Here is a 56,580-nt window from a genome sequence, read left to right as displayed (position 1 = left end):
CCAACGCAGCATCTGGAGACTTTGTACTCGGACCTTTTATTTCCTCAGATTTTAAAACTATCTTCTTTTCAACTCCCTCAAACAAAATTAATAACCTATTGGGTGTTGAGTAAGACGAACTTTTTTTAAATTTAATTGATTTTTCTAAAAAAAATTCATTAAAACTTTTTAGTAAATTTTCTCTTAAGTTTTTTTGTAAATTTGAAGGTATTTCCTCACTAAACAATTCTAAGAAAAATTCAGACATTATTTTTGACTATCTAACCAAATACTAGCAGCTGATTTTGTAATATCTCTTATTCTTGCAATATATCCTGCTCTTTGAGCAACGCTAATTGCTCCACGTGCATCTAATATATTAAATACATGACTTGCTTTTAAACATTGATCATAAGCTGGTAGTGAAATTTTTTTTTCAACTAACGACTTTGCTTCCAACTCGTGCATATCAAACATTTTAAAAAGTGACTCTACATTTGCATGTTCAAAATTATATGCCGAAAATTCTCTTTCAGCTTGATGAAATACTTCTTTATATTTTACACCATCATCATTCCATAACAGATCGTAGACATTTTTTTGCTGCTGAATAAACATGCATATTCTTTCTAATCCATATGTAATTTCTACAGAAACAGGTTTGCACTCAAATCCTGCCATCTGTTGAAAATAAGTAAATTGAGTAATTTCCATACCATCACACCATACTTCCCAACCAAGACCAGCAGCACCCAATGTTGGACTTTCCCAGTCGTCTTCTACAAATCTAATGTCATGATCTGAATGATCAATTCCTATAGATGATAAACTATTGAGGTAAAGTTTTTTAATATTTTCAGGCGAAGGTTTTATCAGAACTTGAAATTGATAATAATGCTGAAGTCTATTTGGATTATCTCCATACCTTCCGTCTGTGGGTCTTCTTGATGGCTGCACATATGCTGTCTTCCAAGGTTTAGCCCCTAATGACCTCAATGTCGTTGCTGGATGAAATGTGCCTGCTCCTACTTCCATGTCATAAGGTTGGAGAACTACACATCCTTTTTTACTCCAAAACTTTTGAAGATTTAAAATTGTATCTTGAAATGTAAGAATTTTCTCTTTTGATTTAGAAACCATATCTTTGCCAGATTGATCTTTCATCTAAAATATTTGCAAATTGGTCAATATGATTTGAAGATGAAAGTTTTTGACTTAACCACCCTTTTGTTTTTTCAAATTTTTTAATTACAACATCTTCACCATACTTTTCTTTTAAGATTTCATGTGCATCTCCTATGCCATCTATTAATCCTAATTTCTTAGCTCTTGAACCTGACCAAAATTCACCAGAAAATAATTCTACTTCTGTTTTATTTAATTTTGCTCCACGACTTTTTTCAACAACATTTATGAAATCTTGGTGTAAATCTAATTGAATATTTTTAAGTCTTTGAATATCTTCTTCCTTTTCTTCCATAAAAGGATCTAGTGTGCTCTTGTTCTTTCCAGCTGTATGAACCCTTCTCTCAACACCTATTTTCTTAATTAGTTCAGTAAAACCAAATGATGAATATATAACCCCTATAGACCCAATAATTGAACTTGAATTTGCATAAATTTCATCTCCAGCACATGAGATAAGATATCCCCCAGATGCAGCAACATCTTCTGCAAAAAAAATAACTTTCTTATTACTTTTTTTAGCTTGCTGACGAATAAAACTATAAATTAAATGTGACTGTACAGGTGAACCTCCTGGAGAATTGATTGACATTGCTACTGCAGCAGCTTTTTTTAGTGAAAAAGCTTTTTTAATAATTTCTTCCTGTCCTGCAAAATCAATACCTTGCTTAAATTTACCAGCATTACCAATGACGCCATTTAATTTAATATGTGAAACAATTTTTTTCTTTTTTAAAAAGGAGAACATATTTATCTCTTACAGAATATTTAGTTGATTATAAAGACTACTTATAATTGAAGAAATAGGTGCGTCAAATGATAAGTAATAAATATAGCTTATTTATATTAATTTAAAATTAATATGGGAACTGTAGTACAGCTTAAAAACCAGATAAATAATTCATATTTCCAATTGAAGGATTCTGTTGAAGAAAAACTAGCTTTGACTGAAGAAAGAATAAAATCCAAATTAACTAGTGATGTTCAATTAGTTCAAAAAATGACTAATTATCATATAGAGACTGGTGGCAAAAGACTAAGGGCTTTATTAACATTAGGAAGCGCTAAGTTATGTGGTTACTCAAAAGGTTCAAGAGACGTAAATTTAGCAGCTTGTGTAGAACTTATTCACAGTGCAACTTTGATGCATGATGATGTTATCGATGAAGGTGAGATTAGAAGAGGTAAAGAAACTTTAAATAAAATTTGGAGCAATCATTCCTCGGTTTTGATTGGAGATTATCTCTTAAGTAGATGTTTTGAGATGATGGTTGAAGATGGAAACTTAGAGGTATTAAAATTATTATCATCAACTTCATCTAAAATTGCCCAGGGAGAAGTATTACAACTACAACATAATAATGAAGTTGATATGCTTGAAGAAACATATCTAAAAATTATTTCTGCCAAAACTGCAGAACTATTTGCTGCTTCAACAAAAGTAGGTGCAATTTTAGCTGAAGTAGAAAATAAAGAAAAGGATGCGCTAGAATTTTATGGAAGGAATTTAGGGTTAACTTTTCAAATTGCAGATGACACATTAGATTATAATTCTGAATTAAAGTTGTTTGGAAAAAAAATAGGAAAAGATTTTTTTGAAGGAAAAGTGACTTTACCAATAATCTTGCTTTACCAAAAATTAGAAAACAATGAAAAAAATAAGCTAAAAGAAGTATTTAATAAAAAAGAAAGAACAAAAGAAGATTTTAATAATATTATATCTTTGATTAATAAATATAAGATTATAAATGAGTGCTACCAAAAAGCTCAGCACTATATTAATTTAGCATCAAATTCTTTAAGTGTGTTCAGGGATACTAAAGAAAAAGAAATTCTAAAAAAACTTACATCTTTCAGTTTAGCGAGAAATTTTTAAGGACTTAATAAAGCTTTATTCCATAATCCATTCTGGCTTTTTGTATAGAGTAATCTTTCATGAATTCTATTTTCTCCATCTAGCCAAAACTCTATATTTTGTGGATTTAAATTCCACCCAGACCAGTGTTTTGGTCTAGGAACTTTTGTTTCATCAGAATATTTATTTTTATACACCTTAATTGAACTTATCAATTCATCTCTATTTTTTAATTCTTGGCTCTGATTTGATGCCCATGCACCAATTCTACTTTCATATGCTCTGGAAGAATAATATTCATCTGCAACATCATCAGAAACTAATGATACAGTCCCGGTAATTCTGACTTGTCTTAAAAGACTTTTCCAATGAAAACACATTGAAGCGTTAGGATTTTCCTTTAGTTCATTACCTTTTCGACTATTTAAATTAGTGTAGAAAACAAATCCATCTTTATTAAAATCCTTAAGAAGCACCATTCTGACTGATGGAACATTATTTTTACTTGAAGTTGCTAGCGCAACTGCATTTGGATCATTTGGTTCAGTCTGTTTGGCTTTTTCCATCCATATTTCAAATAACTTAATTGGGTCATCTAAATTTAAAAAGCAGCTGTTAATACCAAGTCGGTTTTTTTCATTCATAATTTAAACAAAATAATCTATATAATATAAATAATGTCATTTAACACTTTTGGAAAGCTATTTCGTTTCACAACTTGGGGTGAATCTCACGGTCCTGCTATTGGTTGTATAGTTGACGGTTGTCCTCCAAACATAAATCTAGATGAAAAAGATATTCAATTAGAATTAGATAAAAGAAAACCTGGACAATCAAAATTTACCACACAAAGAAAAGAAGACGATAAAGTCCAAATACTTTCAGGTGTATTTGAAGGAAAAACTACTGGCACACCAATTTCTTTAATTATTTATAATAAAGACATGAGATCTAAAGATTATGGAAATATAAAAGATAAATTCAGGCCAGGGCATGCGGACTTTACCTATTTCAAAAAATACGGAATTAGAGATTACAGAGGTGGAGGAAGATCTTCAGCTAGAGAGACAGCTTCAAGAGTTGCGGCTGGTGCTATAGCTAAACTAGTACTTCAAAAAAAATTAGGAAAAAAATTTAAAGTTATAGGTGCTGTAACTCAATTAGGAATCTTAGGATGTGATACGTCACAGTGGAATGATAAAATTATTTCAAAAAATCCATTCTTTTGTCCAGATAAGTCTATGATTAAGTTATGGGAAAAATATTTACTTGGTGTAAGAAAATCAGGGTCATCATGTGGTGCTGTAATAGAGGTTAGAGCAAGAGGTATTCCTGCAGGTCTTGGTGCGCCTATTTATTCAAAATTAGATTCTGATATTGCATCAGCGTTTATGAGCATTAACGCAGTTAAAGGAGTAAATGTTGGTGCTGGAATGAATTCTGCACAACTAAGTGGCGAGCAAAACTCTGACGAAATATCATTAAAAAATAATAAATTAAAATTTAACTCTAATAATGCAGGCGGGATCTTAGGCGGAATTTCTTCTGGGCAAGAAATAATAGCATCATTTGCAGTTAAACCTACATCTTCAATTTTAACTACAAGAAAAACTATTAATAAATTCGGAAAAAATACCACAATATCAGTTAAAGGGAGACATGACCCTTGCGTAGGAATAAGAGCTGTTCCAGTTGGAGAAGCTATGATGAATTGTGTTTTATTAGACCACTACCTAATGAATCAGGCTCAGTGCGGATAAATAATTAGTTTTTTACTACTCTAATTGAATCCTTATTAAATAAAACTTCTAAAACTTTTTTTGTAATTTGTGGACTATTAAGTCCAGCAATATCATACATATTTTTTGGATTATCTTGCTCTATGAATTCATCTGGAAGAGTCATGGATCTAAATTTTAACCCTTTATCAAATATCCCTTTTTCAGCTAATAAATTTTTAACATGGGAACCAAATCCTCCTATAGAACCTTCTTCAATTGTAATCATCAATTCATGTTCTCTTGCAGATTTTAAAATTAAGTCTTCATCTAAAGGTTTTGCAAATCTGGCATCTATAATTGTTGTTGAAATACCCTTTGCTTTCAATTCTTCTGCAGCTACTTTACATTCTTCAAGTCTAGTTCCTAAGCTCAACAAACAAACTTGAGTTCCTTGCTGAACAATTTTTCCTTTACCTATCTCTATTTTTTCCTCTATTGAAGGAAGTTCAACTCCAATACCTGTTCCTCTTGGATATCTTATTGCACAGGGTTTATCATTAATATCAACAGAAGTATTAATCATTTTTACTAACTCAGCTTCATCACTAGCTGCCATCACGATAAAATTTGGTAAAGTTGACAAATAAGTAATATCAAAAGACCCTGCGTGCGTTGATCCATCTGCGCCAACTAATCCAGCTCTATCAATTGCAAATCTTACAGGTAAACTCTGTATTGCTACATCATGCACTACTTGATCGTAAGCTCTTTGAAGAAAAGTAGAATAGATAGCGGCATAGGGTTTATAACCTTCTGTTGCAAGACCTGCAGCAAATGTAACTGCATGCTGTTCAGCTATACCAACGTCAAACATTCTTTTTGGAAATTCCTTGCCAAAGATATCCATACCGGTTCCACCTGGCATTGCTGCAGTTATTCCAACAATCTTACTGTCTTTTTTTGCATGCTTAACAAGTGTATTTGCAAAAACTTTTGTATATGCAGGTAAATTAGAACCACTTTTTTGTTGCTCTCCAGTTTCAACATTAAATTTTGATACTCCATGATAGTGATCGCTAGCTTTTTCAGCATAAGAATATCCTTTTCCTTTTTGAGTTTTAATATGTATCATAATTGGACCCTCATGCTTTGAGTCTCTAGCATTTCTTAAAATAGGGACAAGTGTGGAAAGATCATGTCCATCTATTGGTCCTGCATAATAAAAACCAAGTGAGCTAAATAGTGTTCCACCGGTGACAGCAGAACGAAAAAAATCTTCTGCCTTACCAGCTTTAGCACTAAATCTTTTTGAAAAAGCTGAGGTGATTAATTTTAAAGTTTCTCTTAAGCTAAAATAGATTTTTCCAGTAAATAACTTTGCTAAATATGTTCTCATTGCTCCTACTGGTTTTGCTATAGACATGTCATTATCATTTAATATAACGATCATTTTAGTTTTTGATGCGCCAGCATTATTCATAGCTTCATATGCCATACCAGCACTAATTGCGCCATCTCCAATAACAGCTATTACATTTGAAGATTTATTTTCTAATTTATTTGCTTCAGCTATGCCAAGTGCAGATGATATAGATGTGGAACTATGAGCTGCACCAAATGGGTCATACTCACTCTCAGATCTTTTAGTAAAACCTGATAAACCGTTGCCTTGTCTTAAGGTTGTAATTTTTTGTTTTCTTCCTGTTAAAATTTTATGTGGGTATGCTTGGTGTCCTACATCCCAAATTAATCTATCATTAGGTGTGTCAAAAACATAGTGCAGAGCTACAGTCAGCTCAACAACCCCTAGACCTGCACCTAAATGTCCACCAGTTTTAGATACTGCACTGATCATCTCTTCTCTAACTTCATCAGCTACTTGTTGTAAATCATTTTCAGAAACTTTTCTTAAATCGGATGGAAAGTTAATATTATCTAAAAACTTGTAATTATTTTTCATTTATTTCTATTCAATATAAATTCTAATGTATCGTTTAAATTTTCTGATTTTGAACCATAAATTTTTAATTTTCTATTAATATCTGAAATAATCTTACCACAATATTTGATTGAAGCATCATAACCTAGCAAACTTATAAGCGTAGCTTTGCCTTTTTTTTGATCTTTTTTTGTTCTCTTCCCAGCAATTTTAGAATTACCTTTAAAATCTATTAAATCATCTGCTATTTGAAAAAGAAGACCAATATCAGAACCAAGACTCTCAAAAAATTTTATTTCCTTTAGACTTTTCTCCTTAATGATTGCTGGTACTGCACAACAAAAACTAAAAAGTTTTCCTGTTTTTTTAATTTCCATTTCTATAATTTGTTTTTTTGAAACTTTCTTTTTTTCAAAATCTAAATCTAAATATTGACCACCTGCTATACCCAAATGTCCTGAACACATAGAAAGTTTATCTACTAATTTAACTTTAATTTTGTCCCTCAACTTTATCTTGGAACTAGTTAAAATTTCAAAAGCCATTGTTAATAATGAATTTCCAGCGAGGACAGCTGTCGACTCACCAAATTTAATATGAGTTGATGGTTTACCTCTTCTCATATTATCATTATCCATGCATGGTAAATCATCATGAATAAGAGAATAAGCATGAATACATTCTACAGCAGCGCCTATAGCAATTAATGTGTGATAGTTAATTGAGAATAACGATCCAATATCAATTAATATTTTAGATCTAATTTTTTTTCCTCCAGGAAATAATCCATACTTCATTGCATAAATTAATTTGGAATTTTCTTGTTCCTGAATATATTTTTTCAAGAATAAATTGGTATCTTTTGCAATTTTATTAAGTTGATTTTTCACTTTCTCTTAATGATATCCTTAATTTTTTTATTTGTATTTTCACTAATAGATCTTAAATTTTTTTGAAATTTTTTTTCAATTAAATTATTTAATTTTAGTAACTCTTGATAGCTTTCTACAGAATTGTCTAGGTCATCTTTTTCTTCTAAAGACTTTATCATTTGATTTGCTTCATCTGTTAACTCTTCAAGCGTTCTATTATCATAATCGAGTGGTAAATTTTTATCTTTCATATATTAATCATTACTATTACATGAAAAATATTCAATCAAACATCAAAAAAGCGAAAAATTACTTAGATAAAAGTCATTGTGTAGCTGTTCCAACAGAAACTGTTTACGGACTCGCAGGCAACGCATACTCGGACACTGCTGTTAAAAAAATTTTTAACCTAAAAAGAAGACCTACTAACAATCCACTAATTGTTCACTACTATAATTTAAAAAAAATTTCAGAAGACTGCGAGATAAATGATAATTTTATTAAACTTTATAAAAAATTTTCTCCAGGACCAATAACATATATATTGAAGCTCAAAAAAAATTCTAAAATATCTAAGTTTGTAACTAATAATAAAAAAACAGTTGCTATACGATTTCCAAAACATCCTCTATTTAGAAAATTACTCAAAAATTTAAAATATCCAGTTGCAGCACCAAGTGCTAATATTTCTTCAAGATTAAGTGCTGTAAAAGCAGAAGACGTCAAAGATGAATTTGGCAACAAAATAAAATTTATTTTGAATGGTGGTGTTTGTAAAATTGGTGTCGAGTCTACAATATTAAATATAACAAATAAACCTAGATTACTAAGATATGGAGGATTGAGTGTTTCAAAGATTAAAAAAACTTTGAATCAAAAAATAATAATTAATATAAATTCAAAAGATAAAATTTCTCCTGGTCTTTTTCCTTTACACTATTCTCCAGGATTACCTTTAAGAATGAATGCAAAAAAAAACAAAAAAAATGAAGCTTTTGTACTCTTAAAAAAAAGAGAAAATATATCTAAAGATATTTATTTTTTAAGCAAAACAAGTAACTTAAATGAAGCTGCCAGAAACCTGTATAGTGTTTTAAGGAAAATAAAAAAAGATAAATATAAATCAATAGCTGTAGAAAAAATACCAAATGAAGGAATTGGAAAAACAATAAACGACAGACTCAAGAGAGCATCAAACTTCAAATGAAAAACTCAATAGAAGTCATAAATCTATCAAAATCATATAAGACTAAAAATGCAGTTAATAATATAAATTTTAAAATTAATGAAAATGAAATAGTAGGACTGTTAGGTCCAAATGGTTGCGGAAAAACAACAACAATCGGAATGATACTAGGATTATTAAAACCCACAAATGGCCAAGTATTAATTAACGGTAAAAATATTGAAAATAATAAGATTTCAATTCTACACAAAATGAATTTTATTTCTCCCTATATTGAATTGCCTAAAAAATTAACAGTAAACCAAAATTTAATTGTGTATGGGAAACTATATAATATTCAAAATTTGAATGAGAGAATTAATTTTCTCTCAAAAAAATTAAGATTGGGAGATCTTTTAGATAAAATTACAGGAGAGCTGTCATCAGGACAAAAAAATAGGGTCAGTCTTGCGAAAGCATTAATTAATGATCCTACTGTGCTCTTGTTAGATGAGCCAACTGCTGCTCTAGACCCCGAAACAGCAGATTTTATTAGAACCTTTTTAGAAAAGTATAAAGAAGAAAAAAAAATATCTGTTTTGCTGGCTTCTCATAACATGGATGAAGTAAAAAGATTATGTAATTCTGTTATGATGATGAAAGATGGTGCTATCGTAGACAGTGGTACTCCAGAAGATTTAATAAGAAAATATGGACAAAAAAACCTCGAAGAAGTTTTTTTAGAAATTGTTAGGAAAGATAAATGAATATTACAAGAATATATGGATTATTTTTAAGGCATTTTTATTTAATTACTAGATCGTTCCCAAGAATACTTGATTTAATATATTGGCCCTCCATACAGATAACTCTTTGGGGTTTCATTTCCAATTTTTTTGCAGCACACAGTTCATACTATAGTGGAGCTGTTGGAGTTATATTGTCTTGTGCAATTCTTTATGATTTTCTTTTTAGAACAAGCATTGGTTTTAATATGTTATTTTTAGAAGAAATTTGGAGTAGGAATTTTACTAATTTATTTATTGCTCCAATGAAAATTAGTGAAATAATTACTGCACTTGTAATCACCGCTTTAATAAGAGCTTTAATCGGATTAATTCCAGCGATACTTTTAACCTCACCATTATTTGGCATATCTATATTAAACTTGGGATTACCATTAGCTTTTCTTTTTTTAAGTTTGTACATTTTTGGAATTACTTTGGGGCTTTTTGTATCAGCTGGGTTGCTAAGATTTGGGCCATCTTTTGAGAATATTGCATGGTCTACAATGTTTTTATTGGCACCTTTTGGCTGTATCTATTATCCAGTTGAAATTTTACCTGAAATATTTCAATCAATAGCTTTCGCATTGCCATTAGTTTATATATTTGAAGAAACCAGAAATATCTTGGTCAATGGAATTGTTAGCTATGAAAATATTCGTATCGCACTTTCATTAAATGCATTTTATTTCACAGTTGCTATAGCAACTTTTTATTTTTCGTTTGATAAAGCTAGAGAAAAAGGGACATTAATTAATATTGGAGAGTAAATGGTGCGCCTGCAAGGAGTCGAACCCTGAACCTCCAGAGCCGAAATCTGGCGCTCTATCCAGTTGAGCTACAAGCGCATTTAGTATTAATATTATATTTTATGGAAAAAAGCATTAATTTTATAGTTGAAGAAGAAGAAAAGAATTTAAGAGTAGATGTATTAATTAACAAAAGAGACGAAATTATTAGTAGAACCAGAGTTAAAAATTTAATTTTAAAAGAAAAATTAAAACTAAATAATGAAATAATTAAAAGTCCATCTAAAAAAGTTTCGATTGGTGATGTTGTAAATCTTACGATTCCAGAACCAGAGATTGCATCTCTAAAGCCTTATGATTTTAAATTAAATATTGTTTATGAAGATTCTGATTTATTAGTCATCGATAAACCTTCGGGAATTATAATGCATCCTGGAGCAGGCAATTATGACAAAACAATTGTAAATGCATTGATGCATTACGATAAAGAATCTTTATCAACTATTGGGGATGAATTAAGACCAGGAATTGTCCATAGAATTGATAAAAATACTTCAGGTTTAGTTGTTGTGGCAAAAAATAATGAGACCCATGAAAATTTATCAAAACAATTCAGTAAGCACACAATTATTAGAGAATACCAACTTTTAATATGGGGAAAGCTAAGACCATCTTTTGGTAGGATAGAAACATTTATTACTCGTAGTTCAAAAAACAGACAACTTATGGAAGTGAGCAGTTCAAAGGGTAAGAAAGCTGTAACAAACTATAAAACAATTGAAATTTTCGAAAATAAAAAAATACCTACATTAAGTTTAGTCGAATGCAAATTAGAAACTGGCAGAACTCATCAAATCAGAGTGCACATGAACTATAAAGGAAATAGTTTGGTTGGTGATGACAAATATAAAAAAAAATATAAAAAATTAAAAAACGTTGATTTTGACATTCAAAATTCAATTACAAATTTAGACAGACAATTTCTACACGCAAAGACTTTAGGCTTTGTTCATCCTAGAACTCAGAAAGAGCTGATTTTTACCTCAATTTTGCCTCAAGAACTAAATAATATTTTAAAAATGCTTAGAAACACTGAAGAATAAATTATTGAAAATTAAGTATAATTAACTAAATAAACTCTGCTATGAACACAACTATGAGCAACAATCTTCCTACACTATCCAATGAGGGTGGTCTTTCTGCATATTTAGAACAGATTAAAAAATTCCCAATGTTGGCCGCAGAAGAAGAATATATGTTAGCCAAAAATTGGAAAACAACTGGAAATATTAAAGCTGCTGAAAAATTAGTAACTAGTCACTTAAGATTAGTTGCAAAAATTGCTATGGGATACAAAGGCTATGGTCTGCCAATTAATGAAATGATTTCAGAAGGAAATGTTGGTTTGATGCAGGCTGTTAAAAAATTTGAACCTGAAAAAGGTTTTAGATTAGCAACTTATGCTATGTGGTGGATTAAAGCATCCATCCAAGAATATATTTTAAGATCTTGGAGTCTTGTAAAAATTGGAACAACAACTGCTCAAAAAAAATTATTTTTTAATTTAAAAAAAATTAAAAACCAAATATCCCCTGAAACTGAAGGTGATTTAAGGGACGAACACGTAAACCATATTGCCAACAAACTTGATGTTAGTAAAGAAGAAGTTGTTTCAATGAACAGAAGACTTTCTGGAAAAGAGTTTTCATTGAATGCTCAAGTTGGAGAGGATGGTGATGAATGGCAAGACTGGTTAGTAGATAAAGAGCTTGATCATGATTTAAAATTTGCTCAACATGAGGAAATGGAGCAAAGAAAAGACTTATTGAAAGATTCTATTACAGTGCTTAATGATAGAGAAAGAGAGATATTGTATTCAAGAAGACTTAATGATGATCCAACTACCCTGGAAGATTTAAGTAAAAAATATAAAATTAGTAGAGAAAGAGTTAGACAAATAGAAAATAAAGCATTTGAAAAACTTCAAAAACAAATGCTACTTCTTGCTAAATCTAAAAATTTATTACCTGCAAATTAAGCTTCAAAAGGATTTTCAATTAAAATAGTATCATCTCTTTCAGGACTAGTAGAGACGCTTGATATTTTTGCGCCTATAAAATCTTCTACTGCAAAAATATATTTTTTTGCATTATCAGGTAATGAGTCCATATTTTTAATTCCACTAGTAGATACTTTCCAGCCTGGAAAAGATTTGTAAATTGGTTTTATTTTAATTTGATCCTCTACAGCAGCAGGCAAATAATCTAATTTTTCTCCATCTAGTTCATAAGCAATGCACATTTTAATTTCATCTAATTCATCAAGAACGTCCAATTTTGTTAAAGCTATACCATCTATACCTGAAACTTTAATTGTTTGTCTTACTAGAACACCATCAAACCACCCACATCTCCTTTTTCTACTTGTAACAGTTCCAAATTCTTTTCCACGTGTGCCCAAAAGTTCACCTACTTCATCAGTTAGTTCTGTTGGAAAAGGCCCTTCCCCTACTCTTGTTGTATAAGCTTTTGTAATTCCTAAAACATAGTTTATTGAATTAGGACCACAGCCTGTTCCAGTAGCTGCGCTCGAAGCAACTGTATTAGATGAAGTTACAAAAGGATAAGTTCCATGATCTACATCAAGTAAAATACCTTGGGCACCTTCAAATAAAATTTTCTTTTTTTGCTTTTTAAATTGATCAATTTTAAGCCATACAGGCTGTGAAAATTTTAATATTTTAGGAGCAATTTTGAGTAAATCAGATTTAAGTTGATCTTTTTCAAAAATTTTTTTTCCAAGTCCTTTTCTGATTGCATTATGATGTATCAATACAGAATCTAATCTTTGATCTAAATTTTTTTCTGATCTTAAATCCATAACCCTTATTGATCTTCTTCCTACTTTATCCTCATAAGCAGGACCAATTCCTCTTCTGGTAGTTCCTATTTTACTTTTTCCTGCCGTATCTTCTCTAATTTCATCCATTTCTCTATGGAATGGCAAAATCAGATTTGCAGATTCTGATATTATGAAGTTATCTACATCTACTTCTACACCTTTAGATTTAATCTCCTCAATTTCTTCCAATAAGGCCCAAGGATCTACAACAACACCATTACCAATTATTGATATTTTACCTTTTCTAACAATGCCAGATGGAAGTAATCTTAGCTTATAAGTAACACCATCAATAACAAGAGTGTGGCCCGCATTATGACCACCTTGAAATCTAATAACTACATCTGCCTGTTCAGATAACCAATCAACAATCTTACCTTTTCCTTCATCACCCCATTGAGATCCAACAACAACTATGTTTTTCATTAATTAAATTTTTTATTTACTTTTATAGAAGTGAGATGGTTAATTGGACCATGACCTCTTCCATAATTTGGGTTTGTTTTAATAGCTGAATTTACATACTTAATTCCAAGCTCACAAGATTTCTTTGCTGGTTTTCCACACGATACAAATGTAGTGACTGCACTTGATAAAGTACAACCTGTACCGTGAGTATTATTTGTTTTATAACGCGTACTATTAAAAATCTTAATATCTTTTTTATTAACAAAAACATCCTTAACTATTTTATTTTTTGAATGTCCACCTTTAATAAGAACATTTTTAGCTCCAAATTCCATAAGCTTATTTGCAGCGTAAATCATATCTTCAACAGATATGATTTTTGTTTCAGTCAAAATTTCAGCTTCAGGAATATTAGGGGTAACTAGTGAAACTTTTTTTATTAATTCCGATTTTAATAACTTAATTGCTTTATTATCTATTAACTTGGCACCACCTTTTGCAACCATGACAGGGTCTAAAATAATACTTTTAACTTTAATTAAATTTAATGCTTTAATTACCATCTTGATAACATTAGATGAGTGTAACATTCCTATTTTGATTGCATCAGGCTTAATATCTTTGGAAGTAAAAACTATTTGATTGAAAATTTCTTTTGGATTGATGCCTACTATTGATTTCACACCTGTAGTATTTTGAATTGTAACTGCAGTTATAGCTGTCATCGCATAAGAACCTAGAGCTGTAACAGTTTTAATATCAGCTTGTATACCAGCCCCACCAGATGAATCTGAACCCGCAATAATTAAAATTTTCGAATTTGGTTTCAATTTATTTTATTTTTTTGGATATCATGTTTACACATCTGGATAAAAGTATTTTATTATCACTTTCTCCCATCACTCTAATTTTCGCTTCTGTTCCTGATTTTCTAACTAAAACTCTTCCCTTACCATGAATTAATTTTTCTGCGAGTTTTATAACTTTTTTTATTTCAGGTTTATTAATAATATTTTTATCTTTAACAGTTATATTTTCTAATAATTGAGGAGTTTTCTTAAAACTCTGAAAAAATTCACTCGTTTTTTTACCTTTTCTCAGAGCAAAAAGAACTTCTAAAGCTACAAGCAACCCGTCTCCAGTTGTTGCAAATTTACCTAAAATAATATGTCCTGATTGTTCACCACCTAAATTAAATTTATATTTTTGCATTTTTTCTTTAACATATCTATCGCCTACATTAGCTCTTAAAAATTTTATTCTTTTAGATTTTAAATATTTTTCCAATCCATAATTTGACATTAGAGTTCCAACAACACCACCTTTTAGCATTTTTTTATTTTTCCATCTTGCAGCTAAAGCAGCTATTATTTGATCACCATCTACAATGTTACCTTTTTCATCGCACATTATAATTCTATCAGCATCTCCATCTAAAGAAATGCCAATATGAGCTTTATATTTTTTTACAGCTGTTCTAATTTTTCTTGGAAAAGTTGAGCCACAATCTTTATTAATGTTTAAACCATTTGGGTTTACACCTATTGCTATAACTTTAGCGCCTAATGATTTTAATAACTCAGGCCCTGCTTTATAACCAGCACCATTGGCACAATCTATAACAATTCTTAATCCTCTTAAATTGAACTCTTTTGTGAAATTTTTTTTTAATATTTTAATATATTGTTTAGTACCTGTTTCTAATCTTTTAACTCTTCCTAACTTTTCAGGACTGGAAAGGTTATTTGATATTTTTTTATCTATAAGAGCTTCTATTTTTTTTTCTATTTTATCTGATAATTTCATTCCATCAGGACCAAATAATTTTAATCCATTGTCATAATGAGGATTATGAGAAGCTGTAATCATAATACCCATATTAGCCTTCATTTCTTTTGTAAGCATAGCTAATCCATTGGTTGGTAAAGGACCCAATGTGTAAACATGCATGCCAGCAGAAGCCAAACCAGAAACAAGCGCAGGTTCAAGTGTATATCCTGACAATCTTGTATCTTTTGCTATTATTGCTGTTTGTTTTTTTTTCTTTTGGGATTTAAAATATGTACCACTAGCTAGTCCAAACTTAAAAAACATATCTCCATTAATATTTTTACTATTAATAGCTCCTCTTATTCCATCTGTTCCAAAATATTTTTTTGCCATTATTTATTTGTTATCTCTTTAAAAACTTTAATTGCTTGCATAACTTCATTAACATCATGAATTCTTAAAATCTGAACTCCTTGTGTCATCAAATATAATGATGACGATATTGTTCCTCCAATTCTAGTAAAGCTATCATTTTTTTTGGAAATATCTCTAATAAATCTTTTTCTAGAATTTCCTACAAGTATAGGAAATCCTAATGAATGAAAAATAGAAACACTTCTGATTAAATTCATATTATGTTTCAGTTTTTTTCCAAAACCGATTCCAGGGTCTAAAATTATATTGTTATGTTTAATACCTTTAGACCTTAGAAGTTTTATTTTTTCCTCAAAAAAATCATAAATATCTAGTAATTCATTATTATATTTTGGATTTTTTTGCATACTTTCTGGTGTTCCAAGCGTGTGCTGAATGACAAAAGGAACTTTGTTTTTTTTTAATACGTTTATTGTTTCTGTATCAAAACTTAAGCCTGAAACATCATTAATTAGTTTTACACCTAATTTAATTCCATTTTTCATTATATCAGATTTTCTAGTATCCAAAGAAATCGGAATTTTTTTTACAATAGATTTTAAGATTTCATTAATTCTTTTCCACTCATCTTCTTTATTTACTGTTTTTGAACCTGGTCTCGTTGACTCTCCTCCAACATCGATTAAATCAGCACCATCGTTATATAGTTTAAAAGCATGACTTATTCCTCTTTGTTTTGTATTAAATTTTCCTCCATCAGAAAAACTATCTGGGGTAAGATTTAAGACACCTAGTATATTTGGAACTTTTTTAAATTCTAAGTTAGAAAAATTTTTTTTTTTAGTTTTAATTTTTTTTAAATCTAAATTAACTTTTTTCTTTAAATCATTTGGTAAATATTTTATTTGATTAATTGAAATTTTTTTCTTTGATTTTCTAGTTATTATTTCAATATGATCAAACGATATTTCCTTGATTTGATGTAATGGTATGGCTTTTTTTTTACTTACTAAAATTTTTGACCGATTACCATAATAGAAATTACACGCTCTTGTGTAATATCTTTGCATTATAAATTAATGAACAATTTTTGGTTTTAGACCCATGGCTCCTAAAGCCGAGTCATGATCATCTTTTGAGTCTTGATTTTCTAAAATTTTATCTTTTGGATATAAGTTTTTGTTAATTATGTTCTCAATCTCTTCACCTGTTAAGGTTTCATAAGTAATTAATGCTTTAGCAATTTTATGTAGATCGTCAATTTTCTCAGTCAAAATTTTCTTTGCTTGATTATATCCTTCATCTACTAGTTTCCTAATCTCCTTATCAATTTTTTGAGCAACTTCTTCAGAAACTGATTGTGTTTGAGTAACAGATCTACCTAAGAAAACTTCCTCTTGATTTTCTCCATACTCAACTGGACCCATTTCCTCACTCATACCATATTTAGTTACCATTGCTCTTGCAAGTTGAGTAGCTTGATTAATATCTGAACCACTTCCTCCACCTGCTCCTGTAGAAATGTTATCTTTTCCAAAAATTAATTCTTCTGCAACTCTTCCTCCAAAACAAACTGCTAGTCTAGCTTTTAAATATTTGATTGAATATCCATGTTTATCTCTTTCTGGTAAATTCATAACCATTCCCAAAGCTCTTCCTCTTGGAATGATAGTGGCTTTGTGAATTGGATCATAACTAGGCATATTAAACGAGACTAAAGCATGACCACCTTCGTGATAAGCAGTAAGTTTTTTTTCATCCTCAGTCATCACCATCGATCTTCTTTCAGCACCCATTAATACTTTATCTTTTGCCTCTTCAAATTCTAATAAAGTTACAATTCTTTTATTTTTTCTAGCTGCTAATAAGGCAGCTTCGTTGACTAAGTTAGCTAAATCTGCTCCTGAGAAACCAGGTGTCCCTCTTGCTATAGTTCTTAAATTAACGTCTGGTGCCATCTTAATTTTTTTCACATGAACTTTTAAAATTTTTTCTCTTCCAATGATATCTGGGTTTGAAACAACTACTTGTCTGTCAAATCTCCCAGGTCTCAATAGCGCTGGATCGAGAACGTCAGGTCTATTTGTTGCTGCAATTATGATTACACCTTCATTAGTATCAAATCCGTCCATCTCTACTAATAATTGGTTTAAAGTTTGTTCTCTTTCATCATTACCTCCACCTAAACCTGCACCTCTACTTCTTCCAACTGCATCTATTTCATCAATAAATATTATGCACGGAGAATTTTTTTTACCTTGTTCAAACATATCTCTCACTCTTGATGCTCCAACACCAACAAACATTTCAACAAAATCTGAACCTGAGATAGTAAAGAAAGGAACTCCCGCTTCACCTGCAATAGCTCTTGCTAACAAAGTTTTTCCTGTTCCTGGAGGTCCAACCAATAAAGCACCTCTAGGTATCTTTCCACCAAGTCTGCTAAATTTTTTAGGGTCTTTTAAAAATTCTACAATTTCTTCTACTTCTTCTTTTGCCTCTTCTACTCCAGCAACATCATTAAATGTTACTTTGCCTTTAAGTTCATTCATCATCTTAGCTTTTGACTTGCCAAATCCCATTGCTCCACCTTTTCCACCTTGCATCTGTCGCATAAAGAATATCCAAACAGCAATTAATAAAAGCATTGGGAACCAAGAAAGTAGTACGCCAAATAAAGATGGCATTTTTTCTTCTAACGGAGCTGCTGAAATACTTACTCCTTTGTCTGATAATTTTTCAATTAAATTTGGATCGTTTGGAGCATAAGTTGAAAATGAATTTCCATTTGAGTAAACACCCTTGATGTTGTTTCCTTGTATCTCAACTTTTAAAACTTCTCCATTTTCAACTGAAGTTAAAAAATCTGAAAAAATTATTTGATTTCCTCCTCTAATATTTGATTGAGGATTTTTAAACATGTTATAAAGACCAATAGTTAAAAAAACTATTATTCCCCACATAGCCAGATTTTTAAAATTCATGGTGTAAAGATAAGAATTATTGCAAATTAAACAAGTGACAAAATAACTATAAATTTAGTGATATTAACGCTCTTTATATACAATTACAGTTTTCTTGATTTTTTTTATTACACAATTCCCAAGTGTAGACTTAAAAGTAATTTTACTCTGTAGATTTTCTAAAATATTGGTAATTTTTTTACCTCTGGGCGGAAAATACTTTTTCCCAACTAACTGTAAGATCTTTGAAAATGACCTGAACAAAACTTCTTGAGGAAAGTTAAAAAATTCTTCTTTTAATACAACTTTATTTTGAGAAATAATAGAATTTTCTTTTAAATTTTTTTCACAAAAAAACTGGATTGATTGGTCGACACTTTTTAAATTACTAATTGATAATTTAAATTTACTTTTATCCAAACCTTCACTTTCAAGATTTTTAATTAAATTTCTTACTCTCACTCTTGTAAAAATTTCATCTTCATTTGAAGGGTCTTCTACATATTTATTAAACACCTTTTTTGAGATGTAGATTAAATCTTTTTTTTCAACGTTTATTAAAGGTCTTAAGATATTTGCATTATTAATTAAAGTCGTTTTGTCTAAAGATACGATACCCTTTAAACCACTACCTCTTAAAAGCCTAATTAAAAAATTTTCATAAACATCATCTTCATGGTGACCAAATAAAATATGATTAATTTTAAATTTTTTTGATTGGTTAATTAAGAGATTATATCTTTTTTTTCTTGCAAGAGATTGGATATTATTTTTGGGTTTTTTCCCATTCCATTTTAAAATATCTAAATCTATAGAAAAATCCTTCAAAAGATTTTTTACAAATAAAGCTTCTACAGATGAATTATTTCTCAATTTATGGTCAACTAGAAAGTATTTAATTTTTAAAGATTTTTTAATTGAATAAATTTTTGAAAAAAAAGCTAAAGCAAGACTATCAGGGCCACCTGACACAGCAACTGTAAAATCGTTATTTAAATTTAAATTATTTTCAAATTTATTATAGATTTTATAAATTCTTTTATCTCTTAGCTTATTAAGAAGTTGTTTATGAATCTTGCTTGACGCATTCAAATTTTTTAGACTCATATTTTGCTTTTTGTATTACAGACTGATTTGCGTTTGGATACTGCAACTCTACACCATTAATCATCTTACAGCCTTGATCTTTTTCACCAATTTGAACCATTGAAACTCCAAGTTTTAATAAATTTATTGGAGCTTTCTTTCCTTTTGGATATTTTTGATATCCTTCGAGATAAGCTGAAGCAGCATCAGTATAAAGTTGTCTTATTCTGAAAGTTTCTGCATACCAATATTGAGCACTACCTGCTAATTCATCTTCAGGATTTGATAACACAAATTCTCTAAAAGCTCTTTCTGCTGTACTGTAATCTCCAACTTTTAAGAAACTTGTTGCAAATTCATATTGTTCTTTTGGAGTTAAATCTATTGGTAAAATTTTATCATCAGCTTGAAAAGTTTCTTCTACAATAGAAGCTGTAGTATTAACCGATTGAATCTGTTGATTCTCCTCTGAAGTTTCCATATCTTTATAAGAAATTGTACCTAAGTCCTGAGGCTGCGAGCTTCCAGGAAGAATTTGCTTCTCAATTTTAGGCGCAGAACTGAGTTGTTGACTGCTATCAATTACATTAACAGAACTTAAATCATTTTCTATATCTTGAAACCTTATCTGATTATCAGACTGTAGCTTGGATACTCTGTTTGAAAGTTTATCAAGCTTAAAATTAATTTCCTCAAATTTATTAGTAAGTTCTCTAAACTGCTCCTCTACCTCTGATAACTTTAACAAATGTCTGGTTAAGACATCCTCAGAATTATTATCAAGACTTGATACTGATTGATTATTTGTAGTACTTTCTATTTCAATTGATCCTGAGTAAACGGCTCTTTCAAGAGTTTTTAAATCCTTTTTAATTAAATCTAAAATTTCATAAATATTATGGTTATCTGAGTAAGCAATTCCTGAAAAAAAGAAATTTAGTATTATTATTAAATTAAATAATGTTGATCTAAAAAGTGATCTCATTAAATTTTTATATGATTATAAAAAGGCAAAAAAAAGACCCTAAAAGTTTTTAATTCTAGGGTCTTTTTTAAAAATTCTTTAGTTTGCTTTAACAGTAACTGATCTTCTGTTTTTAGACCATGCTAAAGGATTTGATCCTGAGTCAACAGGTCTTTCTTTACCATAACTGATTACAGTAATTCTGTCTGATGAAACACCATAAGTCATTAGATAATCTTTTGCAGCGTTAGCTCTTCTTTCACCAAGTGCTAAGTTATATTCTCTTGTTCCTCTTTCATCTGCATGACCCTCTAAAACTACAGTGATGTTAGAATTTTCTCTTAACCAAGCAGCTTGAGCTCTTAAAGTTTCTCTTGAAGCTGTAGTTAATATAGATTCATTAGTTGCAAAGAACACTCTATCAGCAACACCATCTGCTAAATATTTTACGCTATCAGTTCCAACGTAAACATCTCCTTGCATTTGACCTGCAATTTTTTCAATTTTAGTTACTTCTTCTTTTTTAGTTTCTTCTTTTTTTGGCGCCTCTACAGCTACCTCTTTTTTTGTTGCACACGCTGTTAAAATTATTCCAGCTGAAATAACTAATAACGTGTTTTTGAAAATTTTGTTTAATCTCATTAATTTGCTCCTTGCTGCTTTTTCAAATACTATTTTTTTCACAACTAATTAGATGTTTCAACCCAAAAAATCAAGAAATTTCATCGTATTTAAAGATAAAATGATATTAATTACTTAATAAAGACGACCAAGATGGGTCAGATGCATCCGTCTCAGTTGTTATCAATCTTTCATTATAGCCAGTTAAATCAATAGACCATAATTTAGCAGAAAAACCTTCGCCTTTAGAATTAGTTTTTGTTTCTCTATAAAATATCAAAACTCTTCCATTAGGTGACCAAGATGGGGCCTCTTGATAATAGTTTTCTGTTAACAATCTTTCACCAGTTCCATCTGTTCTCATCACTCCAATATAAAATTTTCCTTTATGTAATTTTGTAAATGCAATTAAATCACCCCTAGGAGACCAAACTGGTGTTCCGTACAAACCATTACCAAAAGAAATTCTTTTCACGTCACTTCCATCATTTTTCATGACATAAATTTGTTGGTAACCACTTCTGTCAGAGTTAAAAGTTATATATTTTCCATCTGGAGAATAAGAAGGTGATGTATCAATTGAAGGATGATTTGTTATTCTTTCTACTAATCGAGTTTCTAAATTCATTGTATAAATATCTGATTTTCCATCTTTTGCGAAACTCATGATTATTTTTTTACCATCAGGTGAAAATCTAGGAGCAAATGTCATTCCAGGAAAATCTCCAACTACTTCCTGTGTTCCTGTTTCAATATCTAAAAGATAAACACGTGGCATATTTTTAAAATAAGATAGATAAGTAACCATTTGGCTAGCAGGGTTAAATCGTGGAGTAAGTACAAGCTCATTTCCTAAAGTTAGAAATTTATTATTTGCACCATCTTGATCCATGATAGCTAATTTTTTTATTCTTTGTGTTTTTGGTCCTTCTTCTGCAACATAAATTATTCTTGTATCAAAATACCCTTTTTCTCCTGTTAATCTTTCATACACCTTATCTGATATTATATGCCCAACTCTTCTCCAATTTGTTGGTACAGTTGTAAATGCTAAAGCCATCATCTCTTTTGCGGCAAGCACATCCCAAAGTCTAAACTCAACTCTTAATTTATCATTAATAAAATTTACTTTACCGGTGATAAGAGCTTGAGCTTTAATTAAATTCCAATCCTCAAATCTTGGTTTTAAATTTGCTATATCTGGAGCTTGTAAAAATGCTTTTTTATCTAAAGGATTAAATAAACCTGAGGTTCTTAAATTATTTTCAACAATTAATGATATTTCCGATCCAATGTTCTCTTTATCTAAAATTTGTTCAAAATTCTTTCTAGAGGTTTCGTCTATTGATAATGGTGAGACTGCTAGTGGAAGAGGGTTTAAATTTCCCCTTGTAATATCAACTTCAATTAACGCTAAAGCTTTTATTGGAAAAAAAACAAAAATGAAAATTATAAATTTTTTAATCATAAATTCTTTATACTAACCTCCTAACATCTCTCTTGCATCAAAATTTAATTGTAATTCTTTCCATCTCTCATAACCAGAGGCTGGAACTCTCAAAGGTTGACATAATCTTACTGCTCTTAAGGCACTTTCTGCTAAGACTTTATAAAAACCTTGTCCAGGTTTATTCATTCTAGCATGATCTAAAATCTCAGTTTTGGTGACTGAACCATCTGGTTTAAGCTTTAACTTTATTCTAACTAGTAAATTTTCATCATAAGGCAAACCTAAAGGTATGCTCCAACAACCAAATATTTGGGCCTTTAAAGCATCTTCCTCACTTAATGTTAGTTTAGAATTTTCAACGTTTCTTACTTGATCTTGAGTAACATCATTATTGGTTTTCACTTTTTCCGCTGTTTCTTCTTTTGATTTATCTATCAATGCTGCAATGTTATTTGGATCAAATAAATCTTTTTTTTCAAACTCAGATACTTGCTTTACTTCATTATCCACTTTTTCTGGATTTTGTTTTTTTTCCTCTTTGGTCTTTAATTTTTTTACCTCTTTATCTGGCAAAGGGACAGCTTCAGGATTTTGTTTTTCTATCGTTTTGTTTTTTTTCTCTGAAACAACAGTCTTGGTTTTGGTTTTTTTTACTTTCTTAGGTGGAGCTTGTTCTGAGACAAGTTTTTTTTCTTTTTCTTTTACTTTTTCAATAATTTTTTTTGCTTTAGGCGCAAAAGGAATATTTGTTTCCTCTGTTATTTGAATTAATTCAACAGAAACTATGGGTGGAATATCTATTGGTTTTTTTGATAGAAAAGGCAAACTCAAAGCTGTAAGGACAACTAAAGATAGGTGTAAAGCTGAGGATATAGCTATACTACTACTCTTCACTATAACTACCTTTGTTTAAGAGGCTCAGAGATTAAGGCAACCTTTGTAAAACCTGATCCAGATAATAAACCCATTATCTCTAAAACCCTACCATAGTTTATAGTTTTATCGCCCCTAACATAAATTCTTGTATCAGTTCTATTTTTAGAAACTGCTAAAACTTTAGAAATTATATTCTCATATTCAACTTTTGACTCCTGTATAAAAATTTCTCCTTTCGCATTGATAGAAAGTGTCAAAGGTTCTGTTTCCTCAGGCAAAGAATCTGCTGAACTCTCAGGTAGATCAACCTGAACACCTACTGTTAAAAGCGGTGCAGTGACCATGAATATAATTAATAGAACCAACATCACATCAACAAAGGGTGTTACGTTAATCTCACTCATTGGTTCTTTTGATGAGCGATTTAATTTAAAAGCCATTTAAATTATTGTTAAAAATCTTTTTGAAAAATTCTCTAATTTTTCTGAGTATTTTTTTGCATCTGTATTAAATTTATTGTAAGCAACTACAGCAGGTATCGCAGCTAACAGTCCTAATGCAGTAGCAAACAATGCTTCAGCTATACCAGGTGCAACTATTGCAAGACTAGTATTTCTTGAAATAGCAATTGACTGAAAAGAATTCATAATTCCCCAAACTGTTCCAAACAATCCAATAAATGGTGCGGTTGAACCAACAGTTGCTAAAAATGTAAATCCCTTTTCAATCTTTGACATTTCTTTTTCTATTCCACCCTCAAGAAAGGCAGTCATTCTTTCACTCAAATTTGTTTTTGATTTTTTCTTAAGTAAGTTTTCCATAGCATTTTGGAATACCAAAGACATTGGGTCTTCTAAATTATTTGGTAAACTGTTATAAAAATTTTCAGCAGATTTAGAGTTCCAAAATTTTTCTTCAAATTCTTCTGAAGATTTATTTATTTTTTTAAAAAGTCTATATTTTTCTATAATCACCGCCCATGAGTATACTGAGCAAAGTATTAAGCTAATCATTACTGCTTTAACAATTATGTCTGCTTTTAAAAATAAACTTAGAAGTGAAAAATCTGTATTTGTTCCTAAGTCTAATGCATTTGCGGCTATGTCTGCTTCCATAATCACTCATCACACTTAATTGTGTCATGAATTTGACTATATAATTTTAAAGATTAGTCATTTTTGTATGTTTCATGAAAATAACTAGCTATCAGAATTGCATCAGCTTTATTGGAGTCTTTTTTTTTAGATAAATTTGACGAAAAATAAGGAAATATTTCAATAGCTCTTGTCCTGCTAGCATCCTTTTCTGAATTAATTAAATTAAAATATTTTTTCCATTTTGCAGGTCTTACAAAATAAATTGGTAACTGCATTGCACTGCAAATACCTTTTAAAATTCCAAAAGATTGACCAAAATTAAACATACTAGTTACTCCTTGACCTGGCATAGCTGAAACTTGTTCTATAACAACTTTAATATTTTTTTTTTCATATGTTTTTATTCTAAAAGAAATTTCATTATATATTTGAGATCCATTAACTTGCTTTTTATTTTTTTTCCCTTCAGTCATTGTTGGCATCTCAAGCACATCTTTAATTATTCCATCCTCTAAAAAACATATAGATCCTGATATTCCTGGATCAATTCCTATTATTAACATTAAATATTTCCCAAATTTACGTTTGAAAAAACGTTCTGAACATCATCGTCATCTTCTAGATTTTCTAAAAACTCAATCACACTCTCTTTTTCATCATTTTGAATATCAACACTATTGATTGGCACCCACTCAATCTCTGTGGAAATAAAATTTGCAATTGTATTTTCTAAATTTTTTTTAACATTATAAATTTCATTTGAAACACACTGAACTTCATGAAATTCCTGGTGAGAAATACATTCCTCTGCACCAGCTTCTATAGCCAATTCAAAAATTTTGTCTTCTGATATTTCATTTTTATCAATCTTTATTATCCCAAGTTGTTTAAAGTTATGAGATGCTGATCCTTGCGTACCTAAACTTCCACCAGATTTTTGAAAAATGGTTCTCACATTGGAAGCTGTTCTATTTTTATTATCAGTTAAAGTTTCAACAATTACAGCAATTTTATTTGGTCCAAATCCTTCATATCTCAAATTTTCAAAATTTGCACCAGATGCAGCAGAAGATTTATCTATTGCCCTTTCAATATTATCTTTTGGCATATTTGCTGATCTAGCAGCCTGTACTGCTGATCTTAATCTTGGGTTCATTGCAGGATCTTTGTCTCCGAGCTTTGCAGCTACAGTAATTTCTTTAGACAACTTTGAAAAAATTTTTGAACGTTGCTTATCAGCTTTTCCTTTTTTATGTTTAATACCTGCCCAATGAGAATGACCTGCCATATATAAATTAAATATTTTTTAGTTTATCTCCAAATATATAACTATTAATGTTTTTAGCTAAACCAGTATTTATATCACAATCAACAATAACACCAGACAAAGTCCCTTCCCCAACTGCTGGAAAATGTTTGACCGAGTCTTTTTTTAGAAATCTGTTTAAGGAATTTTCCTTGTCCATCCCAATTACAGAGTCATAATCCCCACACATACCAGCGTCTGTCTGGTATCCAGTACCATTGTTTAGTATTCTTGCATCATTAGTTGGAATATGAGTGTGAGTTCCAACAACTAACGTTGCATGACCATCAAAAAAATGACCTATAGCATTTTTTTCACTAGTAATTTCACCATGAAAATCAACTACTAATAAATCGTAGTCATCTTTTAAATTGAATTCACTTAAAAATTTTTTTGAAGTTTCAAAAACATCTTCACACTTTTTCATAAAAACATTGCCCATAAGGTTAAGTACACCGATTCTAATATTTTTATCAGTTTTGAAAATTTGAAATCCTCGGCCCGGTGCAGGTTCAAAAAGGTTTTTAGGACGTAACAATCTCTCTTCTTTTTCTATGTACTTCATGATTTCTTTTTGATCCCATACATGATTACCAGTTGTTATTACGTTAACACCACAGTTATAGAAATCTTTGCAAATTTCCTCCGTCAAACCAACCCCTTGAGCTGCAGCATTTTCACCATTAGCAATAACAAAATCAATTTTTTTTGTTTTAATTTCACTAAGTAAGCTGCTTGTAAGTTTAGAGCACCCCGAAATACCAACAACATCGCCTAAAAATAAAATTCTCAAAATATTAAACCTCTTTCAGTAATTATTAAATCAAGCTTCTTATCATAATTATTAACTGGTACTTCTTTTAATTCTTGAAAAGAAAAGGCAAATCCTACTTTAAATACCTTTTTTTTAATTTCAATTTTTTCAATATAACGATCATAAAAACCACCTCCATAACCTAAACGGTTAAAATGTTTATCAAAAGCTAATAGTGGAACTAGTAATATATCTGGATAAACTTTCTTTTGAGATAATGGTTCAATAATCCCGTATTTGTTTATTTTTAATGGATTATCTTTGGACCATTCATAAAAGTCCATTTGGTTGTTTTTCTTGATGATCGGTAATGAGGTAATTTTTTTATTTTTACTAAATAAATTTAAAACTTCTAAATCATCTATTTCATGATTGCATGGATAATATCCTCCAACAATTTTTGTTTTAAGCTTATTATCGCTTAGAAATTTAATTAATTTTAAAGAATTAATTTTCAAATTTTCTTGAAAATTTTTTTTTCTAAGTGATGTTATCTTTCTTCTTAATTTAGATTTATTCACAAATTTATTGAGATAAATTTTCTTGTTTTGCTTTTTCGACAAAACTTGAAATTTTTTCTGCAGCAGTATCAATTAAATCTTCATATTTTTTTTGATTAGTTTCAATCTCGATTTTCAATTTTTCATGATTTAAATTTAACTCTTTTATTTCATCTTCTTTTTTATCTTTATATTCATAAATTAGAGTTTTTAATTCTTTAAATTTATTTGATAAATCTTTTAATTCTTGTTTCTTTTGTTCAACTTTCTTCTTTGTTTCGTAGTATTCATCCATTATTTTAACTGCTGTAATTAATAAAAGTTTATTCTCTCCTAAATTGCCAAGATCATTTTTTAAATGATTAAATTTTTGATTTATTTGAATTAACAATTCCTCTAGATGTTCCTCTTGTCCATCATCACAAGATAGTAGAAACTCTTTATTATTGAATTTAATACTTACATTTGCCATTTATCAATCTCTTCCAACAAAGTATCTGTTTCTTGATTTAATTCATCAATTTTCTCTGAAAACTCTATTTGTTTTCTTTCTTCCGCCTTTTCTTTACTTCTAAACTCATCTAATCTTTTAGACAAAATTTCGTTCTGATCTATTAGCTCTTTATATTTTTTTTCTAACTCATTTTTTTCAATCTCTAATTGATTTTTTTGCAAGTTAAGATTTTCAATATTATTTTCCAAAACCGGATTAGTTAGATCTAAATTTTTTAATTCCTCTAAAGCTAGATTAAGTTTTTTTTCTTTTTCGTTTATAGAATTCATATATATATACTTATAATATTAAATAGAATCTTCTTAGTCTAGTCAGGATAATTTTGAGTAAAATACATAACGATTTAGCAAATTGTATCAGATTTTTATCTATTGATGCAGTTCAAAAAGCTAATTCTGGTCACCCTGGGATGCCAATGGGCATGGCGGATGTTGCAACGGTACTTTTTAGGCATTTTTTAAAATTCAATCCGCAAAATCCAAATTGGATAAATAGAGATAGATTTGTTTTATCAGCCGGGCATGGTTCAATGCTTCTTTATTCATTGTTATATTTAACTGGTTATAAAAGTATTTCGTTAAATTCGATAAAAAAGTTTAGACAACTAAACTCTATTTGTGCAGGTCATCCAGAATATCATCCAAAAACTGGAATTGAAACAACCACTGGTCCGCTTGGGCAGGGAATAGCAAATGCAGTTGGATTCGCAATAGCTGAAGAAGTACTCAAAAAAAAGTTAGGTAAAAATCTAATTAATCACAAAACTTATGTTCTAGCTGGCGATGGTTGCTTGATGGAAGGTATTAGTCACGAAGCAATGAGTTTAGCTGGTCACTTAAAATTAAAAAATTTGGTGATGCTTTTCGATAATAATAACATTTCAATAGATGGTCCAACAAGTCTTGCTGTATCAGACAATTTTAAAAAAAGATTTGAAAGCTATGGATGGGATTACATATTAATTGATGGTCATAATGAAAATCAAATTTACAGAGCTTTAAAAAGAGTTCAAAATGCAAAAAAACCAACAGTAATTTCTTGTAAAACAAAAATTGGATATGGTTCTCCAAATAAATCTGGTAAATCGTCTTCACATGGTAGCCCTTTAGGATTAGATGAAATTAAATTAGTAAGAAAAGTACTTGAATGGAAATATAAACCTTTTGAAATTCCAAATAAATTATTGAACAAATGGAGAGCTATAGGAAGCAAGGGTCAGTTAAATGAAAAAAAATGGAACAAATTAATTAAAAAACAAAGTAAAAAATTAAATCTAACCAAAAATAATAACTTTAAAAATGTTTTAAATTCAGAAAAGAAACTTGCAATTAAAGAATCTAAAAGCCTAGCAACAAGAAAATGTTCTGAGTTAACTTTAAGTGCATTAACCAATTCAAATAATAATTTAATTGGTGGTTCTGCAGATTTGGCTGGATCTAACAATACAAAAACAAAAAAACATAAAATTATTACACCAGGAAATTTTGATGGAAATTATATTCACTATGGTGTCAGGGAACATGCAATGAGTGGGGTCATGAATGGAATAGCACTCCACAGCAATTTTATTCCTTATGGTGGAACTTTTTTAATTTTTTCTGATTACTGCAAACCATCGATAAGATTGTCAGCTCTAATGCAACAAAGAGTTATTTATGTGATGACACATGATTCAATTGGCTTAGGTGAGGATGGGCCAACACATCAACCAATTGAGCAATTATCTGGTTTAAGATCAATTCCAAACCTAAATGTCTTTAGACCTGCAGATAGAATTGAAACAATTGAATGCTGGGAGCATGCGTTAAAAACTGCAAATACTCCAAGTGTGCTGTCTCTTACAAGACAAAATTTAGATCCAATCAGAAAAAAATATTCCTCAAATAATAAATGTTCACTTGGTGCTTATGAGGTGCTTAGAACAAATAAGAAAATTAAATTAACAATTTTAGCAAGTGGTTCAGAAGTAAATCTTGCAATCGAGGCTAGTCATAAACTTGCTAAAGAAAAAATTTATTCTAAAGTTATTTCAGTACCTTGTATGGAGCTTTTTGATAAACAAAGTAAAACTTATAGAAATAAAATACTAAATGAAACCAAAAATAAAATCTCTATAGAAGCTGGTTCAAGTGATTGTTGGAAAAAGTATGTTGGTGAAAATGGAAAAAATTTTGGAATTAATGAATTTGGTAAAAGTGCACCTTTTAAAGAAATATATAAATATTTTGGGCTAACAAAAGAAAATATAACTAACAAATCAAAAAATTTAATTAAAAATTAATTATGACAATTAAAGTTGGAATTAATGGAATGGGTAGAATTGGTCGAATGGTAGTTCGATCAATTATAGAAAGCCAAGATAAAAAAATAAAAATACAACACATAAACAATAGATCAAATTCTGAGACTACTTGTACATTAATAAAATATGACTCAATTCATGGTAGATTTGATGCTGATTTAGATTTTGATGAAAATCACTTAATAATAAATAATGAAAAAATTACATTTTCACAGGAGTCTAATATTGAAGATATAGACTGGAAAAAATTTGATGTTGATTATGTTTTTGAGTGTACAGGCAAATTTAATTCTAAAGAAAAACTTTTAGCTCATATTAAAAATGGAGCAAAAAAAGTAATAGTATCTGCGCCATGTAAAAACGCAGATAAAACAATTGTATTTGGTGTAAATGAAAAAGATATAACCAGTAAGGACCAAATAATCTCAGCCGCATCATGCACCACAAACTGTTTGGCTCCAGTTGTACATACACTAAATGAAAATTTTGAAATTGAAAAAGGGTTTATGACTACCATTCACGCATTTACTAGTGATCAAAGAATTTTAGATAATTCTCATAAAGACCCAAGAAGAGCAAGATCAGCGAGTCAATCAATTGTCCCAACATCTACTGGTGCATCAAAAGCAATTGGCGAAATAATTCCTAGCTTGAAAGGTAAATTAGAGGGAGTTGCAATGAGAGTACCTACCCCAAATGTTTCACTTGTAGAATTAGTTTTCTGTACAAAAAAAAATATCAACAAAGAAAATATAAATCGATCATTTGAATTAGCATCAAAAAATAATCTTAAAAATGTATTAGAAATCACTCATGAAAAGTTAGTATCAATAGATTTTAATCATAACCCAGCATCTGCGATTGTTGATGGATCCCTTACCAATGTTGTTGGAGACAATATGGGTAAAATTTCAGCCTGGTATGATAATGAATGGGGTTTTTCAAATCGTATGTGTGATATTGCAGAATTTATTCATCAAAATTCTTAATGCAAAGTGTTTCCAAACTAACCAACCTACAAGGTAAAATAGTAATTTTAAGATTGGATTTAAATGTCCCTCTTAACAATGGTGAGATAACTGATACAACTAGAATTGACAAAGTTCTTCTAACAATCGAATTTTTATTAAAGCAAAATTCAAAAATAGTTATCTTATCTCACGTTGGTCGACCTAAAGGAAAAGTAATTAAAGATCTTTCGTTAAAACCAATTCAAAAAGATATAGAAAAAAAATTAAATGAAAAAATAAAACTTATCGAAAAAAATATTTATGAAATAAAAAAAGATATGCTTGATAATTTTAATGAAAAAATTTTATTAATTGAAAATATTAGATTTTATCCAGAAGAGGAAAAAAATGATGCTAATTTTGCAAAACATTTGGCAAATTTAGGTGATATTTATGTAAATGATGCTTTTTCATGTTCTCATAGAGCGCATGCATCTGTTTGTGAAATTTCAAAATTTTTACCGTCCTTTTCAGGATTACAACTAGATTTAGAGATTGGTGCATTAAAAAAAATTACATCTAATATAATTAAACCTGTTACGTGCATAATTGGAGGATCTAAAATTTCTACTAAAATTAATATTATTAAAAATTTAATTCCAAAATTTGATAACATAGTAATTGTGGGTGCAATGGCGAATAACTTAATTGAACACAATGGATACAACATTGGAAAATCTCTTAAGGAAGAAAATGTTAATTCTATAGTTAATGAAATACTTTCATATTCAAAAGAAAAAAATTGTAATATAATTTTTCCAGAAGATGTAATAGTAGCAAATGATTTAAATGGTCAGCCTGAAATTAAAGAATTGAATCAAATTAAATTAGATGAAATGATTTTGGATATAGGTCCAAAAACTGTTGAAAGTATATGTAATATTGTTGAAAATACAAACACCGTATTATGGAACGGTCCTGCTGGTTATTTTGAAAATCCCAATTTTGCTAATGGAAGTGCTGCAATTGCAAAAAAAATAATTGAAAGAAATAAAGAAAATAAAATTTACTCTGTTGTAGGTGGTGGAGATACCGTTTCATTAATTAATTCTTTAAATGCTGCTAAAGAATTTAATTTTGTTTCAACTGCAGGTGGAGCATTTTTGGAATATCTTGAAGGAAAAGAACTTCCTGGTATAAGCGCTTTAAATTGATATGTCAGAACTAAATAAAATAGCTCTTAAAATACTTTCAAATGGCAAAGGAATACTTGCGGCAGATGAAAGTAACGGAACTATGACGAAAAGACTTGAGGCTGTTAATGTTAAATCTACACCAAAAAACAGACTCGCTTTTAGAGAAACTCTTTTTAGTTCAGAAAGTATGAAAGATTGTATCGGTGGTGTGATCTTATACGATGAAACAATAAACCAAATTTCAAGTTTAGGTAAATCAATTCCTGAATTAATCTCTGCTAGTGGAGCAGTCCCAGGAATTAAAGTAGATACAGGTGCAAAAAATTTAGCAAATTCTCCAGAAGAAAAGATTACTGAGGGGCTAGATGGACTTCGAGAAAGATTAAAAAAATACTATGAACTTGGTGCAAGATTTACAAAATGGAGAGGTGTTTATTCAATAACCAATAATTATCCTAGCAAGCTTGCAATTCATTCGAATGCTCATGCACTTGCAAGATACGCTGCATTAGTTCAAGAAAGTGGGATGGTTCCTATAGTAGAACCAGAGGTTTTGATGGATGGTGATCATTCAGCAGATGAGTGTTTGGAAAAAACTTCAGAAGTTATAAAAAAGTGCTTTGAAGAATTAATTTTGCATAAAATTGATTTATCTGGGATTATATTAAAACCAAATATGATTTTAGCTGGCAGTAATTCAAAAAACAAAATCTCTAATGAAGAAGTTTCAAATAAAACACTTGAATGTCTTAAAAGTTCAGTGCCAACGGAAGTCCCTGGAATAGCTTTCTTGTCAGGAGGTCAATCTGAAGTAGAAGCAACAGAAAATCTAAATTTAATTAGTAAAAACAATAGTACAAATTTTATAATGACCTATTCATATGGTCGAGCTTTACAACAAAGTGCACTTAAATTTTGGTCTAAAGACATCGCTAAAACTAACGAAACACAGGATGTGTTTAATCATAGAGCGAGAATGTGTACTTTAGCTGCTCAAGGAAAATGGACAAACGATCTTGAGAATAAATAAAAAAAAATTTATTTATCTTATCTCTCCAAATAAAATAACAAAGAATTTTTACAAGATGCTGAATGAGGTATTGAAATCAAGTAAAATAAGTTTTTTTCAAATGAGATTTAAAAAATACTCATTTGAAAAAAAATTTTTGATAGGAAAAAAGATCAGACAATCATGTAAAAAAAATAATGTAAAATTTATTGTTAATGATGACCCGGTTCTTGCAAAAAAATTAGATGCTGATGGATGTCATTTAGGGCAAAAAGATATGAATATTAAAGAGGCCAAAAAAATAATTGGAAATAAAATTATTGGAATAACATGTCACAACTCAATTAAAATTGCAAAAGAAGCAATTAAAAATAGAGCTAATTACATTGCGTTTGGTGCTTTTTTTCCAACGAAAACAAAAAAAGCTAAATACAGGGCTAATATAAAAACTTTGAATAAAGTAAAAAAATTAACAAATATTCCCATCGTAGCTATTGGTGGAATAACAAATGAAAACTATAAAAAACTTTTATTGAACAATGCAAATTTTTTAGCTATCTCAGGCTACATTTGGAATAATAAAAAATACAAACCTAAAGAAGCTATAGAAAGTTTAATATGAAAATAAATGCAAGTGAAATTAGAGTTGGGATGCTTTTAGAATATAAAAATGATCTTTGGCAAGTTCTAAAAACACAACATGTAAAACCTGGAAAAGGTGGTGCATTTGCACAAGTAGAAATGAAAAGTGTTGGTAAAAATACCAAACTAAATGAAAGATTTAGATCAAGTGAAACTGTAGAAAAAGCATCATTAGATGAAAATAAATACAATTATATGTATGAAGATGATGCTAATTACTTTTTTATGGAACCTAAAACTTTTGAACAAATTGAAATTAAAAAAGAAATCATTGGAGAACAGGGTAAATTATTAACTGAAAATCTTGAAGTATCTGTAAGTTTTTATAATGAAAATCCAATTTCAGTTGAATTACCAAATCAGGTACAATGTAAAATAGAAACTACTGATGCAGCTTTAAAAGGTCAAACTGTATCTTCATCTTATAAACCTGCAACCTTAGATAATGGTTTAAATATTCAAGTTCCACCGTTTATAGAGGCAGGAGACGAAGTAATTGTTGATACTCGAAATTTAGAATACGTAAAAAAGATTTGAAATGATATCGATATCTTCAAATCTTAATTTAATGATAAAAGCTGCTGAAAAAGCATCTAAATCTGTAATCAGAGATTTTGGCGAAGTGGAAAAATTACAAGTTTCTAAAAAGGGACCTTACGATTTTGTTACAAAAACAGATAAAAATGTTGAAAAAATTTTAATTGAAGAATTATCTAAATCAAAAAAAAATTACTCATTCATTACAGAGGAAACTGGCAAGATAAATAATAAGGACAAAGAAAATTTTTGGATTATAGATCCAATAGATGGGACTACTAATTTTCTTCATGGAATTCCGCACTTTGCTATTTGTATTGCTCACATGTCTAACAACAAAATTATAAGTGGATTAATTTTTGATCCAATAAAAGATGAAATGTTTTTTTCTGAAAAAAACAAGGGAGCATATCTAAATAATCAAAGACTAAGAGTGTCAAAAAAAAATTCTATTGAAGATTGTTTATTTTCAAGTAACCATGAAGGTACAAAATTTAGTGATCTAAATATGAGATGTAGTGGATGTGCGGCGCTTGATCTTGCATATGTAGCCTCTGGAAGACTCGATGGTTTTTTTCATAATAAAATTAATATTTGGGATGTGGCGGCTGGTGCTTTAATGGTTGAAGAGGCCGGTGGAATAGTTAACGAAATTAACAAGTTTGATATGAAAAATATTGATATCCGAGCTTCAAGTAGTGCAATTAACGATAAAATGCTTGAAAAATTAGTTAACTTTTAATTGTTTTAAAAAATTCTTTTGCTATAAGTCTCCGCATGAAAAAAAATATTCATCCAAACTATCATACTATCAAAGTAGAAATGACTGACGGTACACAATTTGAAACAAAATCAACTTGGGGTGCTGAAGGTGATTTGCTTAAACTTGAAATTGATCCAAAATCACACGCTGCTTGGACAGGTGGAAAACAGAAATTAATGGATAAAGGTCGAATAAGTAAATTTAATAAAAAATTTCAAAACTTTAAATCAGAAAAGAAAAATTAAATGTCAAATGCACCTCTAATGCCCATGGCTACTGCTGTTTGGTTAGTAGAAAACACTACACTAACATTCAAACAGATTGCAGATTTCTGCAGACTACACGAAGTAGAGATACAAGGTATAGCTGATGGAGAGGTTGCGAAAGGAATTAAAGCTTATAATCCAATTATTTCAGGACAACTTTCAAGAGATGAAATAGAATTATCATCTAAAGATGAAAGTAGACCATTACAAATCAAAAGTATTGATATTGAAATTTCAAATGATGAAAAGAAAATAAAGAAATATATCCCTCTTTCAAAAAGACAAGATAAACCAGATTCTGCTTTGTGGCTTATTAGACAACATAATATTTTAAAAGATTCACAAATAGCTAAATTAGTTGGAATTACAAAAAACTCTGTAACTTCTATAAGAAATAAAAGTTACTGGAATTACAATAATCTTAACCCTAAAGATCCCGTGGCATTAAATTTATTTTCTCAAAAAGACCTGATGGATGCAATTGAAAAAGCTGAAAAAAGAATTAAGAGAGAAAAAAAAGAAAAAGAAAAACAAAATAAAGTTAATTCCACAAGCATATAATGAACAAAACTAATAGACATAAATTAATAAAAGTGTTAACAAACCACTTTTTTTGGAGGTAGTTATTAAAATAGAAGTAAAAGATAATAATGTTGAACAAGCATTAAGAGTATTAAAAAGAAAACTGCAAAGAGACGGTTTCTTCAAAGTTATTAAATTAAAAAATACTTACGAGAAACCTTCTGAAAAGAAAAAAAGAATTCTTCAAGAAAACATTAAAAGAGTTAAAAAGTTAAATAAACTTAAGAATAGAATTTAGAAATATCGCGGGGTGGAGCAGTCTGGTAGCTCGTCAGGCTCATAACCTGAAGGTCGGCGGTTCAAATCCGTCCCCCGCAACCAAATTTCAACTTTCTTTAAATCAAAAAAATAACTTATATTTATTTTACAAAATAGTTATATAGAGATTTAAATGGATGTTGCATAATCGAATGTGGTGAATAACAATTCATCCAACATTTTGGACATTTATTTTTTTTTATATCTTCTATAAATAATTTTGTTTTATCACTATCTAAGATTTGATTGACAGTATTTTTTCTTATATTGCCCAAACTATCCATAAACATACATGGTTTTATTTCTCCACTAGGCATAATATGCAAGGAGGAATTAATAACATCACACGGAATAATATTTTTTTTTCTCTTTTGTTTTAAAAATAAAATAGCTATTTTTAAATGAATTTTTTCTATGATATGTTCCAATTTATTAACAGGGTAATTTTTATATATAAAATTTATAGACTGTAAAATTTTATTATCCTCAAAATCTTTATCTATCCCAAATATTCCATGATTATGGACAAATGTTATTGCCTTTATCAATTTTTTATAATTTAAGTATTGGCTGAATATAAATTGACTATTTTGATCACTAACAGTGATTCCAAAATTACAATTTATTTTTTCCTCTTTAAGTTTTTCGTACAAATCAAAACATTTTTTATAATTTCCTTTTACACCTCTAAGGTTATCATGTGTCGATTCATCACCATCTAAACTAATAGTAACCAAAACGTCTAAACCTTTTTTTTTTGCATACATAGCATAATCTAATGCTCTATTAGGTGCCAATGCATTCGTTGTAAACGCAAGTATTTTTATGTTTTTGCAATTTGCAATCAAACTATCAATCATGTTTTTGTAGTATTTTACTAATGTAACTTCACCACCACTAAGTGATAACCAATACAGGTTGGAATTCAGAGATTTAAAAATATTTTCTACATCTGTAATATTTATTTCATTTTTAGGTTTAATTTTCCAAATATCACAAAAATTACATCTAGAATTACATAAATCGGTAAGATTAATTAATATTTTATAAGGCCTCACCTTAAGATTAAATAACTTTCTTAAACTTATTAAAAAATTTATATAAATTATTTTAAAAATAGTGCTTAGCTTCATGTTTTGTCAAAATATCTATGTTTTATTAAAGCTCTTATTACATCAAATCCATCTTTATAAGTAATTTTTTTTCCTTCTTCTTTAGATCTCGAATAATAAGAAATTGGAACTTCATAAATTTTAAATCCTAACTTAACAACTTTTGTTGAAAATTCTGGACAAAAACTAAAACCATCTTCTACCAAATTTAAACTAGGTATTATTTCTTTTGGAAACACTTTGTAGCAAGTATGAGCATCTGTAATTGACTGATTATTTAAAATATTAAAAAAAAAAGTCAGTGCTTTATTAACTATATAACGAAAATTATGATTAAAGCTTTTTTTTAAGTCAAAAATTTTTTTTTCTAGAAATCTACTGCCATATACTACTATTTTATTTTCTAACTTAAATGGTTCTAGTAATTTTAAATAGTCTGATGGATCGTACTCCAAATCCGCATCTTGGATAATTATAATGTCATTTTTAACAAATTTTAATGCTGTTCTAATTGCATGTCCTTTTCCTTTATTTTGTTGGTTATGTATTATCCTCAAATTATTTAAATTAATATTATTTAATATTTTTAAAGTATTATCTGTTGAACCATCATTAACTATGATGATTTCTTTTTTTATTTCAATCTTGTGAACTTTTTGAATTATTTTATATATATATCTTTCTTCATTATAGACAGGAATGATTACAGAAATATTCATACAATTATTTTCATTTTTACTATACACATGTAATGTGAACTTTTTAAACAATTATATAAAATTAATACTCAAATAATTTCACTAAATCTTAAAATTTGACAATTTGCTATCAGCTAAAAATGCTTTCACTGTCTCTTTTGTTAATTCGCTAAATGATTTTCCAAAATTTTGAATTTTTTCGATTATTGCTGGTGGTATAGTTATAATATGACAACCTAATTGTTTTGCTTGTATATAATTATAAGGTTCTCTAACGCTTGCCCATAATATTTCGACGTTTTTGAATTTTTTTGCTAGATTAATACTTTTTATAAATTCTGGAATCGGATCTTTACCCGCATCCCCTGCTCTACCAGCAAAAATAGAAATAATTACTTTTGTTTCCTTGTTGATTACTTGCAAAATTTTTTTTGTCTGCTTTGCCGTGTAAACAGCTGTAATATTTAATTTTATATTATTTTTATTTAATTCTCTTATTATCTTGCCGGTAAATTTGTTTTTTGAATTTACAACAGGAACTTTTACAAATACATTTTTACCCCAAGAGTTAATTTTTTTACCTTGTTCTATCATTGATTTTTGATCATCAGCAAAAACTTCAAATGAAATTGGTTTCTTTTTGCAATATTTAAGTATTTTCTTAGAATATAATTCATAGTCTTTTGCACCCGCTTTCCTCATCAGGCTAGGGTTTGTTGTGAAACCTTTTACAATTTTAATTTTATTGTATTTTTTAATTAATGTAATATCTGCAATATCACAAAATATTTTTGTATTCATTTAATTTTACAAATTTTTTGTTATATCCTCAGTCATTTTTTTAGCATCTGCAAATAACATCAAAGTATTTTCTTTATAGAATAAATCATTATCTATTCCTGCATATCCAGGGGATAAACTTCTTTTTACAAACAGTACTGACTTACATTTTTCCACATCTAAAACTGGCATTCCAAAAATTGGGCTTTGAGGGTCTGTTTTTGCCACTGGATTAGTAACATCGTTTGCACCAATAACAAATGCAACATCTGCGTTTGCAAAATCATTATTTATTTCCTCTAATTCAAAAACTTCATCATATGGAACATTAGCTTCAGCCAATAAAACATTCATATGACCAGGCATTCTTCCTGCCACAGGATGAATTGCATAAGATACTTTTATGTCATTCTTTTTTAATGTATCTACCATTTCTCTTAAAGCGTGCTGAGCTTGTGCTACTGCCATTCCGTATCCTGGAACTATTATAACTGAAGAAGCATTTTTCATTAAAAAAGCTGCATCGTCTGCATTACCACTTTTTACTGGTCGTTGTTCTTTACTTCGGTCCGCAGATGTTTGATCTGTAGCACCAAAACCACCCAAGATTACATTAAAGAATGATCTATTCATTCCTTTACACATTATATAAGAAAGTATTGCACCAGATGATCCGACCAATGCTCCTGTAATAATTAAAGCAGTATTTTCTAAAGTAAATCCTATGCCTGCTGCAGCCCAACCTGAATAAGAATTTAACATTGAGATTACAACTGGCATATCTGCACCACCTATAGGAATAATAATTAAAAACCCTATTAAAAAAGAAACTGTAATTAATATCCAAAATAAATTTGGTGATTGCGTTGAACAGAGATAAATCGTTAATATTACAATCAATATTAACAATAATGCATTTAATAAGTGCTGTCCTTTAAATGTTATAGGAGCACCAGACATAATTCCTTGTAATTTTAAAAATGCTATAACAGAACCAGAAAAAGTGATTGCACCAACAGCTGCTCCAATCGCCATTTCGATTAAACTTGCTAGCTTAATATTTCCTGGTGTGCCAAGATTAAATGCAACAGGATTAATAAATGCGGATATTGCAACAAAAACTGCTGCTAGCCCAACCAAGCTATGAAAACCAGCGACTAATTCTGGCATTGCAGTCATTGGTATACGATAAGCAATAAATGCACCAATACTTCCACCAATTGCTAAAAATATTAAAACATAAATAAATCCTGATGAAAAATTTCCAACAGAAAGAAATGTAACTGTTACAGCAATAACCATTCCTATTATTCCAAAAAAGTTTCCTTGTCTTGAGGTTTCTGGAGATGATAATCCTCTTAAAGCTAAAATGAATAATACCCCAGATAATAAATATAAAATTGCAGATAAATTTGCTGACATTAATTACTTATCCTTTTTCTTTTTTTTATACATAGCTAACATTCTTTGGGTAACTAAAAATCCACCAAAAATATTAACCGCTGCTAAAATAATTGCCAAAAATCCATAAATACTAGATGATGAAAAAACTACTCCATCACCTGCAGATAATGCTGCGATTATTGCTCCTACAATAATTACAGATGAAATCGCATTAGTAACTGACATCAATGGTGTATGTAAAGAAGGTGTTACACTCCATACAACATAGTAACCAACAAATATTGATAATATAAATATGCTTAATCTAAATATAAAAGGATCTATTTCCATAAAACTATTTAATAAGTGTTTTTTCTATTATTTCATCTTTTAAATTAATATTTAGTTTCTTACTTTCTTTATCATATAAATTAGAGATAAAATTAAACATATTTTTAGCATACAAATTAGAAGCTGATACAGGCAATTTATTTAATATATTTGCCTCCCCTAAAATTTTAACACCATCTTTCTCAACAATTTTATCAACTTGAGTAAAAGCAGTGTTTCCTCCTTGAACTGCCGCTAAATCATAAATAACAGAACCTGGTTGTAAATTTTGAAACATTTCTTCTTTGATAATTTTAGGAGCTTCTCTTCCTGGAATTAAAGCAGTGCAAATTATTATGTCAATTTTTTTTAATGTCTCTGTTAATAATTCTTCTTGTTTCTTTTTAAATTCATTTGAAGCTTCCTTTGCGTAACCGCCTTCTGTTTCTAAATTTTCGGATCCTTCTACATTTAAAAATTTTCCACCTAAACTTTCAACTTGTTCTTTAGATGCCATTCTTACATCAGTCGCAAATACAACAGCACCCATTCTTTTTGCTGTTGCAATGGCTTGTAGTCCCGCAACCCCTGCTCCAACTACTAAAACTTTTGCTGCAGGAATAGTTCCTGCTGCTGTCATCATCATTGGGATTGCTTTTTCATATATTTTGAAGGCCTCCACAACAGCTTTATAACCAGCAAGGTTTGCTTGTGATGATAAAATATCCATTGATTGAGCTCTTGTTATTCTTGGAAGCAACTCTAATGAAAAACAATTTATTTTTTTGGAATTTAAATTCTCTAATTTTTCTCTATTTAAAAAAGCATTTAATGAACCAATTAAAGTTTGATTTTCTTTAAGTAATGATAACTTTTTTTCATCTGGTAGTCCTAATTGGATAACTATCTCAGAATTTTTAATTATTTCATCTTCATTGTCTAAAAAATTAACTCCTAAGTTTTTATAGTCCTCATCACTAAAACCTAAATGTGTTCCATAATTATTTTGTAAAGTTAAATTAAATCCTAAACTAATATATTTTTTTGCAATTTCAGGAGTTATAGCTATTCTCTTCTCAATATTATGGTTTTCTAAAATTGAGGCTAGTTTCATAACAATTATAATTTATAATATTATAAAAGAAATATTGCCATTAATACAAGAACAGATGTCACGGCAACAGTCCCCCACAAAACAAATTTGGTAAAATTATTCCAGGTATTTTTATGGTTTTCGTTATCCATAAAATTATTTCTGTCTTGCTTTAAATTTTGGGTTTGTCTTATTAATAACGTAAACTCTTCCTCTTCTTTTAACTAATTTAGAGTTTAGATCTCTTTTTTTAATTGATTTTAGGGAACTTTTTATTTTCATAAAACGAAATCCTACTATATTAAAATTTATCTTAAATCAATATTTTTAAATCTATAATTTATAGAGTTTTTGTTGGTTTTTAAATCAAATTGCCATAAAATAATACCTATTGGGAAATAATATACAATAGACATCCAGTTATTAAAAAAACTTCCACTTGGAGAAAAAGGCCACAAACTTATAATTAGCGCACTAAATAAACACACTTCGAAATCATTCAAATAATTTTTTTTATTTTTATAAAATTTCGAGATGAAATGCTTTATTGAAACTAAAGAAATCAATATAAAAACTGAGAAAACAAGCATAAAAGAAAAAATTCCACTTTCAGATAATAACTCCATATAAGTGTTGTGAGGATGAGTTTCACATGAATATTCTGATACTGGATACTTGCTACATTCATTTCTAAATTGTCTCGGTCCAACTCCGAAAAATAAATTATCTAAAAACATCCTATAAGCTGCTTTATACATATCATTGTGAGGTTTAGAGAATATATAAACTTGTTCTTTACTGTCTCTAGAAAAATCATAAATTGTTTGGTCAATAATTCTCTTTTTTGCAGTTGGAAAAATATTTAGTAATAAAATTATAAGTAGTAGGGATATGATATATGTCCAAAATCTATAAATTTTGTACTTATCTATCATTAAAATAATATAAATAGCAGATAAATTCATAAAAAATAAAGCTAATCTTTCTCCACTTAAGAATATTAATCCTTCTGATAAAATAAAAATTATACTAATCAAAAATAAAAATTTTTTGTTTTTATTTTTATCCAAAAAAACAAACAAACCAAAAAAAATTGGAAACAGTCTAGATAAATAACTACCTAAAATTAGCTCAGAGCCAAAAAAACTACTAACTCTATATTCTCTATAGAGTTCAATACCTAAAATATTTCTACCAAAAATATATTGGATATAACCGTCAATTATTAGTGATGAAAAACAAATTAAAATTGAATAAAACAAATATTTCAATAAAGAAGAATTTTTATTCAATAAATACCAAAAACAGATAGAAAAAATTCCAAAACGAAAATAAAAAAAGGAGTTTTTAAGTGAAGTTATTATATTGTTAGATAGAAATGATGAAACTATAATTATAATACAAAAAACAAAAAAAAATTTTACAAACTTATTATTATAATAATTATATAATTTATTGGAAATTGAATTGATTATAAAAATCAATGATACTAATGATACAGCCAAGTCAGACAAAAAAGGTCCAGTAATTAATAAAACTGGAAGACATATAATCAAATATGAGGGAAAAGTTTCGTATATAAATTTTTTTGTCATATGAAAATTAGATGAAAACTTTTCTATAATTAATTTTTTTTTACAATCTTTTTATTTTTAATAAAATAATTTATATAATTTTTTATATGGACTTTACCAAATTTTTTAATAATTCTATTATTAAAATTTATATCATTTAAAGCTGAGGCATACCTTTCTCCAGGTCTTGATTTTAAAAACTTTATTTTTGTATCAAACATTTTAGCTAATTGTATGATTGAATAACTTTTTTTATTTGTTATTGCGTAGTGTTGATTTTTATTTTTCTTCCAAGCATAATAACAAATTTCAATTGTATCACTAATATGTGTAAATCTTCTACTCTGTGTGCCTGGTTTCACCACTGGGAGTGGTTTATCTTTTAAATAACAATCCTCAAAAATACCAACGACAGTTGCCATACTGCCCGAACAAATTTGTTTAGGTCCATAAACATTGTAGAAATAAATAATTTCGTATTTAAAATTGAACCATTTTTTTAAATTTTCTAATAATTCAAGATTTTTTGATTTAGTAAATGCATAAGGAGATAAATTTTTATCTTTTCCTTTATTTCCTAAAGATGCAGAAGTTGCTGAATATATTAATTTTATTTTATTTTCTAAACAAAATTTAAATACTGCATTTGTTCCTATTGAATTAGAAAAATGACATTCATTGAATTTAATGAAACTTTGGTAAATTCTAGAGAATTCTCCAAAATGAAAAATGGTAATTATATTTTTTAAATATTTCTTAAGTATTTTTTCAATCTCAGAGGTATTCGAATTAAAATATCTTACTCTTGAATTTTTAACGTGGTTTTTTCGAGTACCACTAGAATAGTTGTCAATACTAATAATTTTATACTTTGTTTTTTTTATTAAAAGTTCGATTAAATTTGAGCCAACGAAACCAGCTCCACCGGTTACTACTATAATTTTTTTCATCTATATGAATAGCCTGGCAATGACCTACTCTCCCGTATCTTAAGACAAAGTACCATCGGCGCTGAAAAGCTTGACTTCCGAGTTCGGAATGGGATCGGGTATAACATTTTCGCTATAACTACCAGGCAAGCCCTTATACTATTTTTATACTTATAGTCAAAGAATTTTATATTTAAAAAGCATGCAATTTATTGTTAATAACTAACAAATAATTATATTTTATGTGTTATTTTGAAAAAAATTACAAAATTAACAATTTTATATCTCTTGATCTTTAACTAAAAATAACTCTTTCACATGAAAAAAAATTTATTTCTCATTGGCAAAGGTAAACAAAGCGACTTAATAAAAAAAGATGATGTATTTTTAAAAAAATACAAAAATGTTTTTAGTGAAAATATTAATGATTTTAAAAATATAAAAAAAATTTTTAAAAAATATAACTTCGAAAAAAGTTTTAAAACAGAATTCTTAATTGCAATTGGTAATAATTATGCAAGAGAAAAAATTATGAATTTACTTAAAAAAAGTTTTCAAAAAATAACATGGGCCATATATATATCAAAATCATCAAATATAAAAAAAAATGTTTTAATTTCTCCAGGGTCTATGATCATGGAAAACGTCTTTATTAATTGTAATACAACTATCAAAGAACATGTTCTTATAAATAGTGGTTCAATTATTGAACACGATAATTATTTTGACCAATTTTCAAGTTGTGGTCCTGGAACTATAACTGGTGGCGAGGTATATATTGGTAAAAAAACTTTCATAGGATTAGGTTCAAAAATTAAAAATAATATTAAGATAAGAGACAATTCAATAATTGGTATGGGTTCAGTAGTAATTAAAAATTGTAAAAGTAATAGTGTCTATTATGGATGTCCAGCAAAATATATTAATAAAAATAAAAGAGAGAATCATTTTTGAAATATTTATTTATCATTTTAAGATATATTATTGGATATAAAAATTATGTAATTCTTCGAGAGTTTTATCTAACATATTTAGATAATTTGGTAATATACCTCTATAATCCAACATTTATTTTTAAAAAAATTCATTTTATATTTAACAAAAAATTTATAATCTTTAATCAACCATTAATATTAATCTCACAGATACAAAGATCAGGTGGAACTTTAACATCACAATTATTTGATGGTCATCCGCAACTACTTTGTTACCCTGATGAATTGAAAATATCTGAGCCAAAATGGAATTGGAAAAAATTTAATAGACTTTATATTCAATATAATTCAATAGGAAATCATGCAAGATTAAAACACTATAAAAAGGAAGATAAGGCTCAATGGAAAAAAGGTTATAAATTTATTTGTAATATGGATTTACAAAGATTAATTTTTAATAATTTAAGCAAACAAAATAATTCAGACAGATCAAGATTAAATAATTATTTTACATCATTTTTTAATTCTTGGTTAAATTATTTTGATAAAAAAAATTTAAAAAAAAAAAAATTTATTACAGCTTTTTGTCCAAGGATAAACATGACTCCTTCCTCAATTAAAAAATATTTCAGAATTTATGAAGATGGATATTTAATATCAATAATTAGAGATCCAGAAAATTGGTACTCAAGTGCGAAAATACATTCTAATTCTTATTCTAATATTAAAGAATCTTTAAAAATTTGGGAAAAATCAGTTGAATCCACAATACTTCTAAAAAAAAAATATAAAAATAAAGTAATAATTGTAAAATTTGACGATTTAATAAATTTTCCAGACAAAACAATGAAAAAAATCTGCAAAATAATTAATATTAAATACAATAAAACTTTAGCAAAACCTACTTTTAATAAAATACCAATATTATCGAATTCATCTTTTAAAGCAATTGAAGGAAAAATTGATAAAACAGTTCTAAATAGAAAAATAAGATTTAGAGATAATAAACTAAAAAAAATCATTAGTGCATATGATAAAATTTACAAAAAATCATTAATATACAAAATATGAATTTTTTTTTTCTTCTGGGAAATGATGAAATCAAAGGTATTTTGAATATCCCAAAGTTTCAAAACAGAGGTAAATTTTTTGAAAAAAATATTAAATTATATGAATATAAAATTGTTAACAAAAACTGGAAAGTTGAAGAATGCAAATGCAAACATGATAAGTTTTTTTGGGAACTTTCGAGTGATGATTTTTCTACTGATAGTATATTTGGGATTCATAAAGAGAATGAAATTAAATCCAAAAATCTTAGTGAATTAAAAAATTTAAATAATTTGTCTTCTACTTATCCAGATTTTAGAGGAAACAATAAAGTTTTGTTAGATGGTGCTGGTTTTTCCTCGTATCAATCTGATTACCCTTATGAAATGGTCCATAAAAATGGATCAATTTTAAGTCCGTTGAATATATTACTAAATAATAAAGCAAACAATAATTTAGTTTTTTTTAGAAATATTTTTTATCTTCCTTTGAAAGAAAATTTCGAAATATATATAATTAACATTAAAAAATTTAAAATTTTAAAAAAATTTATATGTAAAACAAATGAACTAAATATTTTAAATATTGAAAATCAGTATTTAAAAAATGATAATTATTTGTTTTCAAATAAATACATAGGTATCCCAATTTTTTATTCGGAATTTAACAAACAAATATCTCTGGAACATACACATCCTCCGCATGAATACATTTTAAGTGATGATAGATTTAAAACTATTGGAAAAATCAAAAAAGAAATTTATGAGAAAATTTTTAAATAAATATATACAAAATAAATATGTAAAAAAAATTAGGGTGCTTATCAACTATAAACCAAAACCTGTTGAATTGAAAAATATTAATGAGAGTTATTCTGTCTCTGATGCTTTTATTTGGAGGACGGATAAAGGCTTTAACACAATATTTAAATTCAAAGATATTCCAAATTTTTTTTATAATATTAATTCAAGTGCTCATATTTCATTTTTTAATAAAGAAAATATGAATATAAAAAATATTTCTTTTAAAGAACTTTCTAATATTAATGAACTTCAGATTAATCAAAAATTTTTAAACAACATTAAAGATTATGGTACTTTTTACATTTATCACAAGTCAAAATTTAAGAAAAATCTGAATATAATTTTAAGTAATAGATGTTACGTTGGATATTATAAAAATAATCAATTGCCGTGTTATGTTCATGGCAATACCCTAGTAAAATCTTTTGGTTTAAATTCAGAAAATTTTTATTCAAATTTTGTACAAAAATCTCCACTTTTTGAACAAAATTATTTTATTCAAAATAATTTTTTTTATTTTGATAAAACCGAATTATGTATTTGCAATCCTACTAGTGAAAAAATCATTTTTAAAATTAACTCACAAAAGTATGAATTAATGCCATGGAATATGAAAATTATAGAGCAAAAAAAAAATGTTAAACTGATAAATATCAAATCAAAATGTTTGTTTTTAAGACCAATAATTTTTAATTATAAAAATGAATTTTTTGATGTTTATCATGGCTAATTTAAATAAACACTTTATCTAACTTTACACCTTCATAAGGTCCAGTTTTAAATTCGTAAACATATGTTTTGTTTGTTAAAGCTTTATAGTTATGACCTCCCTCAAAAGAAATAGATAGATCGCCTCTATTTATAATTGTACTAGTTATAAATACTCCATCAGTATCATAATAGTAAACCTTTACTTTACCCTCAATTACCACCCAAGATTCTTGAGCTATTTTTTTTTTATATAAAGGTTTTTTCCAAATGTGTTTATGAGCTTTAAATGTATCATTTTTATTTAAATTTATATTTGCTACCTGTAAAAACTGCTTTTCTGGTGAAATATTTTCTCTGCTTTTTCTATTTTTTGAATTTTTTCTAAAAACCATATGAATTAATTTTTTCTTATTTTTTTTAGAATAGATTTTTTTAATTTTCATAAAATTCCTTTATACAGTTTATAATATAATCTAAGTTTTTTTTACTTAGATTCAATGACGAAGGTAACCATAAACCTTTATCTGAATAATTTTTTGATATTGGTAATTTTTCTCTTTCATTACTTAAAAACTTTAATTTATTTAGAGGGGGATATATATCTCTTGTTAAAATATTATTCTTTTTTAAATGACTTTTTAAATTATTTTTATCATCAACATATATGTCAATAAACCAAGGAGTTTCGTTTTTCTTAAATTCTAAAAAATTAATTTTTTTAATTTTTTTTAAATATTTATGATAGTAATTAAAGATATATTTTTTTTTTTTTACTCTTGCTGTTATATCTTCCAATTGACTTATTCCAAGTATAGCTTGTATGTCGGTAAACTTAAAATTATATCCTTCTGATATATAATCATCATTGCCAGCTTGTGCCCTACCAAAATTTTTAATTAATTTTAATTTTTTATATATTTTCTTAGAATTTGTTACAATCATTCCTCCTTGTCCTGTTGTTATAATTTTTGGCATACTGAAAGAGAAAGATGATGCAATCCCAAAATTACCATGATGTTTATTTTTTAAAAAACTACCAATTGAATGTGCAGAATCCTCAATTAAGTAAATTTTATATTTTTTACATATTTTTTTTATTTTTTCTAAATTCCCCGATCTTCCATTCAAGGTAACATAAATCACAGCTTTAACGTTTTTTTGCTTTACTTTCTTTTCTAAATCAGTTGGACACATGCAAAGATATTTTTTTTCAACATCAGCAAATATAGGGTTAAAACCTGCGAGTTTTACAGATGTAGCTGTTGCTACCATTGTTATATTTGGAATAATAACTTTTGAATTTTTTTTTAGATTTAATGATTTTAAAATTCCCAATAACGTTAATGTACCATTTGGAAAAGCAACGGCATACTTTGAACCTGTATATTTTTTAAATCTATTTTCAAATTCTAATGTAAACTTATTTTCTGTAATCCAATTATCTTTTTTTAAATAAGTATTTATGGAATTAATATCTTTTTTTGTTATTTTTGGTTCAATTTGATTAATTTGGTGATTTGTCATCTTATTTTAATTTTGAAGCAAGTTTTTTTGCTTCATTGAAATCAAGACCATTTGATGCCAAATCACTTTCCAACATCATTTTACAAAGTGATTTAAATTTAACTTTTGGTTTCCATTTTAAAATTTTTTTAACTTTTGAAGCATCACCTTTTAAATTGGGAACTTCTGAAGGTCTTAAATATTGCTTACTATCTTGTATAATAAATTTTTTCCAATTTAATCCTACTAATCCAAAACACTCATCTAAAAATTCTTTAATTGAATAATTTTCACCAGTTGCAACCACCCAATCATCTGCTTTTTTATACTGCACAATTTTCCAAATAGCGTCAGCATAATCACCTGCAAATCCCCAATCTCTTTTTATATCTAGATTTCCCATTTTTAACTTTTTTATTTCCCCTTTGAGTATCAAAGGGATATTAAATGTAATTTTTCTAGTAACAAAATTTAAACCTCTTCTTGGAGACTCATGGTTAAACAATATTCCATTACAGGCGTGAAGTTTATAAGCATTTCTGAAATATCTAGTTGTATGATAAGCCCCAACTTTTGATATACCATAAGGACTCTGAGGTAAAAATTGTGAATTTTCTCTTTGTGGTGGTTTGGTTATACCAAACATTTCACTTGAGGATGCTTGATAGAATCTAATTTTTTTATTAGTAATTCTTATAGTTTCTAAAATATTAAATGTAGACAATGTGTTGTAGGTTAAAGTACTTTTTGCAGTTTTAAAACTTATTCCCACATGACTTTGAGCTCCAAGATTGTAAATCTCATCAGGTTTAAATTTAGAAATAATTGAGTGAATGCTACTATCATCCATAAGATCACCATATTCGGTATCAAAATTGTTTTTAAATTTTTTATAAAGATGATCAATTCTACTTGTATTGAAAGAACTAGACCGTCTCATCATGCCTAAAACTTTGTAATTTTTACTCAACAAAAGCTCTGACAAGTATGAGCCATCTTGACCAGTTATTCCTGTAATTAAAGCTTTTTTTCTTTTCATATGAAAATATTTAGATAATCTTATTAATATAATAAGATGACTAATACAACTATAATAGTTTTAACAAAAAATGAAGTTGACTCCATTGAATTTACTATAAATGAATTAAAAAAAAATAATTTTAATAATATATTGATTGTAGATGCACACTCTACTGACGGAACAATTGATTTTATAAAAAATAAAAATATTAATTATATAACACAGAAAAAAAAAGGTTATGGTGCAGCTATTTTGGAAGGTATTGAAAAAGTTAATACAAGTTATGTATCAATTATAGATGCTGATGGTTCATACAATACTAATGACATTCCAAAAATGTTAGAGATATTAAAAACAGAAAATTTAGATTTTGTTCTAGGATCAAGATACAAAAACAATAGTAAGTCTGAGGATGATACATTAATAAGATCAATAGGAAATAAATTATTTACACATATTTTAAGAATTGTATTTAGAGTTCCAATTACTGATGCTCTTTTTCACTTTCCAGTTTGCAAAACAGATTGTTATAAAAAATTAGAACTAAAATTTTCTGATTTCAGCATTTGTCCAGAGCTACCTATTAAGATTAAACAAAAAAATTTTAGATTTAAAGAATTTTTGTCATTGGAAAGACCTCGTGTTGGAGGAGTTTCCAAGGTAAATGCATTTGTTGATGGAATAAAAATTAGTTACAGCTTATTAAAATTGTTTTTTGGGATTTTTATTTTTAAAAACAAATAATGAATAGATAGTGAAACGAATATTGTCATAATTGTATAACTTGGTAAGAAATATCTAGGATTTCCAATGAAACCTGGCAAAATATAAAAGTATAATATACTTAAAAATAAAAGAAAATTTATTTTCCAGTTAAATTGCTTTAGACTTAGATAAAATCCATATAAAAATAATAAGTAAAAGATTATAGAATAAATAATTCTTATTTTATTTTGCAAGCTTAAATTAACATTTGTCTCCTTGTAGTCAGATCTACCAATATAATTTTTTTGATAAAAATTATTTACCCAAAAAGGATGAATCAACAATGTTTTAGAATAATGAAAAATTAAAATTTTAATTGTTGTTAAGGGGTTCTCAGTCAAAATTTTCAACGATTCCTCAGACTTGTATTTATTTAATTTTATTATGTCGACCATTTTTGAATTATTTCTATAATCTTCTAACTGTTCCTCATTAATATTTAAAAAATTTTTAACATTATCTCTGAAAAACAATTTTCTAACTTCAGGTATAGATAAATTGTTTTCATAAGCATATACGTCTGCTGCTAAATATCCATATATTGCATCTCCTCCTTGGGTAGGGGCAATTTTAAATTTTTCATTAACTATTAGATTATTCGTGCCAATGAATAATATCACAATTGAGTATCCCAATGATAAAAAAATTATATTTGAATAATTTTTAATAACTATTAAAAAAACAAAAATAACAACAATGTAATAAATAGAAACAGACCTAGTTAAAAACATTAATCCAAGTAAAATTCCAAGCAGAAATATTTGAAAAATTAGCAATGGATTATTTTGAGTTCTTTTGATTATTAAAATATTAGAAAATGCCAAAAACAAAATCAGCAGGCTTATAAAAGTTGATTCTGAAAATAATGCGTAGTGATGTTGGTTAATATTTGGATCAAGTAACAAAATAAATAATAGTATATTTAGATGTCCCTTATCAAAATATTTTTCAAATTTTTTATAAAAAGTTATTACTGCCAAAAGATAAAAAATATATTGTAAACAAAAGATAAAAAACTTTGTATCTAGACTAATATTTTTATTTTTATCAAAAAAATCAAAATTTAATATTTTAGAATATACAAACAAAAGTTTTGGATATAAATAAGCGTTTCTATAATTATCAACAACATGAATTTTGTAATTCTCAGATTTTTTTGCTGACGTCCAATATTTGAGTATCTCTCCTTTTATTATTCTATGTTCAACTTCTAAACTGCTATATTTGTTGTATTTATAATCAATTTTGTAAAAATTGAAAAAGTTAAAAATTACTGATAAAAAAATTATTATAAAAAAAATATTTTTATTTTTCAAACTCTTCATTTAACTTTTTGAGCTAATCAATTAACCTTAATATCCTAAAGGACTCCGCATATGATTTACAAATATTTAATCCCCTAAATTTTGCTAGAGCGATTATACCATCAGCTGATCTAGGATGATCGTTACTTTTATTTTGTGATGTATAAAATTCAAAAGATTTAATTTTTTTATCTAAAGTTTTTTTATCCAAAGAAACAAAATAATTTGGTACAAAATTTTCAGTATATCCCCATTCTGTCTCAGAAAGAGTCTCATAAAACATAATTTTTCTTATTTTACTAAAAGGTCTTGAGGAGACTATTCCTGCAGAAGTTATTTTATTATGATCGTGATGTAAATCTCCATTAAAAGGTAGTAAAATTTCATTAACTTCTAAATCAGAAATGTATTTATTTATAATTTTTGAAATTTTAGTAGATGGAAAAACGTCTAAATTTGGAGCAGGTAAATTTTCAAAAAATAATCCATCAACATTTAAAAAATTATTCGCTTTTTTTGCTTCTTCTCTTATTTTTTTAATATATTTTTTTGAAAAGCTTAAAGGATCTCCTTTATTTGCATTCGTCATTATTAAAACATAAACTTTATTATTATCATTCTTCCACTTGATGATACTACCGCCACATCCTAGTATTTCGTCATCTGCATGAGGCGCCACAATGAGAATATTTTTATTTAATTTTTTCATAATTTATAAAACTATCAGTATCACCTAATACTAACAAAGCTTTTTGTTGCAATAAAATTTTTTTAATCTTAGGCTGAAAAATATAAGCAATTGTTTGAAATTTCTTTTGAATTTCAAACTGATTTCTATATTTGGTAAGTTTATGAAAAAATAATATTTTTTTTCGATAACAAAGTAAATCATTTATATGGTCGATATAATGACTTTCTTTACCAAAATATTCTAATATTCTTAGATTGATATTGTCTAAATCAAAAATTGAAATGCTTTCAGAGTTGTTTTTAAAAAGTATATTTATAAAGTATTTGTTTTTATCATGGCTATAAAAATATTTTCTCTTTAAATATTTTTCATCTTTTTCTATAAAACTTATATTAGAAATTTTTTTTATTTTTTTTATATGTTTGAGTTTAAAAATATTTAATTTTTTTTTAACAATATTTTTTTTCTTATTTAAACAAGTCAAAAAATTGTTTTTAAAAATTATCTGATATTTTGAGTTAAATCTTAAATAATTTGTATGATTAGGCCATATCATTATACCAATATTGTTTTTATTTTTTTTTATTTTTGTAAATGCAAAGTTACATAATTTTTTATAAATTTTTAAATTTCTAAATTGTTTATCAATTAAACTTGAATGTCTGAAAAATATATATTTTTTATTAAATAAATTTTTTTTTACAGTATATCTTACAAAACCCACATGACCTATAATTTTATCATCTATTTTACAAATATAAGATTGTGAGAAATTTAAAATATATCTTTGAACATAAAAATTTATTGAAATCTTTTTTTTATTAAATTTATTTAAGAAATTTAAAACGTTTTTTAAGTTATTTTTATTTACACGCTTAAATTTCAAATTTGATTTCATTTTTGTTTAATTTGATTTAAATAATTTTTTATTTTTTTCGATATATATTGTTTTGAAAAAGTTTGATTAATTTTTTTTTTTGAATTTTTTGAAAAAAAATTATATTTATCTGTTTTCATCATAGTTGAAATACATTTTAATATTTGTTTATCATCATCAAAGGTTATTCCATTGTAATTATTTTTAATAAGGTCTCTAACTCCTCTTATATTTCTTCCAATTACTGGAAGACCAAATGACATGCATTGTATTACTGCAACAGGCAATCCTTCTCTATGACTTGGGTGTATTAAAAAGTCATACTTTTTAATTATTTCGTAAATATTTTTTTTAAAAGAATTAATTCTAAAATTTTTTATTTTTTTGAGATTATAGTTTGGAAACTCTTTTTTAAAATTTCCATATCCGTAACAATCAATTTGAAAATCAGGATGTTTTAAGAATATCTTATCAACCTGATTTAATATTGACTCATATCCTTTATCTCTTTTGTACGCTGAAATTATACAAGCTTTTAGAACTTTATTTTTGTTTTTTATTTTATAAGTAGGAATATCTACACCAACACCATTTACTAAAATAGTTTTTTTTTTTAAAATTTTTTTTGTAAATTTATAATCTTGCTTGTTTATATTGATATAAAATTTAGTTTTAAATGATAAAATATATTCAATACATAAAAATAAATATTCAACAAAATTTTTATTACCTTGGAACCTAAAACCATGCACAAAATATACAATATTCAAATTTTTAAAAAAATTTACTAATCTAAAAATAATTGAAGCAACTGGAGTATGAATAAAATATATATCTTTTTTATTTTTACTGATCTTAATTATATCTAAAATACATAAGATTAAAGTTTTAATATTTAATAAACTTTTTGTAGTAGTTGGAAAATTTATTTTAATTTTATTGATTTTATTGATTGTTATATTTTCTGGGTCGCTACAGGCTAGTATAATTTCATAATCATTTTTTAATTCGTTAATTATATGTTTAAGGAATAAATTAATTGTTAATGCTTTTGTTGTAATAATTCTAATTGAATTGGTTTTTAATTGCATCTTGTTATCATAGGTTTATTATAAATGTGTGATAAAAATCCATAAAAATATTTTAAAATATATTTACTTTATTTTGCTATCATTAATATTATTGGCAACAATAAATCTTCTTTTATCAAAAAAAACTCATATTGTTGAGAACAAGACAATAATATCTGAAAAAAATTTAGGAAATAAAATTTTTGAATACTCTATTGCTGGTGGATACAGCGAGATAGCTGTTACGAAAAAATTTGGATTTTATGTAATTAATACCTCCATAGTGAGTCAGAAAGATTTAAATTTAATCATTAAGCAACACAATAATTTAACTGAACAAATTCTTAATTTAGGACTTAATTATTTTGATGAAAAATTTGAGAGTGAAAAAAGACTTTTAAGAAAATTACAAGAAAATAATGATATTGAATATGTCGATTCTTTTGAAAGAGTTCAAAAAATTGTCAGATTAGAAGAAAGTGTAGAAAAAGTGAATATCAATAAAGAAAGATTTGAATCAAGAATAAAAAAGAAACCAAGTATTACAACGATTAATAATTATAAAAAAAACTTACCCTTATTATTATTTTTTTTAATTCTTTTTGTTTTTTTTCATTTTTTTAAAAAGTATATATTTAAAATTTCAAAAAGATAATTTTAAAAAAACTTTAAATATTCGCTTCAGCAAATATAGTATCTGTAATTTTATTTTTGATTAAGTATTTTTTATAAGATAAATTTAAACTCTTATCATTGTACTTCTTAAATAGTTCATGGCCACCTGGTTTTTTATTTACAAACCAATGAAGGTGATTATCAAATCCATATCTTTGAAAATAATAAATTTTAATATTTTTATATCCTGAAATAGATAAAAATTTTCTTAAAGATTTTTCAGTATGCAATATTAAGTGTTCACTCCACAAAGTAAAATTTTTAAATTCTTTCAAATTGTCTAGATTTAATAAAATATCTCTTGAATGAGGTACTTCTATAATTAACTTTCCATTTTTTTTTAATCTTTTTTTTAAATTTTTAAGTACCTCTATTTGATTAGGTAGATGCTCTAAAACATGAAACATGGTTATTAAATCAAATTTTTCATTTATTTGTTTGAGATTTTTGAAAATTTTAATTTTTTTCATATTACTTTTAATATAATCATAACATTCATCTCTAATTTCTAATCCATATATTTTGTTTGAATTTTTGATTTCATTTAAAAATCCACCCCAGCCACATCCAAAATCTAGAACTTTTTTGTTTTTTATATTTTTTTTAAATTGAAAATATCTTCTTAAATCATCGCTCAAATTTTGGGTAATTATTTTATTATTATTTATTTTAGTTATGGATTTTTCTTGTATAATTTTATTTTTTTTAACTAAGATTTTTTCAGTTTTTTTTTTTTTTATATAATATTTTTTACTTATTTTAATATCTTTCAAAAAAACTAAATCTGAAATTTTATCTTTATATACAGCAATTTTAGAATCTCTAGTTTGAGCAGATATTTTAACTAAATTTTTATCTTCAATAAGTTTTAATTTT

General features: G+C 27.6%; 66 protein-coding genes, 2 tRNA genes and 1 rRNA gene (1 of these 69 only partly in view). 24 read left to right on the top strand and 45 right to left on the bottom strand.

The genetic code is table 11. The annotated features are described in order from the left end of the window. The 3 genes in view from glyS to ACTTAO_RS04815 are tightly spaced (each overlapping or abutting the next) and all read right to left on the bottom strand, a layout consistent with a single transcriptional unit that may run on beyond the window. Positions 1–247, bottom strand: the start of a protein-coding gene (gene glyS / locus ACTTAO_RS04825; protein ID WP_440691167.1) for a glycine--tRNA ligase subunit beta. It extends 1,820 nt beyond the left edge of the window; 247 of the gene's 2,067 nt are visible here — the first part of the coding sequence; its start codon is at positions 245–247; its stop codon lies off the left edge, out of view. Next, positions 247–1,143 carry a glycine--tRNA ligase subunit alpha gene (locus tag ACTTAO_RS04820; RefSeq protein ID WP_440618083.1) on the bottom strand — a complete coding sequence of 299 codons (897 nt, stop codon included), beginning with the start codon at positions 1,141–1,143 and terminating at the stop codon, positions 247–249. The genes glyS and ACTTAO_RS04820 overlap by 1 nt, the downstream gene beginning before the upstream one ends. After that, positions 1,109–1,912: a S49 family peptidase gene (locus tag ACTTAO_RS04815; RefSeq protein WP_440691166.1), complete on the bottom strand. Its 804-nt coding sequence runs from the start codon at positions 1,910–1,912 to the stop codon at positions 1,109–1,111. The genes ACTTAO_RS04820 and ACTTAO_RS04815 overlap by 35 nt, the downstream gene beginning before the upstream one ends. Positions 1,913–2,026: 114 nt before the next feature. On the opposite strand from ACTTAO_RS04815, the gene ACTTAO_RS04810 reads away from it, so the two are divergent. After that, on the top strand, positions 2,027–3,040 hold the full coding sequence (locus tag ACTTAO_RS04810; RefSeq protein WP_262590301.1) for a polyprenyl synthetase family protein: 1,014 nt from the start codon (positions 2,027–2,029) through the stop codon (positions 3,038–3,040). Here ACTTAO_RS04810 and pdxH read toward each other — a convergent pair. Then, complete coding sequence (gene pdxH / locus ACTTAO_RS04805) at positions 3,037–3,663, bottom strand: pyridoxamine 5'-phosphate oxidase (RefSeq protein ID WP_440651835.1); 627 nt, start codon at positions 3,661–3,663, stop codon at positions 3,037–3,039. The genes ACTTAO_RS04810 and pdxH overlap by 4 nt on opposite strands. A 33-nt stretch (positions 3,664–3,696) precedes the next feature. On the opposite strand from pdxH, the gene aroC reads away from it, so the two are divergent. Continuing rightward, on the top strand, positions 3,697–4,779 hold the full coding sequence (gene aroC / locus ACTTAO_RS04800) for a chorismate synthase (protein ID WP_440634240.1): 1,083 nt from the start codon (positions 3,697–3,699) through the stop codon (positions 4,777–4,779). Between the two features lie 4 nt (positions 4,780–4,783). On the opposite strand, the gene dxs is transcribed toward aroC, so the two are convergent. From dxs to ACTTAO_RS04785, 3 genes are read right to left on the bottom strand one after another with little or no spacing between them, the layout of a single operon-like run. Then, on the bottom strand, positions 4,784–6,700 hold the full coding sequence (dxs, locus tag ACTTAO_RS04795; RefSeq protein WP_440691165.1) for a 1-deoxy-D-xylulose-5-phosphate synthase: 1,917 nt from the start codon (positions 6,698–6,700) through the stop codon (positions 4,784–4,786). After that, entirely contained in the window at positions 6,697–7,569 is an 873-nt protein-coding gene (locus ACTTAO_RS04790; RefSeq protein WP_440691163.1) for a polyprenyl synthetase family protein, read from the bottom strand. Before ACTTAO_RS04790 ends, dxs begins: the two co-directional genes overlap by 4 nt. Further along, positions 7,566–7,802 (bottom strand): exonuclease VII small subunit, encoded by a 237-nt coding sequence (locus ACTTAO_RS04785; RefSeq protein WP_262590296.1) that lies wholly within the window; start codon positions 7,800–7,802, stop codon positions 7,566–7,568. The genes ACTTAO_RS04790 and ACTTAO_RS04785 overlap by 4 nt, the downstream gene beginning before the upstream one ends. 20 nt (positions 7,803–7,822) lie before the next feature. Here ACTTAO_RS04785 and ACTTAO_RS04780 point away from each other — a divergent pair, with 20 nt between their 5' ends. From ACTTAO_RS04780 to ACTTAO_RS04770, 3 genes are read left to right on the top strand one after another with little or no spacing between them, the layout of a single operon-like run. Next, positions 7,823–8,758: an L-threonylcarbamoyladenylate synthase gene (locus ACTTAO_RS04780; RefSeq protein ID WP_440691161.1), complete on the top strand. Its 936-nt coding sequence runs from the start codon at positions 7,823–7,825 to the stop codon at positions 8,756–8,758. Continuing rightward, positions 8,755–9,483, top strand: a complete 729-nt coding sequence (locus tag ACTTAO_RS04775; RefSeq protein ID WP_440691159.1) for an ABC transporter ATP-binding protein — start codon at positions 8,755–8,757, stop codon at positions 9,481–9,483. The genes ACTTAO_RS04780 and ACTTAO_RS04775 overlap by 4 nt, the downstream gene beginning before the upstream one ends. After that, a complete protein-coding gene (locus tag ACTTAO_RS04770; RefSeq protein ID WP_440614004.1) occupies positions 9,480–10,271 on the top strand; it encodes an ABC transporter permease in 792 nt (263 codons plus the stop codon). The genes ACTTAO_RS04775 and ACTTAO_RS04770 overlap by 4 nt, the downstream gene beginning before the upstream one ends. A 1-nt stretch (position 10,272) precedes the next feature. Here ACTTAO_RS04770 and ACTTAO_RS04765 read toward each other — a convergent pair. Then, positions 10,273–10,349: transfer RNA gene (locus tag ACTTAO_RS04765), tRNA-Arg, on the bottom strand. 23 nt (positions 10,350–10,372) lie between these two features. Here ACTTAO_RS04765 and ACTTAO_RS04760 point away from each other — a divergent pair. Next, positions 10,373–11,353 (top strand): RluA family pseudouridine synthase, encoded by a 981-nt coding sequence (locus ACTTAO_RS04760; protein ID WP_440647385.1) that lies wholly within the window; start codon positions 10,373–10,375, stop codon positions 11,351–11,353. A 53-nt stretch (positions 11,354–11,406) separates the two neighbouring features. Continuing rightward, the gene (rpoH, locus tag ACTTAO_RS04755; RefSeq protein WP_262590531.1) at positions 11,407–12,288 is read left to right on the top strand and encodes an RNA polymerase sigma factor RpoH; all 882 of its coding nucleotides are present in this window, start codon (positions 11,407–11,409) and stop codon (positions 12,286–12,288) included. Here the strand turns inward: rpoH and ACTTAO_RS04750 are convergent. The 18 genes from ACTTAO_RS04750 to ACTTAO_RS04665 form a co-directional block, all read right to left on the bottom strand. Then, entirely contained in the window at positions 12,285–13,577 is a 1,293-nt protein-coding gene (locus tag ACTTAO_RS04750) for an adenylosuccinate synthase (protein ID WP_440614002.1), read from the bottom strand. The genes rpoH and ACTTAO_RS04750 overlap by 4 nt on opposite strands. Further along, on the bottom strand, positions 13,577–14,389 hold the full coding sequence (thiD, locus tag ACTTAO_RS04745) for a bifunctional hydroxymethylpyrimidine kinase/phosphomethylpyrimidine kinase (RefSeq protein ID WP_440614001.1): 813 nt from the start codon (positions 14,387–14,389) through the stop codon (positions 13,577–13,579). Before thiD ends, ACTTAO_RS04750 begins: the two co-directional genes overlap by 1 nt. A gap of 1 nt (position 14,390) precedes the next feature. Next, positions 14,391–15,722, bottom strand: a complete 1,332-nt coding sequence (glmM, locus tag ACTTAO_RS04740; RefSeq protein ID WP_440691158.1) for a phosphoglucosamine mutase — start codon at positions 15,720–15,722, stop codon at positions 14,391–14,393. Further along, complete coding sequence (folP, locus tag ACTTAO_RS04735) at positions 15,722–16,774, bottom strand: dihydropteroate synthase (protein ID WP_440691157.1); 1,053 nt, start codon at positions 16,772–16,774, stop codon at positions 15,722–15,724. Before folP ends, glmM begins: the two co-directional genes overlap by 1 nt. A gap of 6 nt (positions 16,775–16,780) precedes the next feature. Then, on the bottom strand, positions 16,781–18,688 hold the full coding sequence (ftsH, locus tag ACTTAO_RS04730) for an ATP-dependent zinc metalloprotease FtsH (RefSeq protein ID WP_262590286.1): 1,908 nt from the start codon (positions 18,686–18,688) through the stop codon (positions 16,781–16,783). 63 nt (positions 18,689–18,751) lie between these two features. Further along, entirely contained in the window at positions 18,752–19,774 is a 1,023-nt protein-coding gene (gene tilS / locus ACTTAO_RS04725; protein WP_075506292.1) for a tRNA lysidine(34) synthetase TilS, read from the bottom strand. Further along, positions 19,734–20,738, bottom strand: coding sequence for a tol-pal system protein YbgF (gene ybgF, locus ACTTAO_RS04720; protein WP_440691156.1), 1,005 nt, complete (start codon positions 20,736–20,738; stop codon positions 19,734–19,736). Before ybgF ends, tilS begins: the two co-directional genes overlap by 41 nt. Positions 20,739–20,816: 78 nt before the next feature. Next, a complete protein-coding gene (pal, locus tag ACTTAO_RS04715) occupies positions 20,817–21,359 on the bottom strand; it encodes a peptidoglycan-associated lipoprotein Pal (RefSeq protein ID WP_440691810.1) in 543 nt (180 codons plus the stop codon). 106 nt (positions 21,360–21,465) lie between these two features. Further along, entirely contained in the window at positions 21,466–22,806 is a 1,341-nt protein-coding gene (tolB, locus tag ACTTAO_RS04710; RefSeq protein WP_440691155.1) for a Tol-Pal system beta propeller repeat protein TolB, read from the bottom strand. 12 nt (positions 22,807–22,818) lie between these two features. Continuing rightward, positions 22,819–23,682, bottom strand: a complete 864-nt coding sequence (locus ACTTAO_RS04705) for an energy transducer TonB (RefSeq protein WP_440691153.1) — start codon at positions 23,680–23,682, stop codon at positions 22,819–22,821. A gap of 5 nt (positions 23,683–23,687) precedes the next feature. Beyond that, positions 23,688–24,104, bottom strand: a complete 417-nt coding sequence (gene tolR / locus ACTTAO_RS04700) for a protein TolR (RefSeq protein WP_440691152.1) — start codon at positions 24,102–24,104, stop codon at positions 23,688–23,690. Beyond that, complete coding sequence (gene tolQ, locus ACTTAO_RS04695) at positions 24,105–24,779, bottom strand: protein TolQ (RefSeq protein WP_440691151.1); 675 nt, start codon at positions 24,777–24,779, stop codon at positions 24,105–24,107. It lies immediately after the preceding gene. A gap of 53 nt (positions 24,780–24,832) precedes the next feature. Then, a complete protein-coding gene (locus tag ACTTAO_RS04690) occupies positions 24,833–25,324 on the bottom strand; it encodes a crossover junction endodeoxyribonuclease (RefSeq protein ID WP_440618068.1) in 492 nt (163 codons plus the stop codon). Continuing rightward, positions 25,324–26,049: a YebC/PmpR family DNA-binding transcriptional regulator gene (locus tag ACTTAO_RS04685; RefSeq protein WP_440657097.1), complete on the bottom strand. Its 726-nt coding sequence runs from the start codon at positions 26,047–26,049 to the stop codon at positions 25,324–25,326. The genes ACTTAO_RS04690 and ACTTAO_RS04685 overlap by 1 nt, the downstream gene beginning before the upstream one ends. A gap of 7 nt (positions 26,050–26,056) precedes the next feature. Continuing rightward, a complete protein-coding gene (locus ACTTAO_RS04680) occupies positions 26,057–26,860 on the bottom strand; it encodes a TIGR00282 family metallophosphoesterase (protein WP_440647369.1) in 804 nt (267 codons plus the stop codon). Beyond that, the gene (locus tag ACTTAO_RS04675) at positions 26,857–27,402 is read right to left on the bottom strand and encodes a 5-formyltetrahydrofolate cyclo-ligase (protein ID WP_440691150.1); all 546 of its coding nucleotides are present in this window, start codon (positions 27,400–27,402) and stop codon (positions 26,857–26,859) included. Before ACTTAO_RS04675 ends, ACTTAO_RS04680 begins: the two co-directional genes overlap by 4 nt. Positions 27,403–27,406: 4 nt before the next feature. After that, positions 27,407–27,853 (bottom strand): cell division protein ZapA, encoded by a 447-nt coding sequence (locus ACTTAO_RS04670; RefSeq protein ID WP_440618064.1) that lies wholly within the window; start codon positions 27,851–27,853, stop codon positions 27,407–27,409. Further along, on the bottom strand, positions 27,841–28,164 hold the full coding sequence (locus ACTTAO_RS04665; protein WP_440618063.1) for a 5-formyltetrahydrofolate cyclo-ligase: 324 nt from the start codon (positions 28,162–28,164) through the stop codon (positions 27,841–27,843). The genes ACTTAO_RS04670 and ACTTAO_RS04665 overlap by 13 nt, the downstream gene beginning before the upstream one ends. A 53-nt stretch (positions 28,165–28,217) precedes the next feature. Here ACTTAO_RS04665 and tkt point away from each other — a divergent pair, with 53 nt between their 5' ends. The 11 genes from tkt (at position 28,218) to ACTTAO_RS04610 (ending at position 36,463) form a co-directional block, all read left to right on the top strand. Further along, the gene (gene tkt / locus ACTTAO_RS04660) at positions 28,218–30,176 is read left to right on the top strand and encodes a transketolase (protein ID WP_440691149.1); all 1,959 of its coding nucleotides are present in this window, start codon (positions 28,218–28,220) and stop codon (positions 30,174–30,176) included. A gap of 2 nt (positions 30,177–30,178) precedes the next feature. Beyond that, positions 30,179–31,186, top strand: a complete 1,008-nt coding sequence (gene gap / locus ACTTAO_RS04655) for a type I glyceraldehyde-3-phosphate dehydrogenase (RefSeq protein ID WP_440691148.1) — start codon at positions 30,179–30,181, stop codon at positions 31,184–31,186. Then, complete coding sequence (locus ACTTAO_RS04650; RefSeq protein ID WP_440691147.1) at positions 31,186–32,361, top strand: phosphoglycerate kinase; 1,176 nt, start codon at positions 31,186–31,188, stop codon at positions 32,359–32,361. Before gap ends, ACTTAO_RS04650 begins: the two co-directional genes overlap by 1 nt. A 1-nt stretch (position 32,362) precedes the next feature. Continuing rightward, positions 32,363–33,373 carry a class I fructose-bisphosphate aldolase gene (locus tag ACTTAO_RS04645; RefSeq protein WP_440691146.1) on the top strand — a complete coding sequence of 337 codons (1,011 nt, stop codon included), beginning with the start codon at positions 32,363–32,365 and terminating at the stop codon, positions 33,371–33,373. Beyond that, a complete protein-coding gene (gene thiE / locus ACTTAO_RS04640) occupies positions 33,360–33,974 on the top strand; it encodes a thiamine phosphate synthase (protein WP_440691144.1) in 615 nt (204 codons plus the stop codon). Before ACTTAO_RS04645 ends, thiE begins: the two co-directional genes overlap by 14 nt. Then, positions 33,971–34,531 carry an elongation factor P gene (gene efp / locus ACTTAO_RS04635; RefSeq protein ID WP_440618057.1) on the top strand — a complete coding sequence of 187 codons (561 nt, stop codon included), beginning with the start codon at positions 33,971–33,973 and terminating at the stop codon, positions 34,529–34,531. The genes thiE and efp overlap by 4 nt, the downstream gene beginning before the upstream one ends. A 1-nt stretch (position 34,532) precedes the next feature. Further along, the gene (locus ACTTAO_RS04630) at positions 34,533–35,273 is read left to right on the top strand and encodes an inositol monophosphatase family protein (protein WP_440691143.1); all 741 of its coding nucleotides are present in this window, start codon (positions 34,533–34,535) and stop codon (positions 35,271–35,273) included. A gap of 35 nt (positions 35,274–35,308) precedes the next feature. After that, a complete protein-coding gene (gene rpmE, locus ACTTAO_RS04625) occupies positions 35,309–35,539 on the top strand; it encodes a 50S ribosomal protein L31 (RefSeq protein ID WP_075506043.1) in 231 nt (76 codons plus the stop codon). Next, the gene (locus ACTTAO_RS04620) at positions 35,540–36,121 is read left to right on the top strand and encodes a cell cycle transcriptional regulator TrcR (protein ID WP_440691142.1); all 582 of its coding nucleotides are present in this window, start codon (positions 35,540–35,542) and stop codon (positions 36,119–36,121) included. A 64-nt stretch (positions 36,122–36,185) separates the two neighbouring features. Next, on the top strand, positions 36,186–36,380 hold the full coding sequence (rpsU, locus tag ACTTAO_RS04615) for a 30S ribosomal protein S21 (RefSeq protein ID WP_075484443.1): 195 nt from the start codon (positions 36,186–36,188) through the stop codon (positions 36,378–36,380). 6 nt (positions 36,381–36,386) lie between these two features. Then, positions 36,387–36,463, top strand: a tRNA-Met gene (locus tag ACTTAO_RS04610). A 38-nt stretch (positions 36,464–36,501) separates the two neighbouring features. On the opposite strand, the gene ACTTAO_RS04605 is transcribed toward ACTTAO_RS04610, so the two are convergent. From ACTTAO_RS04605 to rrf, 11 genes are all read right to left on the bottom strand, one after another. Beyond that, entirely contained in the window at positions 36,502–37,458 is a 957-nt protein-coding gene (locus tag ACTTAO_RS04605; RefSeq protein WP_440691141.1) for a radical SAM protein, read from the bottom strand. 71 nt (positions 37,459–37,529) lie between these two features. Continuing rightward, the gene (locus tag ACTTAO_RS04600) at positions 37,530–38,231 is read right to left on the bottom strand and encodes a glycosyltransferase family 2 protein (protein WP_440691139.1); all 702 of its coding nucleotides are present in this window, start codon (positions 38,229–38,231) and stop codon (positions 37,530–37,532) included. Between the two features lie 81 nt (positions 38,232–38,312). Next, positions 38,313–39,011: a transaldolase family protein gene (locus tag ACTTAO_RS04595; protein ID WP_440691138.1), complete on the bottom strand. Its 699-nt coding sequence runs from the start codon at positions 39,009–39,011 to the stop codon at positions 38,313–38,315. Between the two features lie 6 nt (positions 39,012–39,017). After that, positions 39,018–40,412 carry an NAD(P)(+) transhydrogenase (Re/Si-specific) subunit beta gene (locus tag ACTTAO_RS04590; RefSeq protein WP_440691136.1) on the bottom strand — a complete coding sequence of 465 codons (1,395 nt, stop codon included), beginning with the start codon at positions 40,410–40,412 and terminating at the stop codon, positions 39,018–39,020. Positions 40,413–40,415: 3 nt separating this feature from the next. Then, complete coding sequence (locus tag ACTTAO_RS04585) at positions 40,416–40,724, bottom strand: proton-translocating transhydrogenase family protein (RefSeq protein ID WP_440691134.1); 309 nt, start codon at positions 40,722–40,724, stop codon at positions 40,416–40,418. 4 nt (positions 40,725–40,728) lie between these two features. Beyond that, positions 40,729–41,817 (bottom strand): NAD(P) transhydrogenase subunit alpha, encoded by a 1,089-nt coding sequence (locus ACTTAO_RS04580; RefSeq protein WP_440691133.1) that lies wholly within the window; start codon positions 41,815–41,817, stop codon positions 40,729–40,731. A 20-nt stretch (positions 41,818–41,837) separates the two neighbouring features. Further along, complete coding sequence (locus ACTTAO_RS04575) at positions 41,838–41,948, bottom strand: aa3-type cytochrome c oxidase subunit IV (protein ID WP_440691131.1); 111 nt, start codon at positions 41,946–41,948, stop codon at positions 41,838–41,840. Positions 41,949–41,952: 4 nt separating this feature from the next. Continuing rightward, on the bottom strand, positions 41,953–42,078 hold the full coding sequence (gene ykgO, locus ACTTAO_RS04570) for a type B 50S ribosomal protein L36 (protein WP_440691130.1): 126 nt from the start codon (positions 42,076–42,078) through the stop codon (positions 41,953–41,955). 26 nt (positions 42,079–42,104) lie between these two features. Beyond that, positions 42,105–43,088 carry an O-antigen ligase family protein gene (locus ACTTAO_RS04565; RefSeq protein ID WP_440691128.1) on the bottom strand — a complete coding sequence of 328 codons (984 nt, stop codon included), beginning with the start codon at positions 43,086–43,088 and terminating at the stop codon, positions 42,105–42,107. 332 nt (positions 43,089–43,420) lie between these two features. Continuing rightward, positions 43,421–44,320 carry an NAD-dependent epimerase/dehydratase family protein gene (locus tag ACTTAO_RS04560; protein WP_440691126.1) on the bottom strand — a complete coding sequence of 300 codons (900 nt, stop codon included), beginning with the start codon at positions 44,318–44,320 and terminating at the stop codon, positions 43,421–43,423. A gap of 11 nt (positions 44,321–44,331) precedes the next feature. Continuing rightward, a 5S ribosomal RNA gene (gene rrf, locus ACTTAO_RS04555) occupies positions 44,332–44,446 on the bottom strand. A gap of 171 nt (positions 44,447–44,617) precedes the next feature. Between rrf and ACTTAO_RS04550 the strand changes: the two genes are divergently transcribed. From ACTTAO_RS04550 to ACTTAO_RS04535, 4 genes are read left to right on the top strand one after another with little or no spacing between them, the layout of a single operon-like run. Beyond that, positions 44,618–45,253, top strand: a complete 636-nt coding sequence (locus tag ACTTAO_RS04550) for a hypothetical protein (RefSeq protein WP_440691124.1) — start codon at positions 44,618–44,620, stop codon at positions 45,251–45,253. Then, on the top strand, positions 45,250–46,305 hold the full coding sequence (locus ACTTAO_RS04545) for a sulfotransferase (protein ID WP_440691122.1): 1,056 nt from the start codon (positions 45,250–45,252) through the stop codon (positions 46,303–46,305). Before ACTTAO_RS04550 ends, ACTTAO_RS04545 begins: the two co-directional genes overlap by 4 nt. Then, positions 46,302–47,066 (top strand): hypothetical protein, encoded by a 765-nt coding sequence (locus tag ACTTAO_RS04540; RefSeq protein WP_440691120.1) that lies wholly within the window; start codon positions 46,302–46,304, stop codon positions 47,064–47,066. The genes ACTTAO_RS04545 and ACTTAO_RS04540 overlap by 4 nt, the downstream gene beginning before the upstream one ends. Then, on the top strand, positions 47,047–47,817 hold the full coding sequence (locus ACTTAO_RS04535) for a hypothetical protein (protein ID WP_440691119.1): 771 nt from the start codon (positions 47,047–47,049) through the stop codon (positions 47,815–47,817). The genes ACTTAO_RS04540 and ACTTAO_RS04535 overlap by 20 nt, the downstream gene beginning before the upstream one ends. Position 47,818: 1 nt before the next feature. Here ACTTAO_RS04535 and ACTTAO_RS04530 read toward each other — a convergent pair whose 3' ends face one another. The 3 genes from ACTTAO_RS04530 to ACTTAO_RS04520 are packed head-to-tail and all read right to left on the bottom strand — an operon-like array spanning position 47,819 to position 50,340. Beyond that, positions 47,819–48,241: a hypothetical protein gene (locus tag ACTTAO_RS04530; protein ID WP_440691117.1), complete on the bottom strand. Its 423-nt coding sequence runs from the start codon at positions 48,239–48,241 to the stop codon at positions 47,819–47,821. Further along, on the bottom strand, positions 48,231–49,322 hold the full coding sequence (locus ACTTAO_RS04525; RefSeq protein WP_440691116.1) for a DegT/DnrJ/EryC1/StrS family aminotransferase: 1,092 nt from the start codon (positions 49,320–49,322) through the stop codon (positions 48,231–48,233). Before ACTTAO_RS04525 ends, ACTTAO_RS04530 begins: the two co-directional genes overlap by 11 nt. A 1-nt stretch (position 49,323) precedes the next feature. Continuing rightward, complete coding sequence (locus ACTTAO_RS04520; protein WP_440691114.1) at positions 49,324–50,340, bottom strand: GDP-mannose 4,6-dehydratase; 1,017 nt, start codon at positions 50,338–50,340, stop codon at positions 49,324–49,326. Positions 50,341–50,376: 36 nt separating this feature from the next. Between ACTTAO_RS04520 and ACTTAO_RS04515 the strand changes: the two genes are divergently transcribed. Beyond that, positions 50,377–51,066, top strand: a complete 690-nt coding sequence (locus ACTTAO_RS04515) for a glycosyltransferase family 2 protein (protein WP_440691113.1) — start codon at positions 50,377–50,379, stop codon at positions 51,064–51,066. Here ACTTAO_RS04515 and ACTTAO_RS04510 read toward each other — a convergent pair. From ACTTAO_RS04510 to ACTTAO_RS04495, 4 genes are read right to left on the bottom strand one after another with little or no spacing between them, the layout of a single operon-like run. After that, a complete protein-coding gene (locus tag ACTTAO_RS04510; protein ID WP_440691112.1) occupies positions 51,015–52,412 on the bottom strand; it encodes a hypothetical protein in 1,398 nt (465 codons plus the stop codon). The two genes, ACTTAO_RS04515 and ACTTAO_RS04510, sit on opposite strands and share 52 nt — an antisense overlap. Before the next feature lie 13 nt (positions 52,413–52,425). Next, positions 52,426–53,100 carry a PIG-L deacetylase family protein gene (locus ACTTAO_RS04505; protein ID WP_440691110.1) on the bottom strand — a complete coding sequence of 225 codons (675 nt, stop codon included), beginning with the start codon at positions 53,098–53,100 and terminating at the stop codon, positions 52,426–52,428. Continuing rightward, entirely contained in the window at positions 53,084–53,980 is an 897-nt protein-coding gene (locus ACTTAO_RS04500; RefSeq protein WP_440691108.1) for a hypothetical protein, read from the bottom strand. The genes ACTTAO_RS04505 and ACTTAO_RS04500 overlap by 17 nt, the downstream gene beginning before the upstream one ends. Then, a complete protein-coding gene (locus tag ACTTAO_RS04495) occupies positions 53,977–55,050 on the bottom strand; it encodes a glycosyltransferase (RefSeq protein WP_440691106.1) in 1,074 nt (357 codons plus the stop codon). The genes ACTTAO_RS04500 and ACTTAO_RS04495 overlap by 4 nt, the downstream gene beginning before the upstream one ends. A gap of 91 nt (positions 55,051–55,141) precedes the next feature. On the opposite strand from ACTTAO_RS04495, the gene ACTTAO_RS04490 reads away from it, so the two are divergent. After that, positions 55,142–55,684, top strand: coding sequence for a hypothetical protein (locus ACTTAO_RS04490; RefSeq protein WP_440691104.1), 543 nt, complete (start codon positions 55,142–55,144; stop codon positions 55,682–55,684). 13 nt (positions 55,685–55,697) lie between these two features. Here the strand turns inward: ACTTAO_RS04490 and ACTTAO_RS04485 are convergent. Then, positions 55,698–56,580, bottom strand: an 883-nt coding sequence (locus tag ACTTAO_RS04485) for a class I SAM-dependent methyltransferase (protein ID WP_440691102.1), incomplete at its 5' end; no start/stop codon positions are given.

The sequence above is a fragment of the Candidatus Pelagibacter sp. HIMB1782 genome (assembly GCF_052047475.1).
GTDB lineage: Bacteria > Pseudomonadota > Alphaproteobacteria > Pelagibacterales > Pelagibacteraceae > Pelagibacter.
Note: the sequence above shows the minus strand (reverse complement) of the source record. Positions and strands in the feature narration are given on the sequence as shown.

What these genes read in the sequence shown, in the direction of transcription:
- ftsH (WP_262590286.1), bottom strand. Translation starts at nt 18,688, where the DNA reads ATGAATTTTAAAAATCTGGCTATGTGGGGAATAATAGTTTTTTTAACT.
- ACTTAO_RS04815 (WP_440691166.1), bottom strand. Translation starts at nt 1,912, where the DNA reads ATGTTCTCCTTTTTAAAAAAGAAAAAAATTGTTTCACATATTAAATTA.
- ACTTAO_RS04600 (WP_440691139.1), bottom strand. Translation starts at nt 38,231, where the DNA reads ATGAATATTTCTGTAATCATTCCTGTCTATAATGAAGAAAGATATATA.
- rpoH (WP_262590531.1), top strand. Translation starts at nt 11,407, where the DNA reads ATGAGCAACAATCTTCCTACACTATCCAATGAGGGTGGTCTTTCTGCA.
- ACTTAO_RS04590 (WP_440691136.1), bottom strand. Translation starts at nt 40,412, where the DNA reads ATGTCAGCAAATTTATCTGCAATTTTATATTTATTATCTGGGGTATTA.
- ybgF (WP_440691156.1), bottom strand. Translation starts at nt 20,738, where the DNA reads ATGAGATCACTTTTTAGATCAACATTATTTAATTTAATAATAATACTA.
- glmM (WP_440691158.1), bottom strand. Translation starts at nt 15,722, where the DNA reads ATGGCAAAAAAATATTTTGGAACAGATGGAATAAGAGGAGCTATTAAT.
- ACTTAO_RS04575 (WP_440691131.1), bottom strand. Translation starts at nt 41,948, where the DNA reads ATGGATAACGAAAACCATAAAAATACCTGGAATAATTTTACCAAATTT.
- pdxH (WP_440651835.1), bottom strand. Translation starts at nt 3,663, where the DNA reads ATGAATGAAAAAAACCGACTTGGTATTAACAGCTGCTTTTTAAATTTA.
- ACTTAO_RS04535 (WP_440691119.1), top strand. Translation starts at nt 47,047, where the DNA reads ATGAGAAAATTTTTAAATAAATATATACAAAATAAATATGTAAAAAAA.
- ACTTAO_RS04500 (WP_440691108.1), bottom strand. Translation starts at nt 53,980, where the DNA reads ATGAAATCAAATTTGAAATTTAAGCGTGTAAATAAAAATAACTTAAAA.
- ACTTAO_RS04620 (WP_440691142.1), top strand. Translation starts at nt 35,540, where the DNA reads ATGTCAAATGCACCTCTAATGCCCATGGCTACTGCTGTTTGGTTAGTA.
- tolQ (WP_440691151.1), bottom strand. Translation starts at nt 24,779, where the DNA reads ATGGAAGCAGACATAGCCGCAAATGCATTAGACTTAGGAACAAATACA.
- tolB (WP_440691155.1), bottom strand. Translation starts at nt 22,806, where the DNA reads ATGATTAAAAAATTTATAATTTTCATTTTTGTTTTTTTTCCAATAAAA.
- ACTTAO_RS04495 (WP_440691106.1), bottom strand. Translation starts at nt 55,050, where the DNA reads ATGCAATTAAAAACCAATTCAATTAGAATTATTACAACAAAAGCATTA.
- ACTTAO_RS04515 (WP_440691113.1), top strand. Translation starts at nt 50,377, where the DNA reads ATGACTAATACAACTATAATAGTTTTAACAAAAAATGAAGTTGACTCC.
- folP (WP_440691157.1), bottom strand. Translation starts at nt 16,774, where the DNA reads ATGCAAAGATATTACACAAGAGCGTGTAATTTCTATTATGGTAATCGG.
- ACTTAO_RS04690 (WP_440618068.1), bottom strand. Translation starts at nt 25,324, where the DNA reads ATGTTAATAATAGGAATTGATCCAGGAATATCAGGATCTATATGTTTT.
- ACTTAO_RS04505 (WP_440691110.1), bottom strand. Translation starts at nt 53,100, where the DNA reads ATGAAAAAATTAAATAAAAATATTCTCATTGTGGCGCCTCATGCAGAT.
- ACTTAO_RS04560 (WP_440691126.1), bottom strand. Translation starts at nt 44,320, where the DNA reads ATGAAAAAAATTATAGTAGTAACCGGTGGAGCTGGTTTCGTTGGCTCA.
- efp (WP_440618057.1), top strand. Translation starts at nt 33,971, where the DNA reads ATGAAAATAAATGCAAGTGAAATTAGAGTTGGGATGCTTTTAGAATAT.
- pal (WP_440691810.1), bottom strand. Translation starts at nt 21,359, where the DNA reads ATGAGATTAAACAAAATTTTCAAAAACACGTTATTAGTTATTTCAGCT.
- rpmE (WP_075506043.1), top strand. Translation starts at nt 35,309, where the DNA reads ATGAAAAAAAATATTCATCCAAACTATCATACTATCAAAGTAGAAATG.
- ykgO (WP_440691130.1), bottom strand. Translation starts at nt 42,078, where the DNA reads ATGAAAATAAAAAGTTCCCTAAAATCAATTAAAAAAAGAGATCTAAAC.
- ACTTAO_RS04685 (WP_440657097.1), bottom strand. Translation starts at nt 26,049, where the DNA reads ATGGCAGGTCATTCTCATTGGGCAGGTATTAAACATAAAAAAGGAAAA.
- dxs (WP_440691165.1), bottom strand. Translation starts at nt 6,700, where the DNA reads ATGAAAAATAATTACAAGTTTTTAGATAATATTAACTTTCCATCCGAT.
- ACTTAO_RS04665 (WP_440618063.1), bottom strand. Translation starts at nt 28,164, where the DNA reads ATGAATTCTATAAACGAAAAAGAAAAAAAACTTAATCTAGCTTTAGAG.
- aroC (WP_440634240.1), top strand. Translation starts at nt 3,697, where the DNA reads ATGTCATTTAACACTTTTGGAAAGCTATTTCGTTTCACAACTTGGGGT.
- ACTTAO_RS04540 (WP_440691120.1), top strand. Translation starts at nt 46,302, where the DNA reads ATGAATTTTTTTTTTCTTCTGGGAAATGATGAAATCAAAGGTATTTTG.
- tolR (WP_440691152.1), bottom strand. Translation starts at nt 24,104, where the DNA reads ATGGCTTTTAAATTAAATCGCTCATCAAAAGAACCAATGAGTGAGATT.
- ACTTAO_RS04585 (WP_440691134.1), bottom strand. Translation starts at nt 40,724, where the DNA reads ATGGAAATAGATCCTTTTATATTTAGATTAAGCATATTTATATTATCA.
- ACTTAO_RS04810 (WP_262590301.1), top strand. Translation starts at nt 2,027, where the DNA reads ATGGGAACTGTAGTACAGCTTAAAAACCAGATAAATAATTCATATTTC.
- ACTTAO_RS04630 (WP_440691143.1), top strand. Translation starts at nt 34,533, where the DNA reads ATGATATCGATATCTTCAAATCTTAATTTAATGATAAAAGCTGCTGAA.
- ACTTAO_RS04780 (WP_440691161.1), top strand. Translation starts at nt 7,823, where the DNA reads ATGAAAAATATTCAATCAAACATCAAAAAAGCGAAAAATTACTTAGAT.
- ACTTAO_RS04650 (WP_440691147.1), top strand. Translation starts at nt 31,186, where the DNA reads ATGCAAAGTGTTTCCAAACTAACCAACCTACAAGGTAAAATAGTAATT.
- ACTTAO_RS04775 (WP_440691159.1), top strand. Translation starts at nt 8,755, where the DNA reads ATGAAAAACTCAATAGAAGTCATAAATCTATCAAAATCATATAAGACT.
- ACTTAO_RS04530 (WP_440691117.1), bottom strand. Translation starts at nt 48,241, where the DNA reads ATGAAAATTAAAAAAATCTATTCTAAAAAAAATAAGAAAAAATTAATT.
- ACTTAO_RS04525 (WP_440691116.1), bottom strand. Translation starts at nt 49,322, where the DNA reads ATGACAAATCACCAAATTAATCAAATTGAACCAAAAATAACAAAAAAA.
- ACTTAO_RS04510 (WP_440691112.1), bottom strand. Translation starts at nt 52,412, where the DNA reads ATGAAGAGTTTGAAAAATAAAAATATTTTTTTTATAATAATTTTTTTA.
- ACTTAO_RS04550 (WP_440691124.1), top strand. Translation starts at nt 44,618, where the DNA reads ATGAAAAAAAATTTATTTCTCATTGGCAAAGGTAAACAAAGCGACTTA.
- ACTTAO_RS04750 (WP_440614002.1), bottom strand. Translation starts at nt 13,577, where the DNA reads ATGAAAAACATAGTTGTTGTTGGATCTCAATGGGGTGATGAAGGAAAA.
- ACTTAO_RS04820 (WP_440618083.1), bottom strand. Translation starts at nt 1,143, where the DNA reads ATGAAAGATCAATCTGGCAAAGATATGGTTTCTAAATCAAAAGAGAAA.
- ACTTAO_RS04645 (WP_440691146.1), top strand. Translation starts at nt 32,363, where the DNA reads ATGTCAGAACTAAATAAAATAGCTCTTAAAATACTTTCAAATGGCAAA.
- gap (WP_440691148.1), top strand. Translation starts at nt 30,179, where the DNA reads ATGACAATTAAAGTTGGAATTAATGGAATGGGTAGAATTGGTCGAATG.
- ACTTAO_RS04520 (WP_440691114.1), bottom strand. Translation starts at nt 50,340, where the DNA reads ATGAAAAGAAAAAAAGCTTTAATTACAGGAATAACTGGTCAAGATGGC.
- ACTTAO_RS04760 (WP_440647385.1), top strand. Translation starts at nt 10,373, where the DNA reads ATGGAAAAAAGCATTAATTTTATAGTTGAAGAAGAAGAAAAGAATTTA.
- ACTTAO_RS04785 (WP_262590296.1), bottom strand. Translation starts at nt 7,802, where the DNA reads ATGAAAGATAAAAATTTACCACTCGATTATGATAATAGAACGCTTGAA.
- tilS (WP_075506292.1), bottom strand. Translation starts at nt 19,774, where the DNA reads ATGAGTCTAAAAAATTTGAATGCGTCAAGCAAGATTCATAAACAACTT.
- ACTTAO_RS04770 (WP_440614004.1), top strand. Translation starts at nt 9,480, where the DNA reads ATGAATATTACAAGAATATATGGATTATTTTTAAGGCATTTTTATTTA.
- ACTTAO_RS04580 (WP_440691133.1), bottom strand. Translation starts at nt 41,817, where the DNA reads ATGAAACTAGCCTCAATTTTAGAAAACCATAATATTGAGAAGAGAATA.
- ACTTAO_RS04595 (WP_440691138.1), bottom strand. Translation starts at nt 39,011, where the DNA reads ATGAATACAAAAATATTTTGTGATATTGCAGATATTACATTAATTAAA.
- ACTTAO_RS04670 (WP_440618064.1), bottom strand. Translation starts at nt 27,853, where the DNA reads ATGGCAAATGTAAGTATTAAATTCAATAATAAAGAGTTTCTACTATCT.